Annotated in this window: 57 protein-coding genes (2 of these 57 running past the window's edge); 29 read left to right on the top strand and 28 right to left on the bottom strand. The window is 67.6% G+C overall.

Features of this window, described 5'->3' with window-relative positions; all coding sequences use genetic code 11:
- Positions 1-409, top strand: partial view of a TIR domain-containing protein gene (locus GH681_RS03525; protein ID WP_153160074.1) — the final stretch only. The gene continues 1,058 nt to the left of window position 1, outside the view; only the last 409 of its 1,467 coding nucleotides appear in the window; its start codon lies off the left edge, out of view; its stop codon occupies positions 407-409.
- Position 410: 1 nt separating this feature from the next.
- Here GH681_RS03525 and GH681_RS03520 read toward each other — a convergent pair whose 3' ends face one another.
- The 3 genes from GH681_RS03520 to GH681_RS03510 form a co-directional block, all read right to left on the bottom strand.
- Positions 411-1,370 carry a ZIP family metal transporter gene (locus GH681_RS03520; protein ID WP_228111767.1) on the bottom strand — a complete coding sequence of 320 codons (960 nt, stop codon included), beginning with the start codon at positions 1,368-1,370 and terminating at the stop codon, positions 411-413.
- Positions 1,371-1,394: 24 nt separating this feature from the next.
- Positions 1,395-1,535 (bottom strand): hypothetical protein, encoded by a 141-nt coding sequence (locus GH681_RS03515; protein WP_153160073.1) that lies wholly within the window; start codon positions 1,533-1,535, stop codon positions 1,395-1,397.
- Between the two features lie 102 nt (positions 1,536-1,637).
- Positions 1,638-3,143 carry an aldehyde dehydrogenase family protein gene (locus tag GH681_RS03510; protein ID WP_153160072.1) on the bottom strand — a complete coding sequence of 502 codons (1,506 nt, stop codon included), beginning with the start codon at positions 3,141-3,143 and terminating at the stop codon, positions 1,638-1,640.
- Between the two features lie 270 nt (positions 3,144-3,413).
- Here GH681_RS03510 and ada point away from each other — a divergent pair, with 270 nt between their 5' ends.
- From ada to GH681_RS03490, 4 genes are all read left to right on the top strand, one after another.
- On the top strand, positions 3,414-4,478 hold the full coding sequence (ada, locus tag GH681_RS03505) for a bifunctional DNA-binding transcriptional regulator/O6-methylguanine-DNA methyltransferase Ada (RefSeq protein WP_153160071.1): 1,065 nt from the start codon (positions 3,414-3,416) through the stop codon (positions 4,476-4,478).
- Positions 4,475-5,125 (top strand): DNA oxidative demethylase AlkB, encoded by a 651-nt coding sequence (gene alkB, locus GH681_RS03500; RefSeq protein ID WP_153160070.1) that lies wholly within the window; start codon positions 4,475-4,477, stop codon positions 5,123-5,125. The genes ada and alkB overlap by 4 nt, the downstream gene beginning before the upstream one ends.
- Positions 5,126-5,194: 69 nt before the next feature.
- Positions 5,195-6,064 carry a DNA-3-methyladenine glycosylase gene (locus tag GH681_RS03495; protein ID WP_153160069.1) on the top strand — a complete coding sequence of 290 codons (870 nt, stop codon included), beginning with the start codon at positions 5,195-5,197 and terminating at the stop codon, positions 6,062-6,064.
- Positions 6,065-6,402: 338 nt separating this feature from the next.
- On the top strand, positions 6,403-7,827 hold the full coding sequence (locus GH681_RS03490) for a hypothetical protein (RefSeq protein ID WP_153160068.1): 1,425 nt from the start codon (positions 6,403-6,405) through the stop codon (positions 7,825-7,827).
- 650 nt (positions 7,828-8,477) lie between these two features.
- On the opposite strand, the gene GH681_RS03485 is transcribed toward GH681_RS03490, so the two are convergent.
- Positions 8,478-9,389 carry a transporter gene (locus tag GH681_RS03485; RefSeq protein ID WP_153160067.1) on the bottom strand — a complete coding sequence of 304 codons (912 nt, stop codon included), beginning with the start codon at positions 9,387-9,389 and terminating at the stop codon, positions 8,478-8,480.
- Between the two features lie 363 nt (positions 9,390-9,752).
- Between GH681_RS03485 and GH681_RS03480 the strand changes: the two genes are divergently transcribed.
- Genes GH681_RS03480 through GH681_RS03470 form a run of 3 tightly spaced genes read left to right on the top strand, consistent with a single transcriptional unit; the run spans position 9,753 to position 13,297 of the window.
- The gene (locus tag GH681_RS03480; RefSeq protein WP_153160066.1) at positions 9,753-11,405 is read left to right on the top strand and encodes an NAD(P)/FAD-dependent oxidoreductase; all 1,653 of its coding nucleotides are present in this window, start codon (positions 9,753-9,755) and stop codon (positions 11,403-11,405) included.
- 23 nt (positions 11,406-11,428) lie between these two features.
- Positions 11,429-12,196, top strand: a complete 768-nt coding sequence (locus GH681_RS03475; RefSeq protein WP_153160065.1) for an SDR family NAD(P)-dependent oxidoreductase — start codon at positions 11,429-11,431, stop codon at positions 12,194-12,196.
- 60 nt (positions 12,197-12,256) lie between these two features.
- Positions 12,257-13,297: an alpha/beta fold hydrolase gene (locus GH681_RS03470; protein WP_153160064.1), complete on the top strand. Its 1,041-nt coding sequence runs from the start codon at positions 12,257-12,259 to the stop codon at positions 13,295-13,297.
- A 171-nt stretch (positions 13,298-13,468) separates the two neighbouring features.
- Here GH681_RS03470 and GH681_RS03465 read toward each other — a convergent pair whose 3' ends face one another.
- The 5 genes from GH681_RS03465 to GH681_RS03445 all read right to left on the bottom strand — a co-directional run bounded on the left by GH681_RS03465 (position 13,469) and on the right by GH681_RS03445 (position 18,487).
- On the bottom strand, positions 13,469-14,356 hold the full coding sequence (locus GH681_RS03465; RefSeq protein ID WP_153160063.1) for a helix-turn-helix domain-containing protein: 888 nt from the start codon (positions 14,354-14,356) through the stop codon (positions 13,469-13,471).
- A gap of 231 nt (positions 14,357-14,587) precedes the next feature.
- Positions 14,588-15,313, bottom strand: coding sequence for a fumarate reductase iron-sulfur subunit (locus tag GH681_RS03460; protein ID WP_153160062.1), 726 nt, complete (start codon positions 15,311-15,313; stop codon positions 14,588-14,590).
- Positions 15,314-15,348: 35 nt separating this feature from the next.
- Entirely contained in the window at positions 15,349-15,678 is a 330-nt protein-coding gene (locus GH681_RS03455) for a 2Fe-2S iron-sulfur cluster-binding protein (protein ID WP_153160061.1), read from the bottom strand.
- Positions 15,675-17,654 carry a fumarate reductase flavoprotein subunit gene (locus tag GH681_RS03450; protein ID WP_153160060.1) on the bottom strand — a complete coding sequence of 660 codons (1,980 nt, stop codon included), beginning with the start codon at positions 17,652-17,654 and terminating at the stop codon, positions 15,675-15,677. The genes GH681_RS03455 and GH681_RS03450 overlap by 4 nt, the downstream gene beginning before the upstream one ends.
- Before the next feature lie 2 nt (positions 17,655-17,656).
- Positions 17,657-18,487 (bottom strand): fumarate reductase cytochrome b subunit, encoded by an 831-nt coding sequence (locus GH681_RS03445; protein WP_153160059.1) that lies wholly within the window; start codon positions 18,485-18,487, stop codon positions 17,657-17,659.
- A 344-nt stretch (positions 18,488-18,831) separates the two neighbouring features.
- Here GH681_RS03445 and GH681_RS03440 point away from each other — a divergent pair, with 344 nt between their 5' ends.
- A complete protein-coding gene (locus GH681_RS03440; protein WP_153160058.1) occupies positions 18,832-19,281 on the top strand; it encodes a YaiI/YqxD family protein in 450 nt (149 codons plus the stop codon).
- A 3-nt stretch (positions 19,282-19,284) separates the two neighbouring features.
- Here the strand turns inward: GH681_RS03440 and GH681_RS03435 are convergent, their stop codons facing one another.
- Genes GH681_RS03435 through GH681_RS03420 form a run of 4 tightly spaced genes read right to left on the bottom strand, consistent with a single transcriptional unit; the run spans position 19,285 to position 23,695 of the window.
- Complete coding sequence (locus tag GH681_RS03435; RefSeq protein ID WP_153160057.1) at positions 19,285-20,700, bottom strand: patatin-like phospholipase family protein; 1,416 nt, start codon at positions 20,698-20,700, stop codon at positions 19,285-19,287.
- Between the two features lie 9 nt (positions 20,701-20,709).
- Positions 20,710-21,675, bottom strand: coding sequence for a cation diffusion facilitator family transporter (locus GH681_RS03430; protein ID WP_153160056.1), 966 nt, complete (start codon positions 21,673-21,675; stop codon positions 20,710-20,712).
- Entirely contained in the window at positions 21,672-22,751 is a 1,080-nt protein-coding gene (locus tag GH681_RS03425; RefSeq protein WP_153160055.1) for a nitroreductase family protein, read from the bottom strand. Before GH681_RS03425 ends, GH681_RS03430 begins: the two co-directional genes overlap by 4 nt.
- A 44-nt stretch (positions 22,752-22,795) precedes the next feature.
- Positions 22,796-23,695: a ThiF family adenylyltransferase gene (locus GH681_RS03420; RefSeq protein ID WP_153160054.1), complete on the bottom strand. Its 900-nt coding sequence runs from the start codon at positions 23,693-23,695 to the stop codon at positions 22,796-22,798.
- Positions 23,696-23,889: 194 nt separating this feature from the next.
- Between GH681_RS03420 and GH681_RS03415 the strand changes: the two genes are divergently transcribed.
- Positions 23,890-24,660 carry a PEP-CTERM/exosortase system-associated acyltransferase gene (locus GH681_RS03415; protein ID WP_153160053.1) on the top strand — a complete coding sequence of 257 codons (771 nt, stop codon included), beginning with the start codon at positions 23,890-23,892 and terminating at the stop codon, positions 24,658-24,660.
- A 10-nt stretch (positions 24,661-24,670) separates the two neighbouring features.
- Here the strand turns inward: GH681_RS03415 and mnhG are convergent, their stop codons facing one another.
- Genes mnhG through mbhE form a run of 7 tightly spaced genes read right to left on the bottom strand, consistent with a single transcriptional unit; the run spans position 24,671 to position 30,129 of the window.
- Positions 24,671-24,949 carry a monovalent cation/H(+) antiporter subunit G gene (gene mnhG / locus GH681_RS03410; protein ID WP_153160052.1) on the bottom strand — a complete coding sequence of 93 codons (279 nt, stop codon included), beginning with the start codon at positions 24,947-24,949 and terminating at the stop codon, positions 24,671-24,673.
- Positions 24,942-25,202 (bottom strand): monovalent cation/H+ antiporter complex subunit F, encoded by a 261-nt coding sequence (locus tag GH681_RS03405; RefSeq protein WP_153160051.1) that lies wholly within the window; start codon positions 25,200-25,202, stop codon positions 24,942-24,944. The genes mnhG and GH681_RS03405 overlap by 8 nt, the downstream gene beginning before the upstream one ends.
- Positions 25,199-25,534, bottom strand: coding sequence for a Na+/H+ antiporter subunit E (locus GH681_RS03400; RefSeq protein WP_153160050.1), 336 nt, complete (start codon positions 25,532-25,534; stop codon positions 25,199-25,201). The genes GH681_RS03405 and GH681_RS03400 overlap by 4 nt, the downstream gene beginning before the upstream one ends.
- Entirely contained in the window at positions 25,531-26,985 is a 1,455-nt protein-coding gene (locus tag GH681_RS03395) for a proton-conducting transporter membrane subunit (RefSeq protein WP_153160049.1), read from the bottom strand. The genes GH681_RS03400 and GH681_RS03395 overlap by 4 nt, the downstream gene beginning before the upstream one ends.
- Positions 26,982-27,383, bottom strand: a complete 402-nt coding sequence (locus tag GH681_RS03390) for a sodium:proton antiporter (protein ID WP_153160048.1) — start codon at positions 27,381-27,383, stop codon at positions 26,982-26,984. The genes GH681_RS03395 and GH681_RS03390 overlap by 4 nt, the downstream gene beginning before the upstream one ends.
- On the bottom strand, positions 27,380-27,814 hold the full coding sequence (locus tag GH681_RS03385) for an MnhB domain-containing protein (protein WP_153160047.1): 435 nt from the start codon (positions 27,812-27,814) through the stop codon (positions 27,380-27,382). Before GH681_RS03385 ends, GH681_RS03390 begins: the two co-directional genes overlap by 4 nt.
- On the bottom strand, positions 27,811-30,129 hold the full coding sequence (gene mbhE / locus GH681_RS03380; RefSeq protein ID WP_153160046.1) for a hydrogen gas-evolving membrane-bound hydrogenase subunit E: 2,319 nt from the start codon (positions 30,127-30,129) through the stop codon (positions 27,811-27,813). The genes GH681_RS03385 and mbhE overlap by 4 nt, the downstream gene beginning before the upstream one ends.
- Before the next feature lie 303 nt (positions 30,130-30,432).
- Here mbhE and GH681_RS03375 point away from each other — a divergent pair, with 303 nt between their 5' ends.
- The 19 genes from GH681_RS03375 (at position 30,433) to GH681_RS03290 (ending at position 45,311) form a co-directional block, all read left to right on the top strand.
- Complete coding sequence (locus GH681_RS03375) at positions 30,433-31,938, top strand: aromatic/alkene/methane monooxygenase hydroxylase/oxygenase subunit alpha (protein ID WP_153160045.1); 1,506 nt, start codon at positions 30,433-30,435, stop codon at positions 31,936-31,938.
- A gap of 62 nt (positions 31,939-32,000) precedes the next feature.
- A complete protein-coding gene (locus GH681_RS03370; protein WP_153160044.1) occupies positions 32,001-32,261 on the top strand; it encodes a toluene-4-monooxygenase system B family protein in 261 nt (86 codons plus the stop codon).
- A gap of 25 nt (positions 32,262-32,286) precedes the next feature.
- Positions 32,287-32,622 carry a Rieske 2Fe-2S domain-containing protein gene (locus GH681_RS03365; protein ID WP_153160043.1) on the top strand — a complete coding sequence of 112 codons (336 nt, stop codon included), beginning with the start codon at positions 32,287-32,289 and terminating at the stop codon, positions 32,620-32,622.
- 15 nt (positions 32,623-32,637) lie between these two features.
- Positions 32,638-32,952 (top strand): MmoB/DmpM family protein, encoded by a 315-nt coding sequence (locus GH681_RS03360; protein ID WP_153160042.1) that lies wholly within the window; start codon positions 32,638-32,640, stop codon positions 32,950-32,952.
- Positions 32,953-33,002: 50 nt separating this feature from the next.
- Complete coding sequence (locus GH681_RS03355) at positions 33,003-33,989, top strand: aromatic/alkene monooxygenase hydroxylase subunit beta (RefSeq protein ID WP_153160041.1); 987 nt, start codon at positions 33,003-33,005, stop codon at positions 33,987-33,989.
- 51 nt (positions 33,990-34,040) lie between these two features.
- Positions 34,041-35,057: a 2Fe-2S iron-sulfur cluster-binding protein gene (locus GH681_RS03350; protein WP_153160040.1), complete on the top strand. Its 1,017-nt coding sequence runs from the start codon at positions 34,041-34,043 to the stop codon at positions 35,055-35,057.
- Between the two features lie 93 nt (positions 35,058-35,150).
- Entirely contained in the window at positions 35,151-38,027 is a 2,877-nt protein-coding gene (locus GH681_RS03345) for an ATP-binding protein (protein WP_228111766.1), read from the top strand.
- A gap of 150 nt (positions 38,028-38,177) precedes the next feature.
- Positions 38,178-38,381, top strand: coding sequence for a hypothetical protein (locus tag GH681_RS23565; protein ID WP_228111765.1), 204 nt, complete (start codon positions 38,178-38,180; stop codon positions 38,379-38,381).
- Complete coding sequence (locus GH681_RS03340) at positions 38,342-38,806, top strand: response regulator transcription factor (RefSeq protein ID WP_228111764.1); 465 nt, start codon at positions 38,342-38,344, stop codon at positions 38,804-38,806. The genes GH681_RS23565 and GH681_RS03340 overlap by 40 nt, the downstream gene beginning before the upstream one ends.
- Positions 38,807-38,886: 80 nt before the next feature.
- Positions 38,887-39,468: a hypothetical protein gene (locus GH681_RS03335; protein WP_153160039.1), complete on the top strand. Its 582-nt coding sequence runs from the start codon at positions 38,887-38,889 to the stop codon at positions 39,466-39,468.
- 84 nt (positions 39,469-39,552) lie between these two features.
- Positions 39,553-40,386 (top strand): NADPH-dependent oxidoreductase, encoded by an 834-nt coding sequence (locus GH681_RS03330; protein ID WP_153160038.1) that lies wholly within the window; start codon positions 39,553-39,555, stop codon positions 40,384-40,386.
- 769 nt (positions 40,387-41,155) lie between these two features.
- Positions 41,156-41,527 (top strand): hypothetical protein, encoded by a 372-nt coding sequence (locus tag GH681_RS03325; RefSeq protein ID WP_153160037.1) that lies wholly within the window; start codon positions 41,156-41,158, stop codon positions 41,525-41,527.
- Positions 41,528-41,897: 370 nt separating this feature from the next.
- Positions 41,898-42,254 carry a VOC family protein gene (locus tag GH681_RS03320; protein ID WP_153160036.1) on the top strand — a complete coding sequence of 119 codons (357 nt, stop codon included), beginning with the start codon at positions 41,898-41,900 and terminating at the stop codon, positions 42,252-42,254.
- A 91-nt stretch (positions 42,255-42,345) separates the two neighbouring features.
- Positions 42,346-42,654 carry a hypothetical protein gene (locus tag GH681_RS03315; RefSeq protein ID WP_091818454.1) on the top strand — a complete coding sequence of 103 codons (309 nt, stop codon included), beginning with the start codon at positions 42,346-42,348 and terminating at the stop codon, positions 42,652-42,654.
- A 105-nt stretch (positions 42,655-42,759) separates the two neighbouring features.
- On the top strand, positions 42,760-43,005 hold the full coding sequence (locus GH681_RS03310) for a hypothetical protein (protein WP_153160035.1): 246 nt from the start codon (positions 42,760-42,762) through the stop codon (positions 43,003-43,005).
- 97 nt (positions 43,006-43,102) lie between these two features.
- Positions 43,103-43,549 (top strand): hypothetical protein, encoded by a 447-nt coding sequence (locus GH681_RS03305; protein WP_153160034.1) that lies wholly within the window; start codon positions 43,103-43,105, stop codon positions 43,547-43,549.
- Positions 43,550-43,702: 153 nt separating this feature from the next.
- Positions 43,703-44,161: a hypothetical protein gene (locus GH681_RS03300; RefSeq protein WP_153160033.1), complete on the top strand. Its 459-nt coding sequence runs from the start codon at positions 43,703-43,705 to the stop codon at positions 44,159-44,161.
- Positions 44,162-44,327: 166 nt separating this feature from the next.
- A complete protein-coding gene (locus tag GH681_RS03295) occupies positions 44,328-44,864 on the top strand; it encodes a transposase (RefSeq protein ID WP_153160032.1) in 537 nt (178 codons plus the stop codon).
- A 69-nt stretch (positions 44,865-44,933) separates the two neighbouring features.
- Positions 44,934-45,311, top strand: coding sequence for a hypothetical protein (locus GH681_RS03290; protein ID WP_153160031.1), 378 nt, complete (start codon positions 44,934-44,936; stop codon positions 45,309-45,311).
- A gap of 159 nt (positions 45,312-45,470) precedes the next feature.
- Here the strand turns inward: GH681_RS03290 and GH681_RS03285 are convergent, their stop codons facing one another.
- The 8 genes from GH681_RS03285 to GH681_RS03250 form a co-directional block, all read right to left on the bottom strand.
- The gene (locus GH681_RS03285; RefSeq protein ID WP_153160030.1) at positions 45,471-46,262 is read right to left on the bottom strand and encodes an ABC transporter ATP-binding protein; all 792 of its coding nucleotides are present in this window, start codon (positions 46,260-46,262) and stop codon (positions 45,471-45,473) included.
- A gap of 22 nt (positions 46,263-46,284) precedes the next feature.
- Positions 46,285-47,235 (bottom strand): nitrate ABC transporter permease, encoded by a 951-nt coding sequence (gene ntrB / locus GH681_RS03280; protein WP_228111763.1) that lies wholly within the window; start codon positions 47,233-47,235, stop codon positions 46,285-46,287.
- A gap of 105 nt (positions 47,236-47,340) precedes the next feature.
- The gene (locus GH681_RS03275; protein WP_153160029.1) at positions 47,341-48,597 is read right to left on the bottom strand and encodes a CmpA/NrtA family ABC transporter substrate-binding protein; all 1,257 of its coding nucleotides are present in this window, start codon (positions 48,595-48,597) and stop codon (positions 47,341-47,343) included.
- A gap of 425 nt (positions 48,598-49,022) precedes the next feature.
- Positions 49,023-49,598: an ANTAR domain-containing response regulator gene (locus tag GH681_RS03270; RefSeq protein ID WP_153160028.1), complete on the bottom strand. Its 576-nt coding sequence runs from the start codon at positions 49,596-49,598 to the stop codon at positions 49,023-49,025.
- 88 nt (positions 49,599-49,686) lie between these two features.
- Positions 49,687-51,225, bottom strand: coding sequence for a SpoIIE family protein phosphatase (locus tag GH681_RS03265; protein ID WP_194271126.1), 1,539 nt, complete (start codon positions 51,223-51,225; stop codon positions 49,687-49,689).
- A 103-nt stretch (positions 51,226-51,328) separates the two neighbouring features.
- Positions 51,329-52,240 (bottom strand): response regulator, encoded by a 912-nt coding sequence (locus GH681_RS03260; RefSeq protein WP_153160026.1) that lies wholly within the window; start codon positions 52,238-52,240, stop codon positions 51,329-51,331.
- Positions 52,241-52,245: 5 nt separating this feature from the next.
- Complete coding sequence (locus GH681_RS03255) at positions 52,246-55,581, bottom strand: PAS domain S-box protein (RefSeq protein ID WP_194271125.1); 3,336 nt, start codon at positions 55,579-55,581, stop codon at positions 52,246-52,248.
- 135 nt (positions 55,582-55,716) lie between these two features.
- Positions 55,717-55,934: the 3' portion of a DUF2892 domain-containing protein gene (locus tag GH681_RS03250; protein ID WP_153160024.1), read on the bottom strand. 7 nt of this gene lie beyond the right edge of the window; only the last 218 of its 225 coding nucleotides appear in the window; its start codon lies beyond the right edge, outside the window — the gene reads right to left on this strand; it ends in the stop codon at positions 55,717-55,719.

Here is a 55,934-nt window from a genome sequence, read left to right as displayed (position 1 = left end):
ACTGCAGGCGGTGCTGGCCGTCACCGGCAAGCGCGACGCCGACGCCCAGGCTGCCTTCGCCGCCAACCCGATCCTCGAACGCATCCGCATCAAGCCGGCCGACGTTGCCCAGCTGGTGCCGGAGGTGGTCGAGGTGTGGTGGAAGGGCGTGCTGTCTCGCCACCCGGAGGTGGGCGAAGCCGCCACACCCGCCGCGGTGCACACGGCCCTGCTGTCGCTGGCCTTCAACGTGGGCTTCGGCCAGCGGCACTGGGCCACCCTCACCCCGCTCATCGCCGGACGGCGCTGGACCGAGCTGGCCGATGCCATCGAGGCGCTGCGGATGCCGGCCGGCTTCCCCGCCCTCCAGCGCCGCCGGGCCGAGGAGGCCGCGCTGATCCGCGCCGCACTCCCCAAACCGCCCGGCTGACTCAGCCCATCGCCGTATCGAGGAACATCATCACCGCAAAGCCCGCCATCAGGCCGAGGGTGGCGGAGGTCTGGTGGCCGTTGCGGTGGGTTTCCGGGATCACCTCGTGGGACACCACGAAGATCATCGCCCCGGCCGCCAGGCCCAGCCCGATAGGGTAGGCCAGCGCCAGCCCGCCGGCGATGCCCGCGCCGAACAGCGCGCCCAGCGGCTCCATCAGGCCCGACGCCCCCGCCATCAGCACCGCCGGCCAGGCCCGCACGCCCGCGGCGCGGAGCGCCATCACCACGGCGAGGCCCTCGGGGATGTCCTGGATCGCGATGGCGCTGGTGAGAGGCAGGCCCACGTTCATGTCGCCCTGGGCGAAGCTCACCCCGATGGCCATGCCTTCCGGCAGGTTGTGCAGGGTGATCGCCAGCACGAACAGCCACACCTTGCCCACCCGGTCGCAGCCCGGGCCGCAGGGGCCGGTGCTCTCGTGTTCGTGGGGGGTGAAGCGGTCGAGGCCCAGCATCAGCAGCACGCCCAGGGCCATCCCGGCGGTCACCGTGAGCGCCCCCATCGCGCCGTTGCCGGTCATCTCCTTGGCGGCGGCAAGGCCGGGCAGGATCAGCGAGAAGGAGCTGGCGGCCAGCATCATCCCCGCCGCAAAGCCCAGCAGGCTGTCCTCGGCCCGGGCCGACAGCTTGCGCAGGGTGATCCCTGCCAGCGCGCCCAGCGCCGTGGCGCCAAAGCCGGCCAGCCCGCCCAGCATCGCCAGCCGCAGGGGCTCGCCCCCGCCGGCGATGCCGTCGCTTACGCCGCTCGCCAGAAGCAGCAGCATCGCCGCCAGCGAGATCACCAGCCCGCCGGTCATCCACGGATGCTGGCGGGCCTGGATGCGCCAGGCGTCCCGCCACGCAAGGCCCGCCATCTCGCCGCCGGCCAGCGCAAGGCCGCCGGCGCTGTTGTTATCGTTCATCGTTCCTCCCGGATCGCGGCCGGATCAGCCGACGAGGCTGCGGGCCATCTCGGCGAGCCACAAGGCTGCACCGATGGCGACGACGACCGAGCCGATCACGAAGCGGACGCGGTGGTCCTGGGCATTGGCGTGGGCCGCGTGGCTGGCGTAGCGGATCGTTCTCATGGCGGTCACCTCCTGTCTCTTGATGATTGCATTCTTGCCGCTGCGGATCATCAAGTCCAATTGCCAATATTCCTGCTCGCGATAGGGTCAATTGATCGCCCCTCAGCCAAAGCGCACCCCCTGGGCCAGCGGCAGGCTGCCAGAGTAGTTGATGGTGTTGGTGGCCCGCCGCATGTAATTGCGCCACGCGTCCGAGCCCGCCTCGCGGCCGCCGCCGGTCTCCTTCTCGCCGCCAAAGGCCCCGCCGATCTCGGCGCCGGACGGCCCGATGTTCACGTTGGCGATGCCGCAGTCGCTCCCCGCCGCGGCCAGAAACTGCTCCGCCTCGCGCAGGTCGGTGGTGAAGATCGACGAGGCCAGCCCCTGGGGCACGCCGTTGTGGAGCGCAATCGCCTCTTCGAAGCGCCGGTAGCGCAGCGCGTAGAGGATGGGGCTGAAGGTCTCGCGGGCCACCAGCGCGGTCTGTGCCGGCATCTCCACCAGCGCCGGACGCACGTAGCAGCCGTCCGGGCAGCCCGGCACGGCCACCGTTTCGCCGCCGTCCACACGGCCGCCTTCGGCCTGCGCCTGGGCCAGCGCCACCCGGTGGGCATCCAGCGCCACCTCGTCGATGAGCGGCCCGACCAGCGTGGCCTCATCCAGCGGATGCCCCACCCGCAAGCTCGCCAGCGCCGCGGCCACCCGCGGCAGCAGCACCGGGGCAATGGATTCATGCACGATCAGCCGGCGCAGCGTGGTGCAGCGCTGGCCCGCCGTGCCGGCCGCCGAGAAGACGATCGCCCTGAGCGCCAGCTCCACATCGGCCGACGGGGTGACGATCATCCCGTTGTTGCCGCCCAGCTCCAGCAGGCAGCGCCCGAAGCGCGCAGCCACCCGCGGCGCCAGCGTCCGCCCCATGGCCGTCGAGCCGGTGGCCGAAAGCAGCGCCACGTCCGGATGATCGGCCAGTGCCAGGCCCGTGGCCGCCGGCCCCACCAGCACCTGGCTGAGCCCCGGCGGCACGTCGCCCGCCTCGGCCATCGCCGCCAGCAGCAGGCCCTGGCAGGCCAGCGCGGTAAGCGGCGTGCGCGACGACGGTTTCCAGATCACCGCGTCGCCGCACACCAGCGCCAGCGTGGCGTTCCAGGCCCACACCGCCACCGGAAAGTTGAACGCGGAGATCACCCCGACCACCCCCAGCGGATGCCAGGTTTCCATCATCCGGTGGCCCGGCCGCTCGCTGGCGATGGTGAGCCCGTAGAGCTGGCGCGACAGCCCGACCGCGAAGTCGCACATGTCGATCATCTCCTGCACCTCGCCCAGCCCCTCGGCCACGATCTTGCCGCTCTCGATGCTCACCAGCCGCGCCAGCTGCGGCTTGTGCCGGCGCAGCAGCAGCCCGAAGCGCCGCACCACCTCGCCCCGCCGGGGCGCCGGCTCCAGCCGCCAGCGCAGGAAGGCCGCCCGCGCCCGGGCCACCGCGCCGGCCACGTCGTCGGCCCGCGGGGCCATGCCGATCCGGCTGCCGTCGATGGGCGAACGCACCGCCCAATCCCCCGCCGCCGGAGCCGGCTGCCCGAGGGCCCCGAAGATGGCGGCAACTTCCGATGAAAGCAGTGGTGCGCCCATGGCAGACTCCTTGTCCGGCGGTGATGGCTGTTCGACACCCCTCCCGCCGCAACAATCCGCACCCGGCAAGAATTCGCTCCGGGAGCGATCACCACAAGCCCCCGCAGGTCGGACTTCAATCCGACAGCCCCTGCCCGATCAATGCGCGGTGTCGGACCGCCGTCCGACCTACAGGGCCGCCACCAGCGCAAGCACGATTCCATCGCAAGAAGCGGAGTGCAGGCGCCGCCAAGCCGGTCTACAGTTCGAGCACCCAAGCCGGAGCCCCCCATGAAACCCGCCACCGCCAGCCCGATCACCGCCGACCCGCGCTGGGCCCGCGTCCTCGCCCGCGACGCGGCCGCCGACGGCAGCTTCTTCTACGCCGTGAGCACCACCGGCGTGTTCTGCCGCCCCAGCTGCGGCGCCCGCACGCCCCGGCCGGAGCACGTACGCTTCTACCCCACCGCGGCGGACGCCGAAGCCGCCGGCTACCGCCCCTGCAAGCGCTGCCGGCCGGATGCGCCGCCGCTGGCCGAACGCCACGCAGCCCTCGTCGCCGATCTGTGCCGGCGCATCGACGCCGCCGACACCCCGCCCAAACTCGCCGATCTGGCCGACGCCGCCGGCCTCACGCCGCACCACCTGCAGCGCGTCTTCAAGGCCGTCACCGGCCTCAGCCCCCGGGCGTGGTTCGACGCCAGCCGCGCCCGCCGCCTGCAGGCTGGGCTGGCCGACAGCCCCAGCGTCACCGACGCCCTGCTGGGTGCCGGCTACCCCGCCGCCAGCCGCTTCTACACCCAGGCCGACGCCGTGCTCGGCATGACGCCCGGCACCTGGCGCAAGGGCGGCGCCGGCACCGACATCCGCTTTGCAGTGGGCCAGTGCAGCCTCGGCGCGATCCTCGTCGCCGCCACCCCCCGCGGCCTGTGCGCCATCGCCCTGGGCGACGACCCGGCCCGGCTGGTGGCCGATCTGGAAGCACGCTTCCCCCGCGCCCGGCTGATCGCAGGCGACGCCGATTTCGAGCAGTGGATGGCCCGGGTGATCGGCTTCGTCGAAGCCCCGCGCATCGGCCTCGACCTGCCGCTTGATCTTGCCGGCACGGCCTTCCAGCTGCGAGTGTGGCAGGCGCTGCGCGTGATCCCGCCGGGCAGCACCCTCAGCTACACCCAGCTCGCCGAGCGCCTGGGCCTGCCAAAATCCGTGCGCGCCGTGGCCGGCGCCTGCGCCGCCAACCCGGTGGCGGTCGCCATCCCCTGCCACCGGGTAGTGCGCAGCGACGGCGCCCTCGCCGGCTACCGCTGGGGCCTCGACCGCAAGCGCACCCTCCTCGACCGCGAAGCAGAAACATGACCACCGCCAGCCTCTTCGACGACCTCGCCGCACCCGCTGAAATCCCCATCGACCCGGGCGCGGTACTCCTGCCGGGCTTCGCCCTCGCCGACGCCCCGGCCCTCCTCGCCGCCATCCACGCGGTGAGCGCCACCGCGCCCTTCCGCCACATGGTCACGCCCGGCGGCTTTCCCATGTCGGTGGGCACCACCAGCTGCGGCCAGCTTGGCTGGATCACCGACCGCCGCGGCTACCGCTACGCCAGCGCCGATCCCGAGACCAACCGCCCCTGGCCCGCCATGCCGCAGCTCCTGCAACGCCTCGCCTTTGATGCCGCCGCCCGCGCCGGCTTTGCGGGCTTTACCCCGGACGCCTGCCTCATCAACCGCTACGCCCCCGGCGCCAGGATGGCCCTGCACCAGGACAAGGACGAGCGGGACTTCACCCAGCCCATCGTGTCCGTCTCCCTCGGCCTGCCGGCCACCTTCTTGTGGGGCGGCGACGCCCGCGGCGACAAGGCCCGGCGCATCCCGCTCCAGCACGGCGACGTCTTCGTCTGGGGCGGCCCGGCGCGGCTGCGCTTTCATGGCATCGCGCCGCTCAAGGACGGCGAGCACCCCGCCACCGGCGCGTGCCGGATCAACCTCACCTTGCGCAAGGCCGGCTGAAGCACCCGGGCGCGAACTCATCGGCCCGCCCGGCGACAAACCGACTGAGCCCACCCGAACGCGCCCGCCATGCAACTGCCCGCCGACTTCCGCCCCGCCGATTTCCTCGCCTTCCACGGCCGCGACGCCCGCCAGGTGGCCGAGCGGGTCACCGGCAGCCGCATCGAAAAAGGCATCCTGTGGCACGGCCACCCGGCCCGCCTCACGCTCGATCTCTCACCCGGCCGGGCCGAGGTAAGGCTCGACGTGGACGGCCCCGCGCCCGATCCCGCGGAAGTCGCCCCCCTCGCCCGCCACCTGCTGGGCCTCGACCAGCCCGTCGCCCAGCTTGCCGCCGCCCACGGGGATCACCCGCAACTCGGCCCCCTCCTCGCCCGCCTCCCCGGCCTGCGCGTGCCCCAGGCCGCCACGCCCTTCGAAGCCCTCAGCTGGGCCATCACCGGCCAGCAGATCAGCCTCGCCGCCGCCGTGAGCATCCGCCGCCGGCTGATCGAGACAACCAACGAAGCCGCCGGCACGCGCCACAGCAGCGGCCTCGCCTGCTACCCCGACGCCGCCACCCTCGCCCGCCTCGACGAGCCCCGACTCCGCGCCGCCGGCTACTCCACCACCAAGGCCGCCACCCTCCTCCACGTCGCCCGCCGCACCGCCGACGGCCACCTGCCGCTCGACCACTGGCTGCACACCCGCACCCCCGCCGCCGAAATCCACGCCACCCTCGCCCAGCTCCGCGGCATCGGCCCGTGGACCATCGACTACACCCTGCTCCGCGGCTTCGCCCAGATGGATGGCTCCCTCCACGGCGACGTGGCCGTCCGCCGCAAACTCCAGGCTCTCCTCGGCCACGACACCCCGCCCACGCCCAAGGAAACCCAGACCTGGCTCGCCCAGTTCGCCCCCTGGCGAGCGCTGGTCGCGGCGCTGCTGTGGGCAAGCTGACAGGCGCCAGCCTGTCCCTCGGGCGTAGGTCGGGTTAGCCCTCCGGGCGTAACCCGACACCACAACACCATCCCACGCGGACGGGACGCACCAGCAAGGACTACCGAGCGCGGGAAAAGATGCCGATGGAAACGCTGACGCATCAGGGTCATGCGGGCGCGTCGGGTTACGCCCGCTGGGCTAACCCGACCTACGGACTGAGACCTTGCACGCCGCGTCGAAGCTCACATAACGCGAGTTATCTGTAGGGGCGACTTCAGTCGCCCGCGGACACCCACCCACCGCCCCGTCATTCCTGCGCTATGCTCCCGGCAAACCATCGCGCAAGCACCCGAACGATGAAAACCGCCCACCATTTCCTCGCCCCCGTCCTCCTCGCCCTTGCCCTCGCCGGCCCCGCGGGCGCCGAAGACAAGACCGTCCCAGAATCCGACTTCAACGCCTACAAGGAACTCGCCCAGGTCAAGCTGGACGCGGCGAAGGAGAGCCTGCAGAAGGATGTCGCCGCGCTGGGCACGCGGGTGGATAACCAGGACAAGCGGATCGACCAGCAGGGAAACCGGATCGGGGATGTGAGCATTTCCCTCACTTGGTTCGGCATTCTCCTGACCCTCCTCGCCATCATCGCCGGCTTCGTCGGCTACTACACCGCCAGCACCAAGGCCCGCAAGGAAGCCCAGGACGAAGCCAGGAAGGCCGTCGACGACTGGCTGAAAACCCACGAAGCCGACCTGAAACAACGGATCAAAGCCGCCGAAGACTTTGCCGCCGACTCCCGTACCCACATCCAGACCTTCGAAGACGAGATCAACCAGCTCAAGGCCCAGCTCAGCGACAAGCTCATCGCTCACACCAACAGAACGATGGCCGAAACGAATGCTCTGGCTGAAGACGCCAAGCGGCAGCTCCAGGCTGCCATCGCACAATCCGCCGGCCAGACGACGCCCCCCGCCTCACCCGAAGCCCTCGAAGCTTTGCAGGCCCAGGCCGAAAACCTGCGCCACAAGGCGGAAGCTGAGTACTCTTTTAACGACTGGAATGACCGCGCCTTTGCAGCCCTTGGGGACAGCAAGTTCGAAGATGCCGCCCAATACTGGCAACGTGTGTTGGAGGCCCCTGATGCGCCACCACACATCGCGGCATGGGCCCTGAACAATAAGGGCGCCGCCCTCGAACGCCTTGGACATCTAGATGAAGCCGTCGCCGCCTTCGACCTTGTCGAGGCTCGCCACGCCCACGACACAGCCCTGCGCGAGCCGGTGCTAACTGCGCTCGTCAACAAGGGCGTCGCCCTTCAGCGACTCGGACGCACCGCCGAAGCCATCGCCGCCTTAGACCTCATTGAGGCCCGCTACGCCACGGACACGACCCTGCGAGTACCGGTAGGTCAAGCGCGAAATGATGTGGGCTTTATGCTGCTGTGCCGGGCTAAAGCGGATTGGGCTATCCGGGACCGACGGCAAGCCGACCTGGATCTGGCAGCCCGCCTGTTTGAGCAAGCGGAAGCAGACGTCGACGACAAGCCAATCGTCCTCGGCAACCGTGCCTACTGCGCCCACCTGCGCGGCGAGCCGGTCGAGGTGGTCCGCCCGCAGCTGGAGCGGGCGCTGAAAGACGGCGGGGAGCGGCTCTACAAGGGTGCCCTCGACGACCTCGCCATCCACCCGGTGCCGGAAGACGCTACGTACCGCGCCCTGCTCGATGAGGTGTGGGGGAAGCTGCGGGGGGAAGACCCGCCTGAAGCGGCGCCAGTCGCCGGTTGAGCCCAGCGCCCGGCATGGCTTTCGCAGGAAAATCCCTCCGGGCTCCAGTTAAATTGCCCGGCAGCATATTTTCTGCGGCTTCCGGCCTAAATTTAATTCCTCGCAGCTATTAAAAAATCGCTCGCGGCTTTGTCGAGAAATACCGCTGAGCAATTAATTAATTCCAGATTCGGGCAGCCTCTGGCCGATTCGGAATTAATTGATTGCCGGCGTCTTCTCGAAAATTGCGATTTCGCCGAGCCCCTGCGTGAAAAAGGGTTTTTCCTGCAGGGTTTCGGAAATTTTTATCTCCGTGGCGGGATTTTCCTCGGGGGGATGGCCCCAGGGCTGGAGAGCTGCGGAGAAAACCTGGCGAGGTTCGGGATGACGCTGGGCGGATTTCGTGCAGGGCTGGGGCGATGGGGGATTTGTCTGGAAAGGCGGGGGATCTTGCTGGCCGGTTTTTTTTGTTGAGGCTGGGTGGATTGGAGATTTGGTGGGGCTGCGGGGTGGGCGTGTCGGACTGAAGTCCGACCTACAGGGGCTTGGCACGCGGAATCTGTAGGTCGGACTTCAGTCCGACATCCCGACGCCCGATCAGGCTTCACGCTCGGACCCACCGCCCCCGGCCACCCGCGCGGGGCAGGCGGCCGGGCTTGATGCAATTCCCGTCAGAACACCTTCATCAGCCGCAGATTGATCCGCAGATCCTCCCGCACGCCGTTTTCCACCGCCAGATCTCGGCCGGCGGAGCCGAGTAGCTGCCAGCCGGGGGCGAAGAAGTGCCCGGCGCCGACCAGGGCGCGGGTGCGGCGCTGGCGGTCGTTCTGGCGGGCGCCGTCCACCTCGGTCTCGCCGCCGGCCAGTTGCGACAGCGTGAGGTGGAGGCTGGTGGTGGGGGCGACGTGGTAGCGCAGGTGGGCCTGGGCTTCCCACATGGGGCGCTGGCTGAGGGTGCGGCGGTCGGTGCCGAAGTGGGTGTTGTCGCCAAACCACTGCATGTCGCCCACGAGGTCGAGGGTGAACTTTTCGCCCAGGGGCACCACGGCGGCGCCCTGCAGCGCGAACTTCCAGCGGTTCTCGCCGAAGGGGTTGAGGGCCCGTTGCGGGTCGTACTTGCCGGTGGGCAGCCACAGCCACGGGGTGATGCCGAAGGAGCGCCGGCCGGGGTCGTCCTTGAGCAGGAAGATGGTGGAGGCGAGGATCAGGTCGCCCATGCCACTCGCCACGTCCAGCCCGCCCAGGTCGCCGCCGGTGCGCACCCGGCCAAAGGGCAGCAGGAACTGCGGGGCGACGGTGACGCCGCCCACATCCACGTACTTCACGCCCCGCGCGATGCCCACGTCCACGTCGAGATCGGCATTGCCGGACACCTTGTGCCCGCCGGAATACAGGGATTTGCCCGACGCGTGCTGGTAGTAGAGCAGCGCGAGCCCGGTGCCGGGCGGCAGGTAGGTGTAGTCGCCGGGATCGACGGCGACCGCGTAGGCAGCGCCGGGCAGCGTGGCGGCGATCAGGCTGGCGGCGAGTAGCGCGCCGAGGGGCCGGCGACGGGCGGGGGCGTGGCAGAGGGATGCGTTCATGGGGATCTCCTTTGATGTGGGGTTGGGCGGCCGGATGTGCCCGGCCGTTTCTTCTTGATCGCACGAGACCCGGGCGCCTTCCGCCAGCCCTTTCCACAACCTCGCCGGCATGCCACCGATCTTGTGCCGGGCCGATTCTAATCACGCAAAAACAGGGGTTTGCGCCGCCCGGGCGGCTAAATCGGGCGATTTCCCGTTTCGTTCAAAAGATCGCCAAGGATCGACAAGATCGCCGGCAGGCCCTGCCCCTAGATTGTCTCCACGGCAGCAGCAGTCGCGGCTTTGCCCCCGACGCCGCTCCGCTTCCGCAGGCTTGCCCCACCCCGGGGGACGGCCACACCACAAGAAAGTGAAGGAGACAAAATGAGCACGAATAGCCCCCAGCCGACCCGCACCCCCGCCGCCACCGACGAGGTGACGCATCTGGACGCCCTCATCATTGGCGCCGGCGTTGCCGGGCTGTATCAGCTGCACCGCCTGCGGGAGATGGGCATGAAGGTGCGCGCCTATGAGACCGGCACCGGCGTCGGCGGCACCTGGTACTGGAACCGCTACCCCGGCGCGCGCTTCGATTCCCAGGCCGAGATCTACCAGTATTGGTTCTCGGAGGAGCTGTACAAATCGTGGCAGCCCTCCGAGCGCTTCCCGGCCCAACCCGAGACCGAGCGCTGGCTCAACTACGTGGCCGACACCCTCGATCTGAAGAAGGACATCCAGTTCAGCACCCGGATCGCCTCGGCCCATTTCGACGAGGCCAACGACCTGTGGCGGATCGAGACCGCCGCCGGCGAGAAGATCACCGCCCAGTTCCTGATCGCCTGCTGCGGCATGCTGTCGGCGCCGCTGTCCGACCGCTTCCCGGGCCAGGCCAGCTTCAAGGGCCAGATCTTCCACACCGGCCTGTGGCCGAAGGAGCCGGTCGATCTGAAAGGCAAGCGCGTGGCGGTGGTGGGCACCGGCGCCACCGGCATCCAGGTGATCCAGACCATCGCGCCGGAGGTGGGCTCGATGAAGATTTTCGTGCGCACGCCGCAATACGTGATCCCGATGCGCAACCCCAAGTACTCGGGCGCGGACTGGGAGAAATGGGGTTCGCGCTTCCATGAGCTCAAGGCCCGCGTGCGCAGCACCTTCGCCGGCTTCGACTACGACTTCGACGCCGGCCCGTGGGCCGAGAAGACGCCGGAAGAACGCACCGCGGTGCTCGAGAATCTGTGGGAAGACGGCTCCCTCGCCCTGTGGCTGGCGTCCTTCCCCGAGATGTTCTTCGACGAGGAAGTGAGCGAGGAGGTGTCGGTGTTCGTCCGCGCCAAGATGCGCGAGCGCCTGCACCACAACCCGGCGCTGTGCGATCTGCTGATCCCCACCGAATACGGCTTTGGCACCCACCGCGTGCCGCTGGAGAACAAGTATCTGGAGGTGTACCTGCAGCCCAACGTGACGGCGGTGGATTGCCGCACGGTGCCCATCGAGCGGGTGGTGCCCGAGGGCATCCAGACCGCCGACGGGGTGATCCACGAAGCAGACGTGATCATCCTCGCGGTGGGCTTCGACGCCGGCTCCGGCGCCCTCACCCGGATCGACATCCGCGGCCGCGACGGGCGCTCCCTGAAGGCCGAATGGGGCCAGGAGATCCGCACCGCGATGGGCCTGCAGGTGCACGGCTACCCCAACCTGTTCACCACCGGCGCGCCCCTCGCCCCCTCCGCCGCCCTGTGCAACATGACCACCTGCCTGCAACAGCAGGTGGACTGGATCACCGACTGCATCGACTACGCCCGCCGCAACGGCAAGAAGGTCGTCGAGGCCACCGAATCCCTGCAGGACGAATGGGTGCAGCACCACGACGAGACGGCCAACAAAACCCTCGTGGTGAAGACCGACTCCTGGTACATGGGCTCCAACGTCGAGGGCAAGCCGCGCCGGCTGCTGTCGTACATCGGCGGGGTGGGCAACTACAACCAGAAGTGCGACCAGCTGGCGAGCCAGGGCTACCCCGGCTTCGAGATGCGCTGAGCCAGGCGGAAAGGACACCCAACATGAACCGACTTTCCGGCAAGGCCGCCGCCATCACCGGCGGTGGCAACGGCCTGGGCGCGGCGATCGCCCAGCGCATGGCTGACGAGGGCGCCGCCATTGCGGTGCTCGACCGCGACCCCAACGGCCGCGCGGTGGCCGAACGTATCGCCGCGGGCGGCGGGCGGGCGCTCTTCGTGCAGACCGACGTCACCGACGAAGCCCAGGTGAGCGCCGCGCTGCGGGCGGCCTTCGAAGCCTTCGGGCGCCTCGACGTGCTGGTGAACAACGCCGGCATCGAGGGCGAGAACGTGCCCACCGACCGCCTCTCCCTGGCCGAGTGGAACCGCGTGATGGCCGTCGATGCGACCGCGGTCTTTTTGTGCACCAAGCACGTCATCCCCTACCTGCGCCAGGCGGGCGGCGGCTCGGTGATCAACATCTCGTCGATCTACGGCATCGTCGGCGGCGGCGACATTCCGCCCTACCACGCGGCCAAGGGCGCCGTGCGCTGCATGAGCAAGAACGACGCGCTGACCTACGCCAGCGAGCGCATCCGGGTGAACTCGATCCATCCGGGCTTCATCTTCACGGCGCTGGTGGACCGCTACGTGCACGACGCCGGCCTGGAGCGCAGCGCCGCCAAGGCCAGCCTCGACGCCCTGCATCCGCTGGGCGGCACCGGCACCCCGGACGATATCGCCTGGGGCGCGGTCTACCTGGCGTCGGACGAGTCGCGCTGGGTGACCGGCGCCGAGCTGGTCATCGACGGCGGCTACACCGCGCGCTGAGCCCCCACCCCGCAGCACCGGCCGCCCTGCGCGGCCGGGCACCCACCGGAGGAAATCGACATGAACAACTATTACAGCCAGGACAACCACGGTCCGTTCAAGACCATCAACATCGGCTCGCTGGAGCTGGAGGAAGGTGGCGTGCTGCCCGACTGCACCCTCGCCGTGGCCACCCACGGCAACCTCAACGCCGCCCGGGACAACGCCATCCTGGTGCCCACCTGGTATTCCGGCACCAGCAAGATCATGGAGCAGGTGTACATCGGGCCGGGCCACGCCCTCGACCCGACGCGCTACTTCATCATCGTGGTGAACCAGATCGGCAACGGCCTGTCCCTGTCGCCGAGCAACGCGCCGGCCGCCATCGCCGGGCCGAACTTTCCGAAAGTGCGCATCGGCGACGACGTGCGCGCCCAGCACCGGCTGCTCACCGAACACTTCGGCATCGACCGCCTGGCGCTGGTGGTGGGCGGCTCGATGGGCGCCCAGCAGACCTACGAATGGGCGGTGCGCTACCCGGACATGGTCGAGCGCGCCGCGCCCATCGCCGGCACCGCCTGCAACACCGAGCATGACTTCGTGTTCACCGAGACCCTTGTCGAGGCGATCACCACCGACCCGGGTTTCCGCAACGGCGACTATTCATCGGCGGCCGACGTGGCGGCGGGCCTCAAGCGCCACGCCAAGATCTGGACGGTGATGGGCTGGAGCACGGAGTTCTTCCGCTGCGGGCGCCACCGGGTGCTGGGCTTCGAATCGGTGCCGGCCTTCGTGGACCAGTTCATGACCGGCTACTTCGGCCCGATGGACCCGAACAACCTGCTCGCCATGGCCTGGAAGTGGCAGCGCGGCGACGTGAGCCGCCACACCGGCGGCAATCTCGCCGAAGCCCTGGGCCGCATCAAGGCCAAGACCTTCGTGATGCCGATCAGCCACGACATGTTCTTTCCACCCAGCGACTGCGTGGCCGAGCAGCAGTTGATCCCGAACAGCGAGTTCCGCCCCGTGAGCAGCATCGACGGCCACCTCGCCCTGTTCGGCACCGACGCCCACGCCATTGCCGAAGTGGACAGCCATCTGCGGGAACTCCTCGCCCGCTAGCACCACCTCCGAAAAGGTGACGTCGTCCTTCAGCAGGGACGCGACGGCACCGGCGCTCCCCGCGGGTGCCTTTGCGGCGCATCAGGGCAACCTGGTGCGCCATTTTTTTTGGGTGGCGCTGAGGGGGTTTGGGAGAGACCGTGGCTTGCAGGACGGCCGACGAACGCCGCGTCAGGCGCCGCCGTCCTTCTTCAGCCGGGCTGGCGTGGTGCCCAGCCGCGCACGCATCACGCGGGTCAGGTGGGCCTGGTCGGCAAAGCCGCACATGGCGGCCACTTCCTTGATGGCCAGCCCGCGGGTGGTGAGCAGGCGCGCAGCCCGCTCGACCCGACGCGTCATCACGAACTCGTAGGGCGAACAGCCCATCGAGGCGCGGAAGTGCTTGGTGAAGGTCCAGATCCCGAGCCCGAGGGTCTCGGCCATCTGCTCGATGGTGATGCCTTCGTGCAGGTGGGTTTCGACGAACTCCTCGAGCCGCCGCACCCGGCTGGGCGACAGCGGGCCGGCGGGCATCTCGTCGCGGAAGGTGAAGCGCGCGTACTTGCGGAACAGATGCACCGCCAGCTGGATCGACAGCGCCTCCACGTAGAGGCTGCCGCCCAGCCCGCGCTGGCGCGCCTCGAGGGTGATCGAATCGACGATCTGCGTGACCACCGGGTCCTGCCCCTGCAGCACGTCGTGCAGCCGCACCTCGGCCACGCTGCGCTCGGTGACGTCGGAGGCCACGCGGGCCATCAGGGCTTCGGAGAGATAGGTGTGGGAGACCTCGATGCACTGGGTCCAGTGCCAGTGGGACGACTCAGAGCGGGTGAGCAGCGAGAAGTCGCCGGGCGTGCAGCGCTTGCGGCTCCAGCGCCCCTCGACGCAGCGGTCCATCGGCGTGACGCCCGCGTGGTAGCGCACCACCATGAAGTGATCCATCGGCGGGATCGGCACGTCGAGCCCGGTGTAGCGGTAGGCCCGGTGCCCGACGTTCTTCCAGCCCAGACCGTCGCTCGACGAGGTGATCCGGCCTGGCACCCAGGTGGGCAAGTCCCGCGGAGTAATCAGGTTAGCCATCGCGCGAATGCTTCAAAAGATGAAACCGGAGAGCCAGAGGGATGGAGGTCAGGGGCTGCGCCGTGGAGCTGCAATCATACAAAGATTAATTAAATGATTGAATAAAATTAAGTGATTGCGACACGCGCGGGCCGACAGGCCACGGGGCGCACCCACGCGGCACAAACGGAGAAACCAATCGGAAGAAAATGGGCCGCCGGCGGACACCGGCGGCCGGATCGGCCGGGCGGCCTACTTGATGCCGACCACCGCCATCTTGCGGCGCAAAAACGCGATCTGCGTCTGCAGCGACAGCCCCTTCGGGCATACGTCGTGGCAGCCGAGGAGGCTCATGCAGCCGAACACGCCGGTGTCGTCGCCGATGAGTTCATAGAAGTCGTCGTCGCTGCGGGTGTCCCGCGGGTCGAGGCGGAAGCGGGCGATCTTGTTGAGGCCGACGGCGCCGACGAAATCCGGGCGCATCTGGGCGGTGCCGCAGCCGGCGATGCAGCAGCCGCATTCGATGCAGCGGTCGAGCTCGTAGATGGCTTCGGCGAGGGCCGGCTCCATCGGGGCCTCCACCGCGGTGAGGGCGGTTTCTTCCTGGCTGTGGATCCAGGTTTCGAGGCGTTCGGCGGTGCCACGCATCCACTTGCCGGTGTTCACCGACAGATCGCCGATCAGCTCGAACACCGGCAGGGGCGCCAGGGTGATGAGGGGGTCGAGGTCGCGGGTGAGGCAGCGGCACGCGAGGGTGGGCTTGCCGTTGACGAGCATCGCGCAGCTGCCGCAGATGCCGGCGCGGCACACGAAGTCGAACTGCAGCGAGGGGTCGAGGCGCTCGCGGACTTCGCCCAGGGCAAGGAAGAGGGTCATGCCCTCGGCTTCCTCCACGAGGAAATCCTGCCAGTGGGGGGCGATGCCCTCGCCCGGGCTGCTGCGCAGGATGCGCAGGGTGAGGCTGCGGGGGGCTGTCATGGCGGGGCCTTTCGCGGGGGGGGGCGGGGGCGGGCTCAGTGGCCGCCGCGCACGGGGGTACGCAGGCCGTCCCAGCCTTCGGCGTGGATGCCGGGGGCGACGGCGATGTCGCGGCCCAGGTCGCGGATGAAGGCGGTACAGGGCACGCCGGGCACGCCGTTGATCGTCACACTGCAGGTGTTGCAGGCGCCGGAGTGGCACATGAAGGTGTCGGCCCAGGTGGGCGGCAGTGCGCCCTTGGCCTGTTTGATGGCGCCCAGCAGGGTCATGTCGGGGGTTTCGACGATCTCGACCGGGGTGGAACCGCCGGTGAGGGTGCGCAGATGGAGGGTGACGGTGCGGACGTGGGACATGGGAGCGTTCATGGTGTGTCGTCTCCGGGCCTTTCGTTGCGGCCCCGGTAGCGTTCCGGGAGCAGATGGTCGAAGGGCATCAGGGCGTGTTGCAGGGTGTATCGGTCGGCGTGGCCGAAGGCTTTGCGGATGGCGTTGATCTCGTCCGCGCGGATAGCCGTGGCCGGGTGTTCGATGGCGTTGCGGGCGCCGTAGCCGCGCCAGCCGGGGGGCAGCTCCATCGCCGCCACGTCCAGGTCTTCCCAGGCGAGGGTCGGCAGGGTGTCGTCGCCGTGCCAGGTGGCGAGGGTGCGCTTGAGCCAGTTGGCGTCGTCGCGGGCGGGGTAGTCCTCGCGGTAGTGGGCGCCGCGGCTCTCGGTGCGGGTGAGCGCGCCGTGGGCCACGCACAGGGCGAGCTTGAGCATCTTCTGCACCCGGTAGGCGGCCACCAGCTCGGGGTTGCTGCCGGGGCGGCGGGTGGCGATGCCGATGTGGCGGCTCTTCTCCAGCAGTTGCCGGAGTTCTGTCACCGCGGATTCGAGCAGATCGCCGCGGCGGAAGATGCCCACCTTCTCGGTCATGATGTCCTGCATCCGTCGTGTGAGTTCGGCTGCGCTTTCGCTTCCGTTGCCATGCAGCAAAGTGTCGAGCTTTGCCTGCTCCCGTTCGAGGAACTCCCGCACGAGGGCGGTGGAGACATGCAGATCGCCTGCGTCGGATTCCACGAAGTCGGCCATCTTCTCGCCGACGATCATGCCGGCGACGACCGTTTCGGCCACCGAGTTGCCACCCAGCCGGTTGAAGCCGTGGAGATCCCAGCAGGCGGCCTCGCCACAGGCGAACAGGCCGGCAAGGCCGCGGGCGTGCCCCGCGGCGTCGGTGCGGATACCGCCCATCGAGTAATGCTGGGCCGGGCGCACGGGGATCATGTCGCGGGCCGGGTCGATGCCCAGGAAGTGCTGGCAGATCTCCTTCACCTCGCGCAGGCGGCCGTCGATGTGGGCCTTGCCGAGCAGGGTGATGTCCAGCCACAGGTGTTCGCCGAAGCGGGTCTTCACCCCGTGGCCGGCGCGGATGTGCTCTTCCATACGCCGCGACACCACATCGCGGGAGGCCAGCTCGCGCTTTTCGGGCTCGTAGTCGGGCATGAAGCGGTGGCCCTTGGCGTCGCGCAGCAGCCCGCCGTCGCCCCGGCACCCTTCGGTGACGAGGATGCCGGCGGGGAAGATGGTGGTCGGGTGAAACTGCACCGCCTCCAAGTTGCCCAGGGGCACCACGCCGGTCTCCAGCGCAATGGCGGCGCCGATGCCTTCGTTGATGACGGCGTTGGAGCTGACCCGGTAGATCCGCCCGAAGCCGCCGGTGGCGATGCAGGTGGCCTTGGCCACGTAAGCCGAGAGTTCGCCGGTGACGAGATCGCGCACGATGGCGCCGTGGCAGCGCTGGCCGTCATGGATCAGCGCGATGGCTTCGGTGCGCTCATGCACCGGGATGCTTTCGGCCACGGCCTGGTCGGAGACCGCGTAGAGCATGGCGTGGCCGGTGCCATCCGAGACGAAGCAGGTGCGCCACTTCTTGGTGCCGCCAAAATCCCGCGCGGCGATGAGGCCGTGCATGGCGGCGGGTTCGGTGAGCGTCACCCGCTGGCCGTCCATCACCACCTCCCGGGGGCCGGCCTGGATGCGGTTCCAGGGCACGCCCCAGGCGGCGAGTTCGCGCACGGCCTGGGGGGCTGTGTGCACGAAGAGGCGCGCCACCTGCTGGTCGCAGCCCCAGTCGGAGCCGCGCACGGTGTCTTCAAAGTGCACGTCCTCGTTGTCGCCGGCGCCCATGGCGGTGTTGCCGAGGCTGGCCTGCATGCCACCCTGGGCCGCGGCCGAGTGGGACCGCTTGGGCGGGACGAGGCTCAGGATGATCACGTCGTGGCCGCGGCGCCGGGCGCCCACGGCAGCGCGAAGGCCCGCGAGGCCGCCGCCGATCACCAGCACGTCGGTGTAGTGGATGCGCATGGTCAGCCCCGGGCGGTCTTGGCCGCGGTGGGCACGTAGGGTTCGCCGGCGCGGTCGGCATGGGCGATGCCCAGCTGAACGTAGGCCAGCAGGGTGACGAGGCCGAGGCCCACGAAGAACACGCTGAAGGCCGTCTTCACCGCCCGCAGGCGGCGCCGGCTGGCGGCCGGGTCGCGCCCTTCGAGCCAGCCCCACTTGAGGGCCAGCCGGTACAGGCCGACGCTGCCGTGAAGCTCGACCGCGAACAGCAGCAGCAGGTAGAGCGGCCACATGGTGCCCGTCCAGATGCGGTCGGCGGATTCATAGGGGCCGATCAGCTCGGGATGGACGAGCATGCCGTAGAGGTGCACGGAGCCCAGAAAGAACAGCGCAAAGCCGGTCCACAACTGCAGCCACCACAGGCCGGTGTCGCTGTGGCGCAGCTGCCGGCGATGCTCGGCAAAGGCCCGGTACTGGCGCCAGTTGGCGGGAAACTTGCGCAGCGCCAGCCACGCGTGGCCGACGAAGACCGCCAGCACGAAGCCCACCACGCACGACACGACCCACGGCTGGGGCGTGCCGAACAGCCAGCCGGCCTCGAAGAAGCGGGCGACGGTGTAGAAGGCATCGCGGCTGATGAGGATGGACGACACGAAGAACATGTGCGCCACCAGAAAGACCGCCAGAAACAGCCCGGAGGCGCTCTGGAGCAGGTCGAGCCGGGCCGGCCAGCGGCTCTTCTTCAGGCGGCGGGCGGCGTGGGCGGGATGGGAAACCGCAGCCGGAATGCCCGGAATGGCCGGGGCGGCGGCGTCGGGCTGGAAGAGCCCGGTCTGTTCGATGGAACGCGTCATGATGAGGAGACCGCGGTGAATCAACCACCAGCCGGCTGGTCGTGGGGCACCTGCGCGGGGGACGCATCCCTCGCCCGGTGCGACACAACCCGAACCTGGGGTTCGAGCCGGCGCCTTGTCTCCTCTTTTTTCTCTCTTGGGCTACAGCACTGATCGACGGCGTGACTTCAAACTAGTCCGTCTTTGCTTATATTGCTGTGCACAATGCCGCGATTAACGGTCGGACACCGGGCGAATTGAGGGTTTTCCGCTGGGGGCCACCGGAATCCGTTGTTTTTCGGCAACAGAAACGCCGGCGCGGCCGGGGTTACACTGGCGCCCTTCCCTCTCACGCCCCACGCATCATGCAAATCTGGATCGACGCCGACGCCTGCCCGGCCGTGGTCAAGGACATCATCGTCCGCGCCGCCGAACGCCTGCAGATCCAGACCTTCGTGGTGGCCAACCGGCTGCTGCGCACGCCGCCGTCGCGCTTCATCCGGGCGATTCAGGTGCCATCTGGCTTCGACGTGGCCGACGCCCACATCGTCGATACGCTGGCGGCGGGCGATCTGGTGATCACCGCCGACATTCCGCTGGCCGCGGCGGTGCTGGAACGCCAGGCCCACGCCCTCAACCCGCGGGGCGAGATGTACACCGCGGCCAACATCGCCGAGCGGCTGTCGATGCGGAATTTTCTGGAAGAGCTGCGCAGCAGCGGGGTGCAGACCGGCGGCCCGGCGGCCTTCAGCCAGGCCGACCGGCAGGCCTTCGGCGCGGCGCTGGACCGCTTTCTGGCCAGGGCGACGCGCTGAACCTCAGCCGTCCAGATCAGCCGCCAGCTGGCGCGCGATGGCCGCCAGGGCGCGGACCAGATCGGGCGCCGACAGGGCATCGAGAGGCGTGGCCATGTCGTGCATGGCCTGGATGTGCCCCACCGGATTCGGCGCATCGCCGATCGCACTGAGGAGCACCCAGCGCACCTTGACCGCGTAGCGGGCCGCGGCCTCGAGGAAGAAGCCCAGCTCCTCGCTGCGGATGAAGGGCGAGGCCAGAAAGCCCGGCGACACCAGCAGCAGGGCGACACGGGTGGAGGCCAGCGCCCGGTCGATGGCGTCGCGCCACATCTCGCCGGCCTCGATCCGGGTATCGTCCCACACCTGCAGGCCGCGCAGCTCGACATAGGGTTCGAGCGGCGCCTTGACCACGTCCAGCCAGGCCTTGTCCCGGTGGCTGTAGCTGATGAAGAGCTGGCTGCGGGAGATGCGCGACAGGCGGTTGGCGAAGCCGCGCATCATCGCCGAGGCGGTCATCACGGCCCGCTCGTCGTGGACGCGGTCGGCAGGCCGGCTGCCCGTCTGGGCCCGCCGGCGCTCGCCGGAGAGGTCGTTTCCCCAGTCGCGCAGGCAGGCCGTGGCGGCGCGGCGCCCGGCTTCGAAGAGGTAGGGCTTGCGCGTCTGGGCGGCGTCGAACTGCTCCATCTCCAGATCGAACACCGGCACCTCGATGAGCCGCGCCCGGGGGATTTCGTCGATGAGATAGTGGTCGCGGCTGGCCACGCCGGCGCCAACGATGGTCTTGATGAAGCGGCCGATGCCCTGGGGCGGCGTGGTGACCGGCGCGTCCGCCGGCTGAAGCGCCACGATGGGGAACTCGTCGTCAAAGCGCCCGACCATCCAGATCGGGCAGTGGGTGGCGATGGCCGCATCCACCACCACCCGCCCGCCGGCTTCGTGGGGCGGGAAGAACAGCGGGATGCCCACCGCAATGCGCACCGCCTCGGTCACCTTCATGTCGGCGTGGGTTTCGCTGGCATACACGAGGAGCTGCTTCGAGAGCAGGTCGATGCCCGCCGTGGCGAAGGGGATCGCCATCTCACCGAAGGTTTTGCCGGGGCCGATCAGGTCTTCCATGATCTGCACCACCGCGTCGCTGTCGTAAGGCGCGAAGGGCCAGCGCAGCCAGGACACGTAGCGCAGCGGCCCGGGCAGGCTGGGCTTGCCCAGCAGACGGCGCAGATCGACGGCCTCGACCCGCGCCTGCACTTCGCGCATCGGCAGGCCGGTGGCGACGAGGGCGCCGATCAGGCTGCCCGCCGAGCAGGCCGAGATGCTTGCAAACTCGATGCCGGCCTCTTCGAGCACCGCCAGCGCGCCCACATAGGCCAGGGTCTTGACGCCGCCCGACCCGAGCACGACATGAACCCGGGTGCGCGGTGTCGGAAGGGTGGACATGGCCTCGCCTCAGCCCAGCGCCGCAGGCTTGGCGCAGCCGTCGTCCACCCCGGCGAGCTCGATCTGGATGGTGGGGTGGTGGATGCGGAAGCGGTGCGCCAGCCCTTCGGCCACATCGATCAGGAAGGCATCGCCCGGGTGGCCGCCGGGCATCACCAGATGCACCGACAGCGCGGTTTCGGACGTGCCCAGCGCCCAGATGTGCAGGTCGTGCACGTCCGCAACGCCGGGCAGGCCGGCAAGCCAGGTGTGCACATCGACGAGATCGATGCCCTCCGGCACGCCGTCGAAGGCCAGGTGCAGCGACTGACGGAACAGCCCCCACGATCCAACCACGATCACCGCGGCGATCGCCAGACTGACCACCGGATCGAGCCACGCCCAGCCGAAGTGCAGGTACAGCGCCCCGGCGGCCACCACGCCGAGGGACACCAGCGCATCGGCCGCCATGTGCAGGAAGGCGCCGCGGATGTTCAGGTCGTCCTTGCTGCCAGACATGAACAGCACGGCGGTGATGCCGTTGATCACCACCCCGATCGCCGCGACGACGATCACCGTCCAGCCGGCCACCGGCTCGGGCGACTGCAGGCGCTGCACGGCCTCGAGGGCCAGGGCGCCCATCGCCAGCAGCAACAGCACGCCGTTGGCGAGTGCCGCGAGGATCGAGGCCCGCGCCCAGCCGTAGGTGAACTTGTGGGTCGGGCGCAGGCGCGCCGCTGCGCTGGCGCCCCAGGCGAGGATCAGCCCGGCGACGTCGGACAGGTTGTGGCCGGCATCGGCCAGCAGCGCGAGGGAGCCGGACATCCAGCCATAGAAGGCCTCGACCAGCACGAAGCCGATGTTGAGGGCGATGCCGATGGCGAAGGCCCGGTCGTAGGACGCCGGCCCGTGGTGATGGCCGTGGCCGCCATGACTGTGGCCGTGCCCGTGAGCGTGGCTGCAGGCGTGGCCGTGATGGGCGTGATCGTGGCTCATCGGCCAGGCAGGATGAGTTCCTCGACGCTCTTGCGCAGGGAGCGGGATTTGGGCGGATCGCTCACCCCGACGCGGCAGAAGAAGGTCAGGCCCTGGTCGTGGCCAAAGCCGCCGATGCGCTCGAACTCATCGGCAAGCGCCGCGGCGCCCTGCTGGATCTCGGGCAGGGCCGAGAAGCTCAGGCCGGCGCGGGCGTACCAGCGGAAGATCAGCGGCGTCATCTCGGGCTGCAGGTGCAGGCCCACCGAAGCGGCGGTGAGCCACACCCGTTGCAGCGCAATGCCGCCGCGCACGTGGGCCTCGACGCCCTGGGCCGGCACGTCGGCCTTCACCAGCACGTGGGCGGCGCAGGCGATGGCCGGGATGTAGTCGAGCTGCACCCGCGGCGCGATGGTGCCGCCAAGATACTTGTTGAAGAACTGCACACGGCCCCAGCTCGCCATCACCCACTCCATCAGCCGGGCGGTGGCGCCATCGACGCCCACGGCCTGCTCGGGGATGCGGTCCTTGCTGAAGCGGGTGCGCCACTCGATGATCTCCTTGTGCACCGGGTAGGCCTCAGGGCAGGTGAGGCGCAGGTAGGCGTTGCGCCACAAGAGGCCCGCCACCTGGCGGCGCTCGGCGCCGGATTCGAAGAACTGCACGCTGTAGCCCGCGCCCGGTGCCGCGGCCAGGGCGCTGCGCTGGGCGGTGGTGAGCGGCGTGGTGCGCATCGGCCGGCGCTGCACGGTGCGGCTCTCGATGAAGGGCAGGAGCGGATCGGGGGCGATGCCCGGCGCGGGAGCGAGCTTCACGTCGAACACCGGCGCCTTGTCGGGGCTGCCCGGGCGCAGCTGCCAGCTGGCAGCAAGGCCCTCGCCGGTCGCGGCGATGCGCAGGGTTTCGAGCAGCGCGCCGTGGGCCATGTGGCTGGCGTGGCCGTTGAAATCGTAGAGACACCACTCGCGGGTGTCGTTGCCGTGGATGGCGATATGGTCGTCGGCGACGATCTCGAAACGCCAGGGCTGGGTGTTGTCGCCACTGGGGGCCCAGCGGGCCAGGTCGAGGATTTTCAGCAGGGTTTCACGGCTGGCCATCGAGGGCTCTCCTGGATCGGAAACGCGGGGCGCGGAAGGTTGGATCAGGCGGTGCTGGCAAACTTGCCCTGGCGCATCGCCTTAAGCTGACGGCGGGCGATGAACAGGCCAATCTGCTGGATCGGGTTGCGGTTGCCGCCCGGTCGCCAGGTTTTTATGTAGCGGTTGCTGTAGGCGTCGAAGTGAAAGCCCCACGGGGCGCACAGCACCTTGCCACGGCCGAGGAGGATCTTCAGGGCTTCGGTGGCCGTCACGCCGGCGCACAGCTGACACGCGGCGATGGTGCTGGGGCCACGCCGGGCGTTGAAATCCACCCGCGTCGGGTCGGCCAGATAGCCACGCTGGAGCATCGCCGGCGACAGGCCTAGGAGGAAGCGCACCGCCATCTCGTCCTCGTCGCAGCCTTCGAGGCGGAAGTACTCTTCGAACGACATGTGCCCCGGCAGGAAGGACAGCACCGCCGTGCCCATGCCCAGCGGCGCCGCGGTGACCGCCGGCACGCCCAGCCGGTGGCAGGCATAGAAAGTATCGCGGCGGGCCTTGAACGCAAAGAAATCCAGGCCGTCTACATAGAGGTCGACGCCGGACAGGAAATCGTCCAGATTGGAAGCGTCGACGCCTTTGTCGAAGATCCGGATGTCGAGTTCGGGGTTGATGTCCTTCGCCATCCGGGCCATCACCTCGGCCTTCGGCTGGCCGACCGTCGACATGGACGCGCCCGCCTGACGGTTGAAGTTCACCACGTCGAAGGTGTCCATGTCGGCGATGTTGAAGGCGCCGATGCCGAGCCGGGTGAGGGTGAGCAGATGCACGCCGCCGACGCCGCCCATGCCGGCGATGGCAATGCGCTTGCCGCGCAGCGCGGCCTGCTCGGCCTCGGTGACCCAGCCGATGTTGCGGGCAAAGGCCTCGTGGTAATCAAAGTTTGCGTTGGCGTCGGGCATGCGTATCGAATCCGTCGGACCAGGAAACATTATGATACGACAGTTCGCGCCCGCATCCGGCCCGGTTGCCCATCCAGGCCGCCGTCCGTCGGACGGATCGGGCCGGCCATACCGATCGGCCCTTCAGGTCTCCGAGCCGGGGTCGTTGATGATCGATACACCCATTCCGTATAACCAGAAGAGGCCCATCAGCCATGTCGCTACTTGATCGTTTCAGTCTGGGGGAAGGCTTCAAGAAATACTTCGAAGTCGCCGCCGCCTTCAGCGACGACCTGCGCAACGACGTTTATGGCATCCGCCATGAAGTCTATTGCGAGGAGCTGGGCTTCGAGCCGGTCCGGCCCGACCGCCGCGAGATCGACGACAACGACCGCCACAGCCTGCACTGCCTGCTGCGCACCTCGACCGAGCCGCGCATCCTGGTTGGCTGCAACCGCCTGGTGATGGCCCGACCGGAAGACCCGGCCCACCCCCTGCCCTTCGAGCACGCCTGCCGCGCCACCCTCGACCGCTCCATCATCGACCCCGCGAAGGAGCCCCGCGGCTCCATCGCAGAAGTCTCGCGCCTTGCCGTGCGCGCCCACTACCGCCGCCGGAAGGGCGAGACCAAAACCGCCCTGGCACTCTCCGAAGACGACTTCGGCACCAAGGAGCAGCCCCGCTTTCCGTACATCCCGATCGGCCTGTATCTGGCGGTGGTTGCGCTGGCCAAGCACGAGGGCATCGAAACCCTGTTCATGCTCACCGAGCCGCGCCTCGCCGACCACTTCTCGAAGCTCGGCGTGAAGATCACCCAGATCGGCGGCCCGGTGGAGCACCGGGGCACCCGCGTTCCGTCGATGATGAACGTGGATCACGTCATCAAGAACCTGCGTTTCTTCATCAAGCCGATCTGGCGGGTGGTGGTCGAGGAGATCGAGGCCGGCTACGCCAACGGCCGCCCGGCCTTCCAGACGCCGGCCTGAAGCCCCCGGCTCAGTGGGGCCCGCGGTCCCGCTCGCGCAGCGCGGCCCGGGCCAGCAGGTGCGAAGCCGCCGGCAGCGTGACAAGCAGCGCCACGAAGATTCCCAGCGCCCGCAGCGCCCAATCCAGCCCGCCGCCCTTGATCGCCACGCCGATCAGCAGTACGCCCAGCGCCAGCGTGGCCGCCTTGGTGGCCGCGTGCTGGCGCGACAGGGCATCCGGCAGGCGCAGCAGCCCCACCGCGGCGATCACCAGCAGCACCATGCCCAGCAGCATCAGGCCCTCAGCCACGCCGACCTCCCCGCTTCTCCACTGCCCGCGCCCACGCCAAGGTGCCCACGAAGGCCACCACCGCCACACCCAGCGCCACGTCGAGATACAGCACCCGGCCAGTGATCGCCGCCGCCAGTGCGCACGCTGCAATGCCGCACGCCGACAGCAGATCGAAGGCCACCACCCGATCCGCGTCGGTCGGGCCGCGCAGGAGGCGGATCACCGCCAACACCACCGCCACGGCCAGCAGGCCGATCAACAGCGCGTTCATGATTGCCCCCCGCACAGCACCCGCACGTGGCGCTCGAAATGGCGGCGGATGCCCTCGGCCGTGCCGGCCTGGTCGCGCCCGTCGAGCAGATGCACCAGCAGGCTGCGTGTTTCCATGTCGATATCCACCACCGTCGAGCCCGGCGTGAGGGTGACGAGGCTCGCCAGCAGCGCCGCGCCGGCTTCGGTCATCGGCGCAAACTCGTAGTGCATCAACACCGGCTGCGCGGGCGCGCACGGGGCGAGGATGATCCGCAGGGTCGCCAGCCCGGACAGCGCCAGCTGCCACACAAACGACACCGCAAGCACCACGGCCGCCGCCACGCGCCTCATCGCGTCACCTCCACAAGGCCCGCCGCGGCCTGCCCGGCAAAGCCCAGCAGGGTCTGCGGGAACAGCCCGATGCCGGCGGTGATCGCCGCCAGCAGCGCCACCGAGGCCAGCGCCGCAAGGGGCAGCCGGCCCACCGCCACCGGCGCGGGATGGGGTTTCCAGAAAGCCTCGATCCAGATCTTGCTCATCGAGTAGAGCGTCAGCACTCCGGTGACCAGCGCCGCGCCGCCCCACACCCAGTGGCCGCCGGCGAAGCTCTCGCGCAGCACCAGGAACTTGGCCCAGAAGCCCGACAGGGGCGGAATGCCCACCAGCGACAAGGCCGGCACCGCAAAGATGATCGCCAGGAGCGGCCGCGCCGCCGCCACGCCGCCGATCCGCCGCAGGTCGTAGCTGCCGGCCACGCGGCACACCAGCGCGGCGATCAGGAACAGGTTGGCCTTCACGATGATGTGGTGGATCGTGTAGAAGATCGCCGCCGCGTAGCCGGCCGGGGTGGCCAACGCCACCGCGAGGATCAGGTAGCCGATCTGGCTGACGATGTGAAAGGCCAGGATGCGCCGCAGATCCCAGTGCCACGCCGCGCCCAGCGCGCCGGCCAGCATCGTCGCCACCGCCACCGCGCCCAGCACAGCCTGCCAGTGGGCCATCGCCGCCGGAAAGACCTGCCCGAAAAGCCGCAACAGCGCATACACGCCCACCTTGCTGAGCAGCCCGGCGAACAGCGCCAGCACCGGCGCCGGCAGCACGTGGTAGGCCGCCGGCATCCACGAGAACACCGGAAACGCCGCCGCCTTGGCCAGGAAGGCCACCGTCAGGAGCGCCACGCCCGCCGCCAGCAGCGGGCTCGCGGGCGCCTGGGCCAGGGCCGCAAAGTTGAGTTGGCCGGTGGCGCCATACACCACCGCGATGCCGGTGAGCAGCACCAGCGTGCCCACCATGTTGAGCACCAGATAGCGCAGCGTGCCGTCCAGCGCGGCGACGCGCCCCCGATGGACCAGCAGGCCCAACGCGGCGATCAGCATCACCTCGAACCACACGTAAAGATTGAACAGGTCCCCGGTAGCAAACGCCCCGCCGACCCCGGCCATCAGCCCATGTACCAGCGGCAGCGCCGCCGAGCGCCTGTCTGCCGGATCGACCCGCGCCGCCTGGAAGACGAGGCACACCAGCGCGATCAGCGCGGAGACTGCGATCATCCCCGCCGACAGGCGATCGACCACAAACTCGATCCCGAAGGGCCACGCCCAGTTGCCGAGGATCAGCGCCAGCCGGCCGTGCTCGCCCACCGCCTGCAGCACGAGCAGCGCCATCAGCAGACTGACGAGCCCGGCCAGCAGGCTGAAGCCCTCCGCCAGCCGCGGCCGTCCGGCCAGCAGCACGCAGCCGACGGCGCCCGTCAGCGGCACCAGCACCGGCGCGAGGGCGAGGTTGGCGAGCGCTCCGCTCATGCCCGGCGCTCCGCGTAGAAGGGCTGCGGCTTGCCGTCGGGGCCGGCGCCGGATTCGGCATCAGCGAGACGATCCACGTCGCCCTCGGGCCGCTTTGCCAGCAGCGCCATCAACAGCACCAGCGCGAAGCACACGAAGGCGAAGCCGATCACGATGGCGGTGAGCACCAGCGCCTGGGGCAGCGGGTTGGCCGCGGTGGCCGCGAGCACCGTCTCGGCGTCGGCCATGATCGCCGGCACGCCCGAGCCCACGCGGCCGGCCATCAGCACGAAGAGATTGACCGCGGTGCCGGCCAGCGCGAGGCCCACCACCACCCGCAGCAGGTCACGGGCAAGGATCAGCCACACGGCAGCGCCGCCGCACAGGCCGATGGCGAGCGCCAGCAGCCACGCGTTCATGTTTTCCTCCCAAGCGCCAGCACAAGCGCCGCGAGGCCGCCCCACACGCACAGCATCACGCCCAGGTCGAAGAGCATCACCGTGGACCACGGCAGCGCAAAGCCGGCCAGTTGCAGCTCGCCGCTGAAATGGGTGAGGAAGGGCTGCCCGGCGACGATTGCCGGCACACCGGCCAGTGCGCTCATCCCCACGCCCAGCGCCGCGAGGCGCTCCGGCGCCAGGGGCAACCGCGCCCGGGCGGCCCGCCCGCCAAAGGTCAGCGCATAACTGGCCGTGGCCGCCACCGCCAGCAGGCCGGCGATGAAGCCGCCCCCCGGCGCGTTGTGGCCGCGGAACCACACCACCAGCGCCGCCAGCAGCAGCGGCCAGTAAACAAGGCGTACCAGTTGTTCGACGAGGATCTCGCGGGTGCCGAGGCGGACGTCACTCATCGCCCGGCCCTCCCCATCCGCCGCAGGATGCCGCCCGCGGCCAGCGCCGCCAGCAGCACCACGGCGATCTCGCCGAGGGTGTCGAGGCCGCGGAAGTCCACGATGATCACATTCACCACATTGCGCCCGTGGGCCGCGGCGAGGGATTGCTGGCCGAAGTAATCCGACAGCGCGGCGTCGAAGGGCGCGGCGGTCATGCCGAGCGCGAGCAGCGCCAGCCCCAGCCCGGCCAGCACCGCGGCCACCAGCGCCAGCGCAGGCCGACCGTGGGGCAGCACGTTTCGCCCGGGGCGCAGCAGGCGGCCCAACGCCAACGCCACCACCACCGCAAAGACCACATCGACCGCCAGCTGGGTGAAGGCCAGATCCGGCGCCCCGCGCGAGAGGAAGATCAGCACCGAACCCAGCCCGGCGATGCCGCTGGCGAGCAGCAGCGCCATGCGCTGGCGCACGAAGACGCAGGCCAGCCCGGCCCCGGCCACCAGCAGCGCACCGGCGGCGAGGCCCGCATCCACCTCGCCCGACGCCGCCGGCAGTTCAAGCCGCAGCACCCACGGCAGCAGCGCCAGCCCGGCGGCAGCCAGCAGGGTGGCGGTGTAGATCGGCAGGCGGCCGTGCTGGAGCGCATTGGTCACCACACCGGCAAACTTGCCGAGCCCCGCCATCGCCCGTTCGAAGCCACGCTGCCCGCTGGGCCCGCGGGACGGGTCGCGCCCATGCAGCCCGCGCGCCCGCTGCAGCCGGAAATACAGCCAGATGCCGCCCACAAACGCCGCCGCGCTCATGGCCAGGGGCAGGTTGAAGCCGTGCCACAGGGCGATGCTCACGTCGGGCATCGGCGCGCCGGTCACTGCCGGCACCGCCACCGCGAGCAGCGGGCCGAAGGTCTGCATGGGCATCAGCCCCACCCCCACGCACACCAGCACCAGCAGGTCCACGGGGATGCGCATCCACAGGGGCGGCTCGTGGGGCGTGCGGTCGAGTCCCACCGGCTCACCGTGGAAGAAGGTGTCGTGGATGAAGCGGCTGGAATACGCCACACCCAGCAGGCCCGCCAGCACCGCGCCGGCGGGCACCAGCCAGGCCAGCAGCGGATGCCCGACCTCCAGCGCCTCGGCAAAGAACATCTCCTTCGACAGGAAGCCGTTGAGGAGCGGCACGCCGGCCATCGCGGCGGCGGCGGTGATCGCCAGCACGGACGTCCACGGCATGTAGCGGATCAGCCCGTTGATGCGGCGCAGATCACGGGTGCCGCACTCGTGGTCGATGATGCCGGCGGCCATGAACAGGCTGGCCTTGAAGGTGGCGTGGTTGAGGATGTGGAACACCGCCGCTACCACCGCCAGCTCCGAGCCCATCCCCAGCAGCAGGGTGATCAGCCCCAGGTGCGACAGGGTCGAGTAGGCCAGCAGGCCCTTCAGATCATGCTGGAACACCGCGTACCACGCGCCCACCAGCAGCGTCGCCAGCCCGGCGAGGCTCACCGCGTAGAGCCACAGGTCGCTGCCGGCCAGCACCGGGTAGAGCCGCGCCAGCAGGAAGACGCCGGCCTTCACCATCGTCGCCGAGTGCAGGAAGGCCGACACCGGCGTGGGTGCGGCCATCGCGTGGGGCAGCCAGAAGTGGAAGGGAAACTGGGCGCTCTTGGTGAAGGCGCCGAGGAGGATCAAGGCCAGGATCGCCGGATACAGCGGATCGGCGCGCACCGCCGGGCCAGCGGCGAGCACGGCGTCGAGATCGAAACTGCCGACCACCTGGCCCAGCAGGATCAGCCCGGCCAGCAGGCACAGGCCGCCGCCGGCGGTGACGGTGAGCGCCATCCTTGCCCCCTGGGGGGCATCGTCCCGGTGGGTCCAGAACCCGATCAGCAGGAAGGACGCGACGCTGGTGAGCTCCCAGAACACCAGCAGCACGATCAGGTTGCCCGCTGTGACGACGCCCAGCATCGCCCCCGCAAAGGCCAGCAGATAGGCCAGAAAACGCGGCTCCGAGTCCTCGGCCGACAGGTAGTAGTGGGCGTACAGCACCACCAGCGCGCCGATGCCCGAGACCATCAGGCAGAAGATCCACGCGAGGCCATCCACCCGCACGGTGTAGTCGATGCCGGCCAGCCACGGGGTGCTCGCGCGGAGCAGCTCGCCGGCGAACATCGCCGGGCCCATGGCCACCGTGAAGGCGCCGGCCGCCAGCAGCACCGCAGCAGCGACGAGCGCCGACAGGCCGCGCCGGCTTGCGGGCAGCGCGCCCACGGCAAAGGCCGCCGCAAAAGGCAGCAGGGGCAGGAAGGGGAGGAGATTCAGGACGCCGGAATTCACCGGCGGATGTTAGCAGCGCCGGCCGGATCGGATAAGTCGAAAAAACCGGCAGAACACTGCGGGATAACCCGCACACCACGTCTCCGGCCCCGGCGGGCGGCGCCCTTCCGGGCGATGACCGATGGGTTTGGTGCACGGCATCTAAACCATCGTCTAATTTTTGGACAGCCAAAATCTCGATAAATTGGCCCCCGAGTGGTTGAACGGCCCCCTGCCGCCGACCGGTCGATTCGGGCGAGCCCTTTTCGCCCATACAAAAAAGGTGCCGCGCCGCACCTGCATTCCGATAAGGAGGAGACACCCATGGCCGTACTCAACCGGATGGACTGGTATGACCTCGCCAGAACCACCAACTGGACCCCCAAATACGTCACCGAGGACGAGCTGTTCCCGCCCATGCTGTCGGGCGAATTCGGCCTGCCGCTATCTGCCTGGGAAAAATACGACGAGCCCTACAAGCAGACCTACCCCGAATACGTGAAGGTCCAGCGCGAGAAGGACGCCGGTGCGTATTCGGTGAAGGCCGCGCTGGAACGCAGCCGCATCTTCGAGAACGCCGACCCGGGCTGGAAATCAGTGATGAAGGCCCACTACGGCGCCATCGCCCGCGGCGAATACGCCGCCGCCAGCGCCGAGGCCCGCATGATGCGTTTCTCCAAGGCGCCGGGGATGCGCAACATGGCCACCCTGGGCTGCATGGACGAGATCCGCCACGGCCAGATGCAGCTCTACTTCCCCCACGAGCACGTGTCGAAGGATCGCCAGATGGATTGGGCCTTCAAGGCCTACGACACCAACGAGTGGGCGATGATCGCCGCGCGGCACTTCTTCGACGACATCATGATGACCCGCGACGCCATCAGCGTGTCGATCATGCTCACCTTCAGCTTCGAGACGGGCTTCACCAACATGCAGTTCCTCGGCCTCGCCGCCGACGCCGCCGAAGCCGGCGACCACACCTTCGCCAACCTCATCTCCAGCATCCAGACCGACGAATCCCGCCACGCCCAGATCGGCGGCCCGGCGCTCAAGGTGCTGATCGAGAACGGCCACAAGGCCGAGGCCCAGAAGCGCGTGGACATCGCCGTGTGGGGCGCCTGGAAGCTGTTCTCGGTGCTCACCGGCCCGATCATGGATTACTACACGCCGCTTGCGCACCGCAAGCAGTCGTTCAAGGAGTTCATGGAGGAGTGGATCGTCGCCCAGTTCGAGCGGGCGCTGACCGACATGGGCCTCGACCTGCCCTGGTACTGGGACATCTTCCTGAAGGACATCAGCCAGACCCACCACGGCATGCACCTGGGCTCCTACTTCTGGCGCCCGACCCTGTGGTGGAACCCGGCCGCCGGCGTCACCCCCGACGAGCGCACCTGGCTCGAAGAAAAGTACCCCGGCTGGAACGACACCTGGGGCCAGTGCTGGGACGTGTTCATCGACAACGTGGTGGACGGCAACATGGCGATGACCTACCCGGAGACCCTGCCCTACGTGTGCAACATGTGCCAGCTGCCCATCCTCGGCACGCCGGGCAAGGGCTGGAACGTCAAGGACTACCCGCTCGAATACAACGGCCGGCTCTACCACTTCGGCTCCGAGGTCGATCGCTGGGTCTTCGAGCAGGACCCGGAGCGCTACGCCGGCCACCTCAGCATCGTCGACCGCTTCCTGGCCGGGATGATCCAGCCCATGAACCTCGAAGGCGCGCTGGCCTACATGAACCTGGCCCCCGGCGAGATGGGCGACGACGCCCACAACTACGCCTGGGCCGAGGTCTACCGCGCCCTGCGCGAAACCCGCAAGGCCGGCTGAGCCCGCCCCAATGCCCCCCGGCGCCAACGTGCGCCGGGCAACCAGACACCCGGAGATTCCCCATGGCCCTGTTCCCCCTCACCTCCAACTTTGAAGGCGACTTCGTGCTGCAGCTGGTCGCCGTCGACACCGACAACACCATGGACGAAGTGGCCGCCGCCGCCGCCATCCATTCGGTCGGCCGCCGCGTGCGCGCCCGCCCCGGCCACATCCTGCGCGTCCGCCAGCAGGGCGCGACGGAGTTCCTGCCGCGCGACCTGAAGGTGGCCGACGCCGGCCTCAAGCCGACCGAAACCGTCGAGATCATCTGGCAGGCCGCCTGAGCCCGCCCCGCACCCGGAGCAAGACATGAGCTTTACCAAGGTATGCACCGTCGACGACGTGTGGGAAGGCGAGATGGCCCCCTTCACCGTCAACGACCACGAGATCGTGCTGGTGTGCGCCGAAGGCGGTGAGATCGCCGCCTTCCAGGGCGTCTGCCCGCACCAGGACATCTCCCTCGCCGAAGGCCAGTTCGACGGCAAGAAGCTGATCTGCCGCGCCCACCTGTGGCAGTTCGACGCCAGCAGCGGCAAGGGCATCAACCCCGACGACTGCGCGCTCGCCAAGTATCCCGTGCGCATCGACGGCGACGACATCTACGTGAGCACCGAAGGCGTCGAACCGCTCTTCGCCCACAGCTGAACCCAGGAGAACCCCATGAGCACAACCAGCTCCGCGCAGGCCTATCACAACAATCTGGTCGGCCCGGTGATGCGCGCCGGCGACCTGGCCCAGGCCGTCATCGAGGCCGCCAAGGTCGACAACCCCGGCAAGGAAGTCTTCGTGGACGACAAGCGGGCCTACATCCGCATCCACACCGAGCACGAGATGATCCTGCGCCAGGCCACCATCGAAGAAGAACTCGGCCGCCCCTTCCGCATGAACGACCTGGAAGTGGACCTGAGCTCCTTCGCCGGCCAGATCGAGAGCCGCGACGACTCGGTGCGCTTCTACTTCGCCAAGAAGCTCTGAGCCCGCCCCAAGCCCACACAAGACAAGACAGAACACCGGAGGAGACAACCATGACCGAAGCCCAAGTGCTCAAGCCCCAGAAGACCTGGAGCCACCTCGCCGCCCGCCGCCGCAAGCCCAGCGAATACGAGATCGTCAGCGCCAACCTGCACTACAACGACCGCGACCCGAACGCGCCCTACGAGCTCTCGCCCGGCCTGTTCATGAACGAGTGGTACAAGAAGCACACCTTCGGCACCGCACTCAAGCACGCCGACTGGAACGCCTTCCGTGACCCCGAGGAAGTCGTCTACCGCACCTACAACCTGATGCAGGACGGCCAGGAAACCTACGTCACCGGCCTGTTCGACCAGTTCAACCAGCGCGAGCACGACAAGGCCATCGACCCGCGCTGGGCCGGCACCCTGGCCCGGCTGTACACGCCGGCCCGCTACCTCTTCCACACCCTGCAGATGGCCTCGGCCTACGTGGGCCAGGTGTCGCCCGCCAGCACCATCACCAACTGCAACTACTTCCAGATGGCCGACAGCCTGCGCTGGCTGTCCCACACCGCCTACCGCACCCGCGAGCTGTCCAACACCTTCAACGAAACCGGCTTTGGCCTTGACGAGCGCCGCTACTGGGAAGAAGACGCCGCCTGGCAGGGCTTCCGCGAGCTGATGGAGCGCGCCCTCACGGTGTGGGACTGGGGCGAGGCCATCGTCGTCCTCAACCTCATCGCCAAGCCGGCCATCGAGGAAACCGTGCTGCGCCGCCTGGGCGAATCCGCCCGCCACAATGGCGACATGCTGCTGGCGCTCCTCACCGACGCCCAGCTGATCGACTCCGCCCGCCATCGCCGCTGGATCGCCGCCTTCGTGCGGATGGCCCTCGAAACCCCGGGCAACCTGGAGCTCATCCAGGGCTGGATCGCCAAGTGGGAGCCGCTCGCCGACAAAGCCATCGACGCCTACTGCGGGGCCCTGCCCGACGTGTCCGAAGCCGCCGCCTCGGCCCGCGCCGCCACCCGCGACTTCCGCCGGTCCCTCGGCCTGTAACCCACAGCGCGCGGGCGCGGCCAGCGCCGCCGCCCGCGCCGGGAGCCCTCCATGCAAGAGATCCTCATCCACAACGAGAAGGACGGCGCCAGCTTTGCCCAGGCAGATGGCGACACCGTCCTCCGCGCGGCCCTGCGCGCCGGGGTTGGCCTTGCCCACGAATGCAACTCCGGCGGCTGCGGCGCCTGCAAGTTCGAGCTCGTCGAAGGCGAGCTCGAAACCCTGTGGCCCGACGCGCCCGGCCTCTCCGAACGCGACCGCCGCCGCGGCCGTCACCTGGCCTGCCAGTGCCGGGCCCTCGGCCCCGTGCGCATCAAGGCCCCGGGCGGCCCCGAATACGTGCCGCGCATCCGCCCCGCCCGCCAGACGGCGCGCCTCGCCGGCATCACCGACCTCACCCACGACATCCGCGAGTTCCGCTTCGTCACCGACGGCCCGGCGGCCTTCCTGCCGGGGCAGTACGCGATGCTCGACCTGCCCGGCGTCGGCACGTCCCGCGCCTATTCGCTCTCCAACACCGCCAACGACGGCGGCGAATGGCACTTCCAGATCCGCCGCGTGCCCCACGGCCAGGGCACCCACGTGCTGTTCGACAAGCTCAAGGCCGGCGACGAGATCGGCCTCGACGGCCCCTATGGCGTGGCCTGGCTGCGCACCGACGCGCCCCGCGACATCGTCTGCGTGGCCGGCGGATCGGGCCTCGCGCCGATGATCTCCATCGCCCGCGGCGCCGCCGAGGCCGGGCTGCTGAAGGATCGCAAGCTGCACTTCTTCTACGGCGCGCGCACCCCGCGGGACGTGTGCGGCGAGGCGCTGCTGGCGCCGCTCGAAAGCTTCGGCGAGCGTCTGCGCTACGTGCCGGTGGTGTCGCTGCCCGGCGACGACGGCGCCTGGCAGGGCGAGACGGGCTACGTCCACGACGCCGTGGCCCGCCTGCTGCCCGAGCCGCTCGCCAGCTACGAGTTCTACTTCGCCGGCCCGCCGCCCATGACCCAGGCCCTGCAGGAGCTGCTGATGGTCGGCCACCGGGTGCCCTTCGGGCAGATCCACTTCGACCGCTTTTTCTGATGTGCCGGTGCAAAGGGCTTCGCATCGCCGCCCCGGGCGACGTATCGTGATGATGGCGGGCCGACCCGCCATCGACGGGAGGACATCCACAGCGTGACCAGACAGACATCGGTGCGCGGCGTCGTGCTGGGCGACGACGACACCCATGACGTGCGCCGCCAGAAGATGGCCCGCATCATCCTCGATTCCATGTACCAGTTCCTCGGCCTGCTGGACGTGGACGGCACGGTGCTGGAGATCAACCAGGCGGCGCTGGACGGCGCCGGCCTCAGCCTCGACGAGGTGGTCGGCCGGCCCTTCTGGGAGGCCCGCTGGTGGTCGGTCTCCGACGAGGTGCGCCACCGGGTGCGCGACATGATCGGCGAGGCCCGCGCCGGCCGCTTCGTGCGCTGCGACTTCGAGGTGTATGGCGACCTCCACGGCAGCAAGACCATCGCCATCGACTTCTCCCTCACGCCCATCCTCGACGATAGCGGCCACGTGGCCTTCCTGCTACCCGAGGGGCGCAACATCACCGAGAAGATCGCCAACAGCGCCGAGCTCACGCGCAAGAACGGCGAGCTGCAGGTGGCGCTGGAGAAGCTCAAGGAGATCGACGGCTTCAAGACCAAGTTCTTCGCCAACGTGAGCCACGAGCTGCGCACCCCGCTCACCCTCATCCTCGGCCCGGTGGACCAGCTCATCCACGAGACCACCGCCCGCACCGAGCGGGAGCGCGCCCGCCTCACCGCCATCAAGCGCAACGCCCAGTCGCTGCTGCAGCAGGTGAACAACCTGCTCGATCTCGCCCGCATCGACTCCGACCGGATGCCCATGGCCTACGCCCGGGCCAACGTGACGGCGCTGATCCGCGAGATCGCCGCCGGCTTCGAGGGCGAGGCCGAGGCCCGCGCCATCCGCCTGATGGTGCGCGGCGAGGCCGACGACGACGGCGGGCTCTACGCCGACATCGACCGGGCCAAGCTCGTCCGCGTGCTCACCAACCTGCTCTCCAACGCCTTCAAGTTCACCCCCGCCGGCGGGCGCATCGCCTGCCGTGTCGAGCGCCTCGCCGGCGAGCGCCTGCTGATCGAGGTGCAGGACACCGGCCCCGGCGTGCCCGACGCCATGAAGCAGCACATCTTCGACCGCTTCACCCAGGGCGACGAGCAGCTCGGCGCCATCGGCAGCGGGCTGGGGCTCAACATCGTCAAGGAGTTCGTCGAACTCCACCGGGGCACGGTGGTGGTGCTCGACGCCCCCGGTGGCGGCGCGCTGTTCCAGCTCGAGCTGCCCCTGCAGGCCCCCGACGGCGCCTACGTGCGTGCCGGCAGCGCCCCGAAAGCTCCCGCCCTGCCCGCCGCCGACGCCCCGCCGCTCCCGCAGGCCGAGCCCGTCCCCAGCGCCTTCCGCCCCGGCCGCCCGCGGGTGCTGGTGGTGGAGGACAACCCGGATCTGCGCCACTTCCTCCACGACGTGCTCCTCGACGAATACAACGTCACCCTCGAAGAAGACGGCGACGACGGGATCAAAGCCGCCCTCGCAGACCCGCCGGATCTCATCGTCACCGACCTGATGATGCCCCACTGCGACGGCGAGACCTTCCTGCGCACCCTGCGCAGCCGGCCGGATTTCCCCAACGTGCCGGCGCTGGTGCTCTCCGCCCGGGCCGACGACGCCCTGCGCGAGCGCCTGCTCGAAGAGCTCGCCCAGGACTACCTCACCAAACCCTTCTCGCCCCAGGAGCTGCGCGCCCGGGTGCACAACCTGGTCACGGTAAAACGCACCGTGGACATCCTGCAGAAGGAACTGCAGACCCAGGCCTCCGACATCTGGGAGCTGACCGCCGGCCTGGTGGAGAGCCGCAAGTCATTGCAGCGCAGCTTCACCGCCCTGCAGGTGGCGGATCGCCGCTGGCTCGGGCTGTACGAGAACACCGCGGTGGGCATCGCGCTGGCCGACCGGGAGGGCCGCATCCTCTCGGCCAACCCGGCATTGCAACGCATGCTCGGCTACGGGCCCGACGACATCGCGGGGGTGTCGCTCATCGCCATCACCGAAGCCTCCGAGCGCGCCACCACCCGCCGCAACGTGCATGGACTCGTGGATGGCGAGCTGCCCGCCTATCACACGCAAAAACGCTACGAGCGGCGCGGCGGCGGCTACCTGTGGGCCAACGTGTCGGCCTCGCGCATCCCGGCGATGGCCGAGGATGGGCCGATGCTGGCGGTGATCGTCGAGGACATCACCTCGCGGATGGAGGCCGAACGCTCCCTCGCCGCCACGCGGGGCGAACTCGCCCGGGTGTCGCGCTTCACCGCCATGGGCGAGCTCGTCGCCTCCATCGCCCACGAGGTAAACCAGCCCCTCGCCGCCGTCATCACCAACAGCCAGGCCGCCCTGCGCTGGCTGTCCCTCGCCACGCCCAACCTCGACGAAGTGGCCGCCGCGCTGCACCGGGTGAACCGCGACGCCAGCCTCGCCGGCGAGGTGATCGCGCGCATCCGCAAGTTCCTGCGCGCCGGCGAGCTCCGCCGCGAACCCATCCCCATCGCCCGCCTGCTCGACGAGCTGCTGCAGATGCTCCAGGCCATGCTCACCGACAACGGCGTGCGGGTGCGCGTCCATCTGCCCACCCCGCCGCCGGCCTTCACCGCCGACGCGGTGCAGCTGCAGCAGGTGATCCTCAACCTCATCGTCAATGCGGTGGACGCCCTGCGCGACACGCCGGCCGACGCCCGCGCGCTGGCGATCATTGTTAGCGCCGAACCCACCGGCGGCGTGCGCATCGCAGTGCACGACAGCGGCCCCGGCATCCGCCCCGAGAGCGAGGCGAAGCTCTTCGACGCCTTCTTCTCCACCAAGCCCGACGGGCTGGGCATGGGCCTCGCCATCAGCCGCTCGATCATCGAGAACCACGGCGGCCGCCTGTGGCTCGACCGCACCCAGCCCGGCGGCGCGTGCTTCGTGTTCACAATCCCCGACGCCTGAACACCACCCGCCTACACCCATGACACCAGAGAAAAAGCCCCCATTGGTCGATAGCCCCCCTGTAGGTCGGACTTCAGTCCGACAACGCCGGCCCGGGATCAACGCGGGGTGTCGGACTGAAATCCGACCTGCAGACTTTATCGTCAAGCGATGCCAAACCGCATTTCCATGACCCAGTCCGACCTCGTCCACGTCGTCGATGACGACCTCTCGGTGCGCGAAGCCCTCAGCAGCCTGCTGCGTTCGGTGGGGCTGGCGGTGCGCACCTACCCGTCGGCGGCGGATTTCCTCGATGCTCCCCGCGGGAGCCCGGCGTGGCCTGCCTGGTCCTCGACGTGCGCATGCCCGGGATGACCGGCACCGCGCTCCAGCAGACCCTCGCCCGCGCCGGCGACGCCATCCCCATCATCTTCATCACCGCCCACGGCGACATCCCGATGGCAGTGCGGGCGATGAAGGAAGGCGCGGCCGAGTTCCTGCCCAAGCCCTTCCGCGACGAAGACCTGCTTGGCGCCATCGACACTGCGCTCACCCGCGCCCGCGCCGCCCGCAAGGAGCACGGCGAGGTGGACGAGATCCGCCGCAAATACGCGTCCCTCACCGCCCGCGAGAAGGAGGTGATCGCCTACGTCATCAAGGGCGCGCTCAACAAGCAGGCCGCGGCCGAGCTCGGCGTCACCGAGATGACCGTCAAGGTCCATCGCCACAACGTGATGCGCAAGATGGGGGCCGCCTCCATCCCCGATCTGGTGCGCATGATGGAGCGCCTCACGCCCTGAACGCGGCGCCCGGCGATGTCATCCGGCTGCAACGGAGCCGGCCTAATCTGGCCGTCCCTCCCACCCATCCGGAGACAGCCATGTACCTCTCGCCCAGCGACATCCAGCACACCCGCATCCACACCATCGACAACCTGCACGCCGCCTCCCGCGCCTGGGTCGAGGCCACCGAGCGGCTGTCCGAGCTCGCCCTGCGCGCCGGACGCCTGGCCCTGGACGAAGGCCGCGACCACCTCGAAGAGCTCGCCGAAGCGCGCAGCTTCAGCTTCGACACCCTGCCCCTCGAACGCCTCGCCGAATGGCGCAGCGAATCCGCCGGGCTGGTGAGCGAATGCTTCGCGATCATCGGCGACGCCCAGCAGGCCCTGCTGCAGATGGCCAAGGATCAGGTGGCGGTATTCGACACCGTGCTGCAGCGTCAGATGGACCGCGCGGCCCTCTCCGCCGACGCCACCGGCGAAGCCCTGATCGACCACGCCCGCGAAGCCCTGCGTCAGGCCGAATCCGGCTTCAACGGCCTCGCCGATGCCGCCGCCCAGGGCACCGATCTGGTCGAGGAGCAGGTGCGTCAGGTGTCCGAAGCCCTCGCCGGCGACGCAGAGCCCGCCGAGAAGACCGAAGTGGCGCCCCCCGCCCGCAGCCGCCGCACCCGCGCGGGCTGATTCCCCCGGCGTTCCTGGCGCTAAAATCACGGCCTTGACGGCAGGCGGCGCCCCGCCCCTGCCGGGTCACACGTCAGGAACGCCATGAACGCCCCCACCCCCACCCAACAGGCCCTCTACCAGGCCCGCTACGGCTCGCCCGAAGTGGCCGTGCCCGCCGCCGGCTCGCCGATCATCGACCACCTGCTGGCCCACCGCTCGGTGCGCGCCTACCTGCCCGATCCGGTCTCGGATGACCAGCTCGCCGCCATCGTGGCCGCCGCCCAGTCCGCCGCCAGCTCCTCCAACCTGCACGCCTGGAGCGTCGTCGCGGTGCGCGACCCCGAGCGCAAGGCGCGCCTCTCCATGATGGCCGGCGACCAGCCCCACATCCGCCAGGCCCCGCTCTTCCTCGTCTGGCTGGCCGATCTCGCGCGCCTCGAACAGGTCGCCACCACCGCTGGCGAAGCCCACGCCGCGCTGGATTACCTGGAGATGCTGCAAGTCGGCTTCATCGACGCCTCGCTCGCCGCCCAGAACGCCGTCGCCGCCGCCGAATCCCTCGGCCTTGGCACCGTCTACATCGGCGGCATCCGCAACCAGCCCGAAAACGTCGCCGCCGAGCTGCAGCTCCCGCCCCGCGTGGTCGCGGTGTTCGGCCTGTGCGTCGGCACGCCCGACCCCGCCCAGCCCGCAGCCGTCAAACCGCGCCCGCCGCAGTCCGTGGTGCTGCACCACGAGACCTACTCCCTCCCCGCCCAGGCCGCGGGCCTTGCCGAATACGACGGCGCGATGGCCGCCTTCTACGCCAGCCAGGGCATGAAGGTCCGCGGCACGTGGTCCAACCACTCCGCCAAGCGCATCCGCGACGCCGCCGCCCTCACCGGCCGCGACCGCCTCGTCGAAGCCCTCAACGCCCGCGGCTTCCCCCTCAAATAAGCCACCCCATCCCCCTGTAGGTCGGACTTCAGTCCGACAACGGGGGCGCAGACCGTGTGTCGGACTGAAGTCCGACCTACAACCAGGCTGCAATCCTTCCCCCAGGGCGGTGAATCCTTCTCGCAAGGCTGCGAATCCTTCACGCAGCCCTGCGAATGCTTCTTTCACCCCCGAGATTGTTTATCTCACCCCTGATATTGCTTCTCTCAGCCCCGAGATTGCTTCTCTCAGCCCCGAGATTGCTTCTCGCAGCCCCGAGATTGCTTCTCTCAGCCCTGAGATTGCTTCTCTCACCTCTGAGATTGCTTCTCTCACCCCTGAGATTGCTTCTCTCACCCCTGAGATTGCTTCTCTCAGCCCTGCGAGAAGCAATCTCACCCCGCGCAGAAGGTAGGTCGGGTTAGCGCAGCGTAACCCGACAACGCCCCCGCCCAACCCGCTCGGGAGGCATCAAAACCGCATTTGATACGGTCGAACCGCGCACGGCGCATGCCCCGAATCCCGCCGCGAAATGTCGGGTTACGCTCCGCTAACCCGACCTACCCCCTCGAAACACCTCCCGTAATGCGGCAACACCTTCACGCACGCATTGCGAATACATCCCGCCGCCCTGCCCACCCTTCACCCGCACCGCGCATCGGCTTCATCCACCCCCGCACAACCCTTGCCCGCCGGCAACAAACTCATACAGCATTCCCTGATGGGATTGTTTTGGATATCATGACATTTTTATAACACCATCCGGCAAACCATCACCTCAGGAGGACATATGACTACCGGCGCAACACCCCGCATCTCATCGCTGCAACTCAAGAACGACATCGAACTGATCCGCGCCCTCTCGGGCATCGACGGTTACACCCCGCACAACCCCGCCTACAGCCTGGAATCCGCCACGGTCGCGCTCGAGCAACTCGACAAATCGGAAACCGCCGTCATCCTCGCCGAGAACGCCCTCGCCGCCGCCCGCAGCGCCCTCCTCACCGACCGCAACGCCGTCCACAAGATCGCGATGGGCGTAAAAGACGAAGCCGTCGTCCTCTTCGGCCCCGACTCCGACCAGATCGCCGCGCTGGGGATGAAGAAGAAATCGGAACGCAGCCGGCCCAAGCGCAGCGCAAAGGCTGCTGAGAAGGGGTGATGGGTTGAGGTACGGCCCGGGAGTGCTGTGGGGCTGCCGGGCTGTGTTCCTTTCGCGTGGTCATTCACACCGGCGCCGGTGCCGAATGTCACCCGATCCCACCCATGCCAGCAGCAGGCCGACGCCATGCTTGCGAGCTGAAGCGGTGCGCGGTAGATTGGTACGGCATAGAGCGCAGCGAGTGGCGGGATGATAGGCGTCAGGCTGACGTAATTGATCCGGTGCTGCGTTATTGAAAACAACCGGTTAGAAAAAATCGGCAGGGAAGACGACAGTCGTCTACCCTGCTGGACGCGACATTTGTCGCATACCTCACGTTAGCTGGGTGAGGCACTTCTGTTGCAATAGCAATTTAAAGGAATATAGCTCCATGTCTGAATCAAACTTCGAAAATGTAGTCGGCGTCCTGCCAGTCAAAGATTTTCCTGCTGCTGTCGCTTGGTACCAGAAATGGATCGGTCGCAAACCCGATTGCGAGCCCACGGAAGGTGTCGCCGAATGGCTACTCGCAGAAAACGCTTGGATTCAGATTTCGCTTGATCCCGGGCCTGCTGGGCAAACTTCAGTTGTTATTGGTGTAAATAGCATTGATGTTCAGCGCGCTACTTGCGCAGCGGCCAATGTATCAGTTAGTGAAATTAGTGACTATGGTTTCATTAAAACTTTTGAAGCAGTCGACCCTGCAGGAAACAAGATTGTGTTTGTCCAAGCAATACAAAACCAGTGACACCCTCGCAATACCAGCTAACAATTCATTCCAGCGGACCGCCTTCGGCGGCCGCTGAATTCAAAGCGTTAGCTAGCAATGGAAGATTGTTGTGGCCCACACTGATCAGTCTATCGACACTCTTGTTTCTATCAGCGGAACCCTTGCCAGCATCGGTCTCGCGCTCGTGGCAATTCTTGTTTCAAAGGCTTCGATCGACCATGTAGAGATGATCGCTGACGATCTTTTCCTGTTCTCGTCACTCGGCTTTCTTTTCGTGGTTGTCCTGGGCTACCTCGCCCAAAAGCAACAAGGCACATCAAGATCAGCAAGGCTACTGACTGCCGCCGAATGGATTTTTTCCGCTTCACTCGCAACCATCGTGATCGGAGCGGTTGCAATGGTGTATTCGACCGTTTAAAGAGCTGCTAGCTAACAATTCGTTCAAGCCGAGCCCGCTTCGCGGTCTCGGACCGACCGGAGCCGCATCGGGCGGGCCGGCTTAACTCAGGCGTTAGGGGTCACGGTGAAAATTCACGGTTACGCTGACGAAGGCCTAGAAATTGAAGAGATCGTGCCTGCTGAGTTGGCCGAAATAACGCTCGTTGCCACACCAGAAGAACTACGGCGCATTGCGAAATTCCTCGAAAACTGTGCAAATGGGATAGAAACTCGTGGCGCGTCGTGGGAGCATGAGCACCTTTCCGACAAAGATCGGTTCTTCATGGGCTCTCCTCACTTTGTCGTGTTTAACCCGGAGTGCGGCCAATGACACCTAACATTCCGGTCAAGGCGCGGCCTTCGGCCGCTGGGACGTCCCGCAAGCGGGCCGCCCCTTACCTAAAACGTTAGGCCACGCAAACACGACCATGCGCAAAGTCATCGCCCAAGTTGCTCTCGCCTGTGCTTGCAACCTTGCATTTGCAGAAAATAGTTACGTTTGCGTTGCCGATAGCGCAGCGGGCATCGCCTACGACAGGGCGACAAAGCACTGGAGCTCAAGCATATTTCGAGTGGACGAGACGTTGATTCTATCGAAAGCGAATTCCGACGAGATGAAACGTGGGGCAGTATGGGTTGTCAAGACGATCGGATCCACTCTTCCTAGCTTCGGATGCAAAGGCGGCTTCAATGAAGCAGGCTTGATATTTTGCCACGGGCTGTTCGGCGACTTTCGCTTTAACCGAAAGAATGGGCGATACTTATCCACCTACCTATTCGGGTACGTCACGGATGGCAATGATGCTATTGGCACAGTTGGCGAAGAAGGCAATGACACCCCCTCAATCAAAGCAGGCCGATGCAGTCCCATATAGCGAGGCCTAACAACTCGCTCAAGCTGACTCGCGGAGGGAAGGCTTGTAAGCCCGGCAGGCGCCAGTCGTATCATCGTCGCCAACCGGGCTACAAGCCTTCCCTCCGCGAGCAGCTTAGCTCGAACGTTAGGCCTCAGAACCAGGTACCGCGCCATGTCTAACGAGCATCAGAAATCCCAGGTCGAACTGGCGGTGTTTGAGGACTTCGTACGGTTCTCCGGCCTCCCTTTCGATCTCAGCACCGTCGAGAAGCGCGTTCCTCCCGAACCTGATCTACTGTGTCAACTCGGCGAAGAGGGCAAAGTCGCGTTCGAACTGGTCGAGTTGTGCGATCCAAACCTCGCGAAGGCTTTCTCCGACCCGGCCCCCGATGATGGCGGCGTCCAGTACATTCGAACTGCTGATCCGTCGTTCCGTATTGTTCGCGGGAAGCTACGCAAGAGCTACGAAACGCCACATCCTGTCGAACTGCTGTGCTACACGGCTGGGCGAATCATCACGCCTCCAGACGTGATTCTTCCCACCATCGCCCCGATGCTTGGGTCATTTCGGCATACGTTTCGTCGAGCTTGGCTGCTCGCAAATAACCGCGTCCATGAGTTGTGGAGCTGAGGCCTAACCCTTCTAAGGACTTCCCCGTCAAGCACCGTTTTCCAATGACCGGCCGCCAGGCCGGTTTTTCTTTCCTGCGTTCCCTTCCAGACTCCTGCACGCACGCGACGGATCGGACAGACAGTCCAAGTAGGTCGGGTTAGCGCAGCGTAACCCGACACCTTCCATGCACTATCGACGCGCCATCGTCCCTGGTGGCACCTTCTTCTTCACTCTTGTAACGGATCGCCGCAGGCCAATCTTGGCCTCGACTGAAGCCGTCGACGTGCTGCGCAATGCCTTTCGCTCCGTTCGCCAATCGCGTCCGTTCGAGATCGACGCCATCGTGGTCATGCCGGATCATCTTCACTGCATCTGGACCTTGCCGCCGGACGATGCCGACTTCTCGACCCGCTGGCGTCTGATCAAAAGCGCGTTCACCAAGCATTGCCCGGATGATTGCCGGCGCACACCCGATGCGGCGCGCTTGAAGAAGGGCGAACAGGCCGTGTGGCAACATCGATATTGGGAACATCAGATCCGCGATGAAGCCGACTTTGCCCGCCATGTGGATTACATCCATTACAACCCGGTCAAGCATGGATTGGCCCGATCACCCGCAGCGTGGCCGTACTCCAGCTTCGGCCGCTATGTGAAGGACGGGGTTTATGCGCCGGATTGGGGGCGTGATTCGATGTGTTTTGAGGGTGTTGGGCGTGAGTAGGGCCGATCGCGGGTTGTCGGGTTACGCTGCGCTAACCCGACCTACGTATGAGAAACGTTGGGGCTTTCCATGAGCACTCGCGCAAACCTGAAATCACGTAAATCGGCGCTCGGAAAGACTGTAACCGCTAAAGGAACTGTTGTATTTTCCGCCTACCCGAAGCGACTGGAGGATGTTCCTCTTGAGTATCAAGCGGCCGTCTACGCCAAGAAGCAAAGGGACAGACTTGCCAAACAGGATGTTCAGAAACGGACCCAACTGGAAAAACTAAGGGCGACTGTTAAGGCACTGAAGGAAAAGCTTCGGAGCGTTCGCGTTGAATCAGCACGAGCCGAGTTGGAGAGGGAAATTGCAACTCACCAGAAAGCCATGAGAAAGACTCCAAAGTCGAGACGAAAATGGTCGCCTATCCTTTCAGGGTCTTTCGAGGCCGGGAAGCAGAAATAACCCCAAGTCCAAGTAGGTCGGGTTAGCGCAGCGTAACCCGACACCTCCCATGCACCATCGCCGTCATGCCCGGCGCGTGAACGCAACAACGCCGGCCACTCAGGCCGGCGTTGTGCTGTATTGCGTAGCAGGCGGCAGGCCAAAGCCCCGCCGCTTGCCTCACGCAGCCTTCTTCATCTGCTTCTGATACAAGAACTCCAGGATCGCCGCGCGGCATTCGACGAAGTGGGCGTCGTGGGCCAGGGCGAGGCGGTCGCGGGGTTTGGGGAGCTTCACTTCGAGGATCTCGCCGATGGTGGCGGCGGGACCGTTGGTCATCATCACCACGCGGTCGGAGAGCAGCACGGCTTCATCCACGTCGTGGGTGACCATCACCACGGTGGCGCCGGTCTTTTCCATCACGCCGATGAGTTCGTCCTGCAGCGAGGCGCGGGTGAGCGCGTCGAGGGCGCCGAAGGGTTCGTCCATCAGCAGGATCTGGGGCTCCATGGCAAAGGCGCGGGCGATGCCGATGCGCTGCTTCATGCCGCCGGAGATTTCGTGGGGCAGCTTCTGGGCGGCGTGGCTCATGTGCACCATCTCGAGGGCTTCGTTGGTGCGGGCCTTGAGCTTTTCCTTGCCTTCCTTGGTGCCGAACACGCGCTCGACGGCGAGATAGACGTTCTCGAAGCAGTTGAGCCAGGGCAGGAGCGAGTGGTTCTGGAAGACCACCGCGCGCTCAGGCCCGGGGCCGGCGATCTCGCGGCCGTTGCACAGCATCACCCCCGAGGTGGGCAGGGTGAGGCCGGCGATGAGGTTGAGCAGCGTGGATTTGCCGCAGCCCGAGTGGCCGATGAGCGAGACGACTTCGCCCTTTTTGATCTGCAGATTGACGTTCTGCAGGGCGATGAAGCGGCCTTTCTTGGTGTCGAAGCTCATGCCGACGTTTTCGACTTTGACGATGGCGTTCATTTGCATTCTCCTCGGGGCAGTATCAGTTGGCGCCGTAGCTGAAGCGGCGGGCGATCAGCAGCAGGAGCTGTTCGAGCAGCAGGCCGACGATGCCGATCACGAAGATGGCGATGATGATGTGCTCGACCTTGAGGTTGTTCCATTCGTCCCACACCCAGAAGCCGATGCCGACGCCGCCGGTGAGCATTTCGGCCGCAACGATCACCAGCCAGGCGGTGCCGATGGACAGGCGGATGCCGGTGAGCATGTAGGGCAGCACCGAGGGGAACAGGATCTTGGTGATGATCTTGAACTCGGAGAGGTTGAGCACCCGCGCGACGTTGAGGTAATCCTGCGGCACGCGCTGCACGCCCTGGGCGGTGTTGAGGATCATCGGCCAGATGGAGCAGATGAAGATCGTCCAGGTGGAGGCCGGATCGGCGGCCTTGAAGACCATCAGGCCGATGGGCAGCCAAGCCAGCGGCGAGACCGGGCGCAGGATGCTGATGATCGGCTCGAGCATGCTGTTCATGAAGGCAAAGCGGCCGATGATGAAGCCCAGCGGGATGCCCACCAGCGCGGCCACGCCAAAGCCGATGGCGACGCGCTTGAGGGACGACAGGATGTTCCAGCCGATGCCCTGGTCGTTGGGGCCGTTGCTGTAGAAGGGGTCGGAGAACAGCACGACGGCGGCGTCCCAGGTTTTGCCGGGGCCGGGGAAGTCGGCGGATTTCATCGCCACCAGCGCCCACACGCCGATCACCAGCGCGAAGCCGAGCAGCGGCGGGATGACCTTGCGGACGAAGTTGCCCAGGTGGGTGTCGAAGGAGACGGAATCGTCTGCCTTGGCGGGCGCGGCGGCGGCTTTGTCAGTGTGGGTCGTGGCGCCCATCTTGGAATCCTCTGTCTTGGTGACTTCACCCCGGACGACCGGGGCAGACTCGGCTTCGGGCCGGACGGCAACGAGGCCGGACGTTAGCGATGCAGTGGTCATGGTGATCTCCGTGATCTTCGTGACGGCGGGTGAGCCTGTCGGGTTGCGTGCGGGATTGAATCGGGGTTTGGGGTGGCGGGCCGGTGGTGCCGGCCCGCCCGCCGGTCAGGCCTTGATCTTGAAGCTGGCGGCGTACTTCTTCGGGTCCTTGCCGTCCCACACCACGCCGTCGATGAGCTTGGAGGTGCGGAAGTCCGACTTGGGCACCGGCGCGCCGACGATGCTGGCGGCCTGCTTGTAGAGATCGGTCTTGTTGATGGCCTTGGCCACGGCCAGGTAATCCACGTCCTGCTTGAGCAGGCCCCAGCGCTTGTGCTGGGTGAGGAACCACATGCCATCCGACAGGTAGGGGTAGTTCACCTGGCCGTCGTTGTAGAACTTCATGTAGTTCTTTTCGGACCAGCTCTTGCCCAGGCCGTTTTCGTACTGGCCGATCATCCGGCTGCGGATCACATCCACGTCGGTGTTCACATAGCTCTTGGCGGCCACCGTCTCGGCGGTCTTGGCGCGGTTGGCGGCGCTGGCGTCGATCCACTTGGAGGCTTCGAGGATCGCGCAGATCATCGCCCGGGCGGTGTTGGGGTACTTGGCCGCGAACTCGGCGGTGGAGCCCAGCACCTTCTCGGGGTGGTCGGTCCAGATGTCCTGGGTGGTCACGGCCGTAAAGCCGATCTTGTCGACGATGGCGCGCTGGTTCCACGGCTCGCCCACGCAGTAGCCGTCCATATTGCCGACGCGCATGTTGGCGACCATCTGCGGGGGCGGCACGACGATGTTCTTCACGTCCCTGAACGGGTCGATGTCGTGGGCGGCCAGCCAATAGTACAGCCACATGGCGTGGGTGCCGGTGGGGAAGGTCTGGGCGAAGGTGTATTCCTTCTCCTTCTTCGCGACCACCTTGGCGAGGCTGGCGCCATCCACTGCGCCCTTGTCCTTGAGGCCGTTGGAGAGGGTGATGGCCTGACCGTTGTTGTTGATGGTCATGAGCACGGCCATGTCCTTCTTCGGGCCACCGATGCCCAGGTGCAGGCCATACACGAGGCCGTACAGCACGTGGGCGGCGTGGAGCTCGCCGTTGGCGAGCTTGTCGCGCACGCCAGCCCAGGAGGCTTCCTTGCTGGGGGTGATCTTGATGCCGTACTTCTTGTCGAAGCCCATCACCGAGGCCATCACTACCGACGAACAGTCAGTCAGCGGGATGAAGCCGATCTTCACCTCTTCGAGTTCCGGCTTGTCCGAACCGGCAGCCCACACACCACCCCCAGGAATCATCGTGCCCATTGCCGCCATACCTCCGAGGCCAGCCCCAGCCTTGAGAAAGCCGCGGCGGGAAAGAAACTTGTCGTCGAATTGCTTGCTCATCGCTCGCCCCTGATCGTGATATCGAAAATTCAAAAAAAACGGGCGCCACATCTCCCCGCAATAGCCCGCGAGGGGATGGACGCCCTTGTCCAAGTGAGATCGCCTGATCAAGTCGGGCCGCCGTTGGTCCGACAACCAACATTTAGCGAGGACCGTGCCAGTATTTTTAATTCATTGATTTGTATAAAAAAGATTATTTTGGGCGTACACATACCCCCTTTTGGGTAGTTCAATCACCGCTTTTTGATGCACTGTTGCAGTGCAACACCCGCCGATTTCGCACCACGCCGGATCATCCAGCCGCGCAGCACGGCAGGCCATTGGGTGGGGCGGGCGCTCCAAAGGGATTCGGGGCGGAGCCGCCACCGCGCCTCCGCCCCGAATCAAGCCCCCAACCGCGAGGCAACTACCACTTTCGGATTACTTCACAGCAACAGGTTCGACATGTCGATCACGTCCTGGGCCACGTCGGCCAGCTTGCGCCCCCGCTCCATCGCCAGTTTGCGCAGGGCGTGATAGGCCGCGTTCTCGTCGAGGCCGCGGGCCTTCATGAGCACGCCCTTGGCCCGGTCGATGGTGATCCGTTCGGAGAGCTTGCGGGTGGCGTCGTCGCGCTCGGCGCGCATGTGCTGGAAGGCTTCGAACTGGGCGATGGCCACCTCGACCACCGCGTCCAGGCGCGCAGGTGACACGGAATCAACGACATACGACGACACGCCGGCCTTCACGGCACGGCGGATCATCTCGGAATCGGCGTCCTGGGAGAACAGCAGCACCGGGCGCGGGCAGTCCCGGTTCATGATCGCGAGGTGTTCCAGGGTGTCCCGGCTGGGGGAATCAGCCTGGATGAAGATCACGTCGGGCTTGGTGTTCAGCACCTGGTCGGACAGCTCCAGGGCACTGGAAAGCACGGCCGCCACCTGATGACCGGCCAGCGCGATGGCCGAACAGACGTCGGCGGCGCGCTCGCGGGAGGAATCGACAACCAGCACTCGTAGCATGGGAATTCGGACCTTAAAGAGTACCGATTTACCTCAGCAAAAAGCACGCCAGCTTTGGCCCTGCGCCACGCCGCCCGACGGCTGGGGCTTACACGGCGCAGTCGAGGATCAGCACCGAGACGTCGTCGCCGGCGGCCTGGCGCCCCAGGTGACGGGTGAGCGCCTGACGCAACCGGCTGACCCGACCACTGCGCGGCGAGCCCTGCAGCGTCGCCTCCAGGCCACGCATCCCGAAGGCTTCGCCGCTGGTGTTCTCCGCCTCGGTGAGGCCGTCGGAACACAGCACGATCTGCGACACCTCGCTCCAGACGAACCCCTCGTGGCTGATCCCCGCTTCTTCCGAAGGGAGGATGCCCAGCGGCAGCTGGCGGGAGCTGAAGCGCTGCACCACCTTGCCGCCGTCGTCGATGCGCAGCACGTCGGGCACGCCGCCCACCCAGATCTGGCCCTTGTGGGTGCCGGCCTCGAGGCGCACCAGCGATGCGGCAACGAAACGCCCCTTGGGCAGCAGGCCGCACAGCAGGCCGTTGAGTTCGGTCACCAGCTCGGTGAGTGACTGGTTGGCCGCGGCGCCCCGGTAGAAGGCGCCGAGGGCCGGCAGCACGCTCACCGCCGCCGCCAGGCCGTGACCGGTGGCGTCGGCCAGCATGGCGTAGAGCGCCCCCTGGGGCGAGCGGGCCACGGCCACCACGTCGCCGGAGAAGTTGCGCGCGGGCATCACCGCGTACTGCACGGCGCCGTCGCGCAGCCAGTCGCTGCGCACCTGGCGCTCCATGATCGCCATGGCGAGCTCCTGCTCGCGCTCGGATTCGTCGTGGTAGCGCTGCAGCCGCGCCGCGTCCTCGGCCAGCTGGCGCTGGATTCGGCGCATCTCGGAGACATCGCGCACCACGCCGATGAACATCCGGCGGTTGGGCAGGGTGATGTCGGAGACACCCAGCTCCAGCGGAAACTCGGTGCCGTCCTTGCGCACGCCCGAGAGCTCGCGGATCTGGCCGACCACGTGCTTCTCGCCGGTGCTCAGGTAGCGGCCAAGGTATTCGTCGTGCTTGTCCCGGTGGGGGTTGGGCATCAGCATCCGCAGGTTCTGGCCGACCAGCTCGTTGGCGGTATAGCCGAAGATCTGGGTGGCAGAACGATTGACGGAGAGGATCGTGCCCTTCTCGTCCGCCGAGATGATCCCGTCGATCACGCCGTTGGCCACCGCGCGCACCTGCTCCAGCGATCCGGCGAGCCGGCGCTGCATGTCGAGCAGCCGGCGCAGGGCCTTGAAGCGGGCGGCAAACACCGGGAACGACAAGGGCTTGGCCAGATAGTCGTCGGCACCGATCTCCAGGCCATGCACGATGTCGCCCTCGCCCGACAGGGCCGACAGGATGATGATCGGCACCCAGTGGTCGTCGACCATCGCGCGGATCTGCTTGATGGCCTCGAAGCCATCCATGCGCGGCATCATCAGGTCCATCAGGACCACATCGGGGGATTCCATGCGGAACAGCTCGACTGCCTCGACGCCGTCGGTGGCGTAGATCGGCGTGCAGTTCAGGTGGGCGAGGAAAGCCCCCACGATGGTTCGGTTGGATGCAATATCGTCTGCGACGAGCACCCGGAGTGGATTTTCAGCCATCAGCAGCACTCTACCGTTGGCAGGCAGCGGACGCTCGCCGCCGCCTGGAAGTTCGATCGGGGGCACGCCTCGCGGCATGCCGGATTCCGGTTCGTCGGGGCCATTACTGGCTGGCCGCCTTGTCGCGGTGCACCCGCGGCACGGTCACGATGACCACGTTGCCGGGCGGAATGTAGGTCAGGCTCGAGAACGACAGCTGACGCGACAGGGCGATGCCCCGGCCATTGGGCGCGAAGGCCCGCTCCGGGTCGAAATCGAGGAAGCGCCGCCAGTCGAAGCCCGGGCCGTCGTCGGATATCTCGAAAACCCAGCGGTCCTCATCGCGCAGGACGCGCAGCCGCACCACCCGCTTCTGGTTCTCGGGCAGCGCGAGCCGTCGATCCACTTCGTCTTCCCAGCGGTCGGCCTCGCGCAGCCGGCTCTTCTCGGCAAAGTCGATGCCCAGGTTGCCGTGCTCGATGCCATTGACCAGCAGCTCGGACAGGCCCATCGCCAGGGTTTCCGGCTGCGGGCCAAGAAGGGCCACGAAGGAGGCGAGCTTGTGGGCTTCGTCGAGGGTGCGGATGACGAACTCGCCCTCGCCCAGGAAACCCAGCGCCACCGCGTGATCGGCCAGGTTGGCGCTCAACTCCCGGCGGGTCCGCATGTCGTCGAGGGCCGAGCGGATGATGGTCTGCAGGGCCTCGCCCTCGAAGGGCTTGGTGAGGTAGTAGAAGGCGCCGGCGGCCAGGCCTTCGCGGATCTGCTCGGGCGAGGTGGCCGCCGTCTGCATGATCACCGGGATCGAGTGCAGGCGCTGGTCGGCCTTCATGCGGGTGAGCACCTGGATGCCGTCCATGCCCGGCATCATGCGGTCGAGCAGGACCAGATCGAAGGTGGAATCGGGCTGTTCCAGCTCGGCCCACGCGGCCTCGCCGGACTCGACCATCACCAGCTCGAAATCCATCCCATCCAGGTATTCAGCCACGATGTCGAGGTTGAACGGCTCGTCATCCACGACCAGTATCTTTGCCATGCTCATCAAGCTTCTCCCTGTGCCGCAAGGGCGGGCGCCATCTCTTCGGTCCGGCCCAGGGCCGGCAACTCGACGATGAACTCCGCTCCGCAGACGGCATTGTTCCGGGCCGTGATACGCCCGTGGTGGGCCTCGACGATCTCGTGACAGATCGCCAGGCCGAGTCCCGTTCCGCCCGCGCCCGTCCGGGTGCGCGAGCTTTGTACAAATTTGTCGAAGACCAGCTCCAGTTCGCTGACCGGAATCCCCACGCCCTCGTCGGACACGCCCAGGACAAGCGCCGGCCGGGCATCGGGCAGCAGGCCCGTCCCGAGCCGGACGCGGATCGTCCGCCCCTCCGGCGTGAACTTCACCGCATTTGAAAGCAGGTTACGGACCACCTGGCCAATCCGGGCCCGATCACAGCGGCACGGGGGCAGCGCCTCATCCACCGACAGCTCGATGGACTGCCGCCGGGCCTGGACCAGCAGATCGAACTCGGCGATCACCTCCGACACCACCTCGGACAAGGCGCCGGTTTCCAGGTTGAGCACCATCTGCCCGGCTTCCAGCTTGGAGAGATCGAGCAGATCGTTCACCAGCAACAGCATCCGCTCGCCGGAGAGGCGGATGCGGCCGAAGTAGTTGCGCAGCTTCTCGTGCCCGGCGCTGGCCACCCGGGTCTCGCCCAGCTTGGCGTAGCCGAGGATGCCGTGCATCGGGGTGCGCAGCTCGTGGGACATGTTGGCAAGGAAGGCCGACTTGGCCTCGTTGGCGGCTTCGGCGGCATCCTTGGCGGCCTGCAGGTCCTTGGTGCGCTCATCCACCAGCGTCGCCAGATTGAGGTTGTGGTCTAGGATCTGGGCCTCGCGCGACTTGGCGTCGTCGATGTCGGAATGGGTGCCGATCATGCGCAGCGCGCGGCCGTCGGCATCCCGCTCGACCACCAGGCCCCGCACCAGCACCCACTTGTAGCGCCCCGATCTGGCGCGCGTCCGGACCTCCATGGCGAGCATCGGCGATTCGCCCTTGAGATGAATGCGCCGGGCCTCCAGCAAGGCGGGCAGGTCTTCCGGATGGACCAGCGCAGCCCAGCTGGCGTGGTCATCGGGCAGCTCGTCCACCGCGTAGCCGAGCATGGTCTTGCAGCGGTCGGAGCGGAACACCCGGTTCTCGGCGATGTTCCAGTCCCACACCCCGTCGCCGGCGCCGTCGAGGGCGAACTGCCAGCGCGCCTCGCTCTCCCGCAGGGCCAGCTCGGTTTCCTTCTGGTCGGTCATGTCGCGGATGACCACCAGCGCGCCCCCGGTGGGCACCATGCGCAGGCGGGCCTCGAAGTGGCGCAGGCGATCTGCGCCGCGCCGGGACGAATACTCCAGCCGCTGCAGCTGGCCGCTGCGCCCCGCGGCATGCACCGCATTGAAGAAGGCCCGGGCCGTGCGGGCCGACAGCACTTCATCGAGCCGCTTGCCCATGAAGGCTTCCGGCGGCACCGTCAGGTCCGGCTTGTCGGCGTGGTAGCGCACGATGCGCATGTCGCCATCGAGCTGAAAAAGCATGTCAGGCATGGCGGCGATCAGCGATTCGTTGGTGGCATTGGCCTCCTGCACGGCCCGCTGCTCCCGCTTCCGTTCGGTCACATCCTCGACGACGATCCAGCGGTGGGAGCCATCGCTGCCGCCCACGACGGTCGTCATCACCATCACCGGCACCCGCTTCCCGCTGCTGTGGAGGAGCTCCTTCTCATAGGCCTTGCCCCGGGCACCGAGGCAGGCATCCACCACCGCCCGGGCATCCCGCGCCGCGTATTCGGCGGGGGTGAGCAGCGGCGGCTGGTCGCAGCACAGCTCATCTTCACTGTAGCCGACGATCCGGCAGAATTCCGAGTTGGCCTGCAGATAGCGCCCCTTGCCGTCCACCATGGCCATGCCGAGGGAGGCGTGGCGGTACAGCGCGTCGAGCCGGGCGTGGGAATCGATCACTTCCTGCTGGGCGCGGCGCAGCCCGGTCACGTCGGCGATGGCGCCGGCGGTGCGCTCCGGCCGACCGCCGGCACGGAACTCGGTCTTGCCGGCCACGTGGAACCAGCCCACGCTGCCGTCAATCCGGGTCACCGGCAACACGCTGTCGAGGGCGCCCTTGCCGGACAGGTGACCCCGCAACGAGATCAGGAACTCCCGCCGGATCGGCCGCGCCAGATGGCGCAGCAGACCACGGACGGTGCGCGGCAGGCCCCCTTTCGGATAGCCGAGCAGGGTGTCGCAGCGGGGTGACAGGAACAGCCGCGTCTGCCCGGCCTGCCATTCCCAGATGCCTTCCTCGGTGGCGGAAACCGCCAGCTCGAAACGCATCTGGCTGGCCCGGTATTCGGAAGTCATCAGATCGGCCAGCTCGCGGGCACGCTTCTGCTGCCCCGACAGGCTGGCCAGGAGAAACGCCAGCAGGCCGCTGCCGGCCACCCCGCCCAGCGCCACCAGGGACGAGACTGCAATCAGCTCGGCCGGCGGCGGCGCCGCCAGGGACAGGCGCCACACCCGCCCGCCAAAGCTGGCGGTGCGGACTTCGGCCAGGGATGCGGTGGCGTCGCCAATTGTGTTGTAGAGCAGCGCCGGATCACTGCTGGACACGTCGTCGACGCGCACCCGATAGCCGGCGATGGCCGACTCGGCGAGCCCGTCGAACATCCGGTTCACATCGATCCCGAGGCCAACCAGACCATCCTGGGCCTCGCTCGGACTCAGGTCGTCAGCCGAGCGGGCAACCCGATAGAGCATCACGGCGGCACCGCGCTGGGCATCCCCCAGCGCGCGCATGGCGATCGGCTCGGTCATCGCCATGCCGTCAAGACGCAGCGCGTCGTCGATGGCCTGGCGGCGCAGCGGCTCGGAATAGCCGTCGTAACCAATGGCCCGCGTGGTCTGGGCATCGAGCGGCCACACATAAACCACCGGATAGGTCACCCCGGCGCGGGCAGCGTCGGGCGGCGGCGTAATGCGGATCTCCCGCTCGTAGGCCGCCGACAGCAGCGCCTCGACCGCCGGCACCCGGGCGGCATCCACGCGCCGTACCAGCCCGATCGCCACGACCTCGGGCAGGGTCTCGGTGGGCTTGAGGCCGGCTACGTAGGTTTCGAATTCGCGCTTCTCGACGAGATTCTGGGCCGAGAACAGGCCGGCGACCCCGCGCAGGATGAAATCCACCTTGCCCAGGCGTTCGTTGAGCTGATGCACCAGCCGGTCGGCCGCCGCCGCATGATGGGCCTTTTCGAGATCGCGCTCGTGGTCGCGCAGATGGGCCCACACCAGCGCAGTGATGAGCATCCCCAGCGCGAAGGCCGCAACGAACCAGCGGCCCTCCAGCAAAGGCGATGAACCCTGTGAGCGGAGGGCCCGGTCAAATCTCGAGAAAGGAGGGTGTCGCGGGCTCATTGCCCGAGGTGAACGGCCCCGCGCCATAAAGCTTGAGGGCTCGCCTCAAGCTTTGTCATAGGGGCTGGATCAGGCGCAGCCAGTGCTGTCCTTCACGCCAAACTTACGCAGGATGTTCTCGAGCGGACAGAAGCGCGTGAAGCCGCTCTGGAACAGATTGACCCCCACGAAGGCGGTGAACCACAGGAACTTGCTGTTCACGAAAAGCGGGCTTCCCTCCACGCCGAGGGCCAGCGAGATCAGCACGAAAGCGCCGGCAAAGATGCGCACGAACTGGTTGACGGTGA

This window comes from Zoogloea sp. 1C4, from assembly GCF_009469605.1.
GTDB lineage: Bacteria > Pseudomonadota > Gammaproteobacteria > Burkholderiales > Rhodocyclaceae > Zoogloea > Zoogloea oryzae.
Note: the sequence above shows the minus strand (reverse complement) of the source record. Positions and strands in the feature narration are given on the sequence as shown.

Coding starts and splice junctions, on each gene's coding strand:
- GH681_RS03520 (WP_228111767.1), bottom strand. CDS start 1,370: ATGAACGATAACAACAGCGCCGGCGGCCTTGCGCTGGCCGGCGGCGAG.
- GH681_RS03515 (WP_153160073.1), bottom strand. CDS start 1,535: ATGAGAACGATCCGCTACGCCAGCCACGCGGCCCACGCCAATGCCCAG.
- GH681_RS03510 (WP_153160072.1), bottom strand. CDS start 3,143: ATGGGCGCACCACTGCTTTCATCGGAAGTTGCCGCCATCTTCGGGGCC.
- ada (WP_153160071.1), top strand. CDS start 3,414: ATGAAACCCGCCACCGCCAGCCCGATCACCGCCGACCCGCGCTGGGCC.
- alkB (WP_153160070.1), top strand. CDS start 4,475: ATGACCACCGCCAGCCTCTTCGACGACCTCGCCGCACCCGCTGAAATC.
- GH681_RS03495 (WP_153160069.1), top strand. CDS start 5,195: ATGCAACTGCCCGCCGACTTCCGCCCCGCCGATTTCCTCGCCTTCCAC.
- GH681_RS03490 (WP_153160068.1), top strand. CDS start 6,403: ATGAAAACCGCCCACCATTTCCTCGCCCCCGTCCTCCTCGCCCTTGCC.
- GH681_RS03485 (WP_153160067.1), bottom strand. CDS start 9,389: ATGAACGCATCCCTCTGCCACGCCCCCGCCCGTCGCCGGCCCCTCGGC.
- GH681_RS03480 (WP_153160066.1), top strand. CDS start 9,753: ATGAGCACGAATAGCCCCCAGCCGACCCGCACCCCCGCCGCCACCGAC.
- GH681_RS03475 (WP_153160065.1), top strand. CDS start 11,429: ATGAACCGACTTTCCGGCAAGGCCGCCGCCATCACCGGCGGTGGCAAC.
- GH681_RS03470 (WP_153160064.1), top strand. CDS start 12,257: ATGAACAACTATTACAGCCAGGACAACCACGGTCCGTTCAAGACCATC.
- GH681_RS03465 (WP_153160063.1), bottom strand. CDS start 14,356: ATGGCTAACCTGATTACTCCGCGGGACTTGCCCACCTGGGTGCCAGGC.
- GH681_RS03460 (WP_153160062.1), bottom strand. CDS start 15,313: ATGACAGCCCCCCGCAGCCTCACCCTGCGCATCCTGCGCAGCAGCCCG.
- GH681_RS03455 (WP_153160061.1), bottom strand. CDS start 15,678: ATGAACGCTCCCATGTCCCACGTCCGCACCGTCACCCTCCATCTGCGC.
- GH681_RS03450 (WP_153160060.1), bottom strand. CDS start 17,654: ATGCGCATCCACTACACCGACGTGCTGGTGATCGGCGGCGGCCTCGCG.
- GH681_RS03445 (WP_153160059.1), bottom strand. CDS start 18,487: ATGACGCGTTCCATCGAACAGACCGGGCTCTTCCAGCCCGACGCCGCC.
- GH681_RS03440 (WP_153160058.1), top strand. CDS start 18,832: ATGCAAATCTGGATCGACGCCGACGCCTGCCCGGCCGTGGTCAAGGAC.
- GH681_RS03435 (WP_153160057.1), bottom strand. CDS start 20,700: ATGTCCACCCTTCCGACACCGCGCACCCGGGTTCATGTCGTGCTCGGG.
- GH681_RS03430 (WP_153160056.1), bottom strand. CDS start 21,675: ATGAGCCACGATCACGCCCATCACGGCCACGCCTGCAGCCACGCTCAC.
- GH681_RS03425 (WP_153160055.1), bottom strand. CDS start 22,751: ATGGCCAGCCGTGAAACCCTGCTGAAAATCCTCGACCTGGCCCGCTGG.
- GH681_RS03420 (WP_153160054.1), bottom strand. CDS start 23,695: ATGCCCGACGCCAACGCAAACTTTGATTACCACGAGGCCTTTGCCCGC.
- GH681_RS03415 (WP_153160053.1), top strand. CDS start 23,890: ATGTCGCTACTTGATCGTTTCAGTCTGGGGGAAGGCTTCAAGAAATAC.
- GH681_RS03405 (WP_153160051.1), bottom strand. CDS start 25,202: ATGAACGCGCTGTTGATCGGCCTGCTGGCCGTGGCGGTGGTGTTGGCG.
- GH681_RS03400 (WP_153160050.1), bottom strand. CDS start 25,534: ATGAGGCGCGTGGCGGCGGCCGTGGTGCTTGCGGTGTCGTTTGTGTGG.
- GH681_RS03395 (WP_153160049.1), bottom strand. CDS start 26,985: ATGAGCGGAGCGCTCGCCAACCTCGCCCTCGCGCCGGTGCTGGTGCCG.
- GH681_RS03390 (WP_153160048.1), bottom strand. CDS start 27,383: ATGAACGCGTGGCTGCTGGCGCTCGCCATCGGCCTGTGCGGCGGCGCT.
- GH681_RS03385 (WP_153160047.1), bottom strand. CDS start 27,814: ATGAGTGACGTCCGCCTCGGCACCCGCGAGATCCTCGTCGAACAACTG.
- GH681_RS03375 (WP_153160045.1), top strand. CDS start 30,433: ATGGCCGTACTCAACCGGATGGACTGGTATGACCTCGCCAGAACCACC.
- GH681_RS03370 (WP_153160044.1), top strand. CDS start 32,001: ATGGCCCTGTTCCCCCTCACCTCCAACTTTGAAGGCGACTTCGTGCTG.
- GH681_RS03365 (WP_153160043.1), top strand. CDS start 32,287: ATGAGCTTTACCAAGGTATGCACCGTCGACGACGTGTGGGAAGGCGAG.
- GH681_RS03360 (WP_153160042.1), top strand. CDS start 32,638: ATGAGCACAACCAGCTCCGCGCAGGCCTATCACAACAATCTGGTCGGC.
- GH681_RS03355 (WP_153160041.1), top strand. CDS start 33,003: ATGACCGAAGCCCAAGTGCTCAAGCCCCAGAAGACCTGGAGCCACCTC.
- GH681_RS03350 (WP_153160040.1), top strand. CDS start 34,041: ATGCAAGAGATCCTCATCCACAACGAGAAGGACGGCGCCAGCTTTGCC.
- GH681_RS23565 (WP_228111765.1), top strand. CDS start 38,178: ATGCCAAACCGCATTTCCATGACCCAGTCCGACCTCGTCCACGTCGTC.
- GH681_RS03335 (WP_153160039.1), top strand. CDS start 38,887: ATGTACCTCTCGCCCAGCGACATCCAGCACACCCGCATCCACACCATC.
- GH681_RS03330 (WP_153160038.1), top strand. CDS start 39,553: ATGAACGCCCCCACCCCCACCCAACAGGCCCTCTACCAGGCCCGCTAC.
- GH681_RS03325 (WP_153160037.1), top strand. CDS start 41,156: ATGACTACCGGCGCAACACCCCGCATCTCATCGCTGCAACTCAAGAAC.
- GH681_RS03320 (WP_153160036.1), top strand. CDS start 41,898: ATGTCTGAATCAAACTTCGAAAATGTAGTCGGCGTCCTGCCAGTCAAA.
- GH681_RS03305 (WP_153160034.1), top strand. CDS start 43,103: ATGCGCAAAGTCATCGCCCAAGTTGCTCTCGCCTGTGCTTGCAACCTT.
- GH681_RS03300 (WP_153160033.1), top strand. CDS start 43,703: ATGTCTAACGAGCATCAGAAATCCCAGGTCGAACTGGCGGTGTTTGAG.
- GH681_RS03295 (WP_153160032.1), top strand. CDS start 44,328: ATGCACTATCGACGCGCCATCGTCCCTGGTGGCACCTTCTTCTTCACT.
- GH681_RS03290 (WP_153160031.1), top strand. CDS start 44,934: ATGAGCACTCGCGCAAACCTGAAATCACGTAAATCGGCGCTCGGAAAG.
- GH681_RS03285 (WP_153160030.1), bottom strand. CDS start 46,262: ATGAACGCCATCGTCAAAGTCGAAAACGTCGGCATGAGCTTCGACACC.
- ntrB (WP_228111763.1), bottom strand. CDS start 47,235: ATGACCACTGCATCGCTAACGTCCGGCCTCGTTGCCGTCCGGCCCGAA.
- GH681_RS03275 (WP_153160029.1), bottom strand. CDS start 48,597: ATGAGCAAGCAATTCGACGACAAGTTTCTTTCCCGCCGCGGCTTTCTC.
- GH681_RS03270 (WP_153160028.1), bottom strand. CDS start 49,598: ATGCTACGAGTGCTGGTTGTCGATTCCTCCCGCGAGCGCGCCGCCGAC.
- GH681_RS03265 (WP_194271126.1), bottom strand. CDS start 51,225: ATGGCTGAAAATCCACTCCGGGTGCTCGTCGCAGACGATATTGCATCC.
- GH681_RS03260 (WP_153160026.1), bottom strand. CDS start 52,240: ATGGCAAAGATACTGGTCGTGGATGACGAGCCGTTCAACCTCGACATC.